General features: G+C 61.8%; 29 protein-coding genes. 20 read left to right on the plus strand and 9 right to left on the minus strand.

The window, feature by feature from the left end:
• Window positions 1–2405, minus strand: a 2405-nt coding sequence (locus VNZ65_RS09845; protein ID WP_325668449.1) for an autotransporter-associated beta strand repeat-containing protein, incomplete at its 3' end; no start/stop codon positions are given.
• 617 nt (window positions 2406–3022) lie between these two features.
• Between VNZ65_RS09845 and VNZ65_RS09850 the strand changes: the two genes are divergently transcribed.
• Window positions 3023–3535, plus strand: coding sequence for a GAF domain-containing protein (locus tag VNZ65_RS09850; RefSeq protein WP_325668451.1), 513 nt, complete (start codon window positions 3023–3025; stop codon window positions 3533–3535).
• Window positions 3536–3571: 36 nt separating this feature from the next.
• Here VNZ65_RS09850 and VNZ65_RS09855 read toward each other — a convergent pair whose 3' ends face one another.
• Window positions 3572–4489 carry a LysR substrate-binding domain-containing protein gene (locus VNZ65_RS09855; RefSeq protein WP_325668453.1) on the minus strand — a complete coding sequence of 306 codons (918 nt, stop codon included), beginning with the start codon at window positions 4487–4489 and terminating at the stop codon, window positions 3572–3574.
• Window positions 4490–4668: 179 nt separating this feature from the next.
• Here VNZ65_RS09855 and VNZ65_RS09860 point away from each other — a divergent pair, with 179 nt between their 5' ends.
• From VNZ65_RS09860 to VNZ65_RS09885, 6 genes are all read left to right on the plus strand, one after another.
• A complete protein-coding gene (locus VNZ65_RS09860; protein ID WP_325668455.1) occupies window positions 4669–5991 on the plus strand; it encodes an MFS transporter in 1323 nt (440 codons plus the stop codon).
• Window positions 5992–6017: 26 nt separating this feature from the next.
• Window positions 6018–7253, plus strand: coding sequence for a CaiB/BaiF CoA-transferase family protein (locus tag VNZ65_RS09865; protein WP_325668457.1), 1236 nt, complete (start codon window positions 6018–6020; stop codon window positions 7251–7253).
• On the plus strand, window positions 7250–8047 hold the full coding sequence (gene scpB / locus VNZ65_RS09870) for a methylmalonyl-CoA decarboxylase (RefSeq protein ID WP_325668459.1): 798 nt from the start codon (window positions 7250–7252) through the stop codon (window positions 8045–8047). The genes VNZ65_RS09865 and scpB overlap by 4 nt, the downstream gene beginning before the upstream one ends.
• A gap of 199 nt (window positions 8048–8246) precedes the next feature.
• Window positions 8247–11450: an efflux RND transporter permease subunit gene (locus tag VNZ65_RS09875; protein ID WP_325668461.1), complete on the plus strand. Its 3204-nt coding sequence runs from the start codon at window positions 8247–8249 to the stop codon at window positions 11448–11450.
• 1 nt (window position 11451) lies between these two features.
• Window positions 11452–12696: an efflux RND transporter periplasmic adaptor subunit gene (locus tag VNZ65_RS09880; RefSeq protein ID WP_325668463.1), complete on the plus strand. Its 1245-nt coding sequence runs from the start codon at window positions 11452–11454 to the stop codon at window positions 12694–12696.
• Window positions 12693–14129 (plus strand): efflux transporter outer membrane subunit, encoded by a 1437-nt coding sequence (locus tag VNZ65_RS09885; protein ID WP_325668465.1) that lies wholly within the window; start codon window positions 12693–12695, stop codon window positions 14127–14129. The genes VNZ65_RS09880 and VNZ65_RS09885 overlap by 4 nt, the downstream gene beginning before the upstream one ends.
• 32 nt (window positions 14130–14161) lie before the next feature.
• Here the strand turns inward: VNZ65_RS09885 and VNZ65_RS09890 are convergent, their stop codons facing one another.
• Window positions 14162–15535 carry an MFS transporter gene (locus VNZ65_RS09890; RefSeq protein WP_325668468.1) on the minus strand — a complete coding sequence of 458 codons (1374 nt, stop codon included), beginning with the start codon at window positions 15533–15535 and terminating at the stop codon, window positions 14162–14164.
• Window positions 15536–15675: 140 nt separating this feature from the next.
• Window positions 15676–19224: a Dyp-type peroxidase gene (locus VNZ65_RS09895; RefSeq protein ID WP_325668470.1), complete on the minus strand. Its 3549-nt coding sequence runs from the start codon at window positions 19222–19224 to the stop codon at window positions 15676–15678.
• Between the two features lie 277 nt (window positions 19225–19501).
• On the opposite strand from VNZ65_RS09895, the gene VNZ65_RS09900 reads away from it, so the two are divergent.
• The gene (locus VNZ65_RS09900; RefSeq protein ID WP_325668471.1) at window positions 19502–20650 is read left to right on the plus strand and encodes a JmjC domain-containing protein; all 1149 of its coding nucleotides are present in this window, start codon (window positions 19502–19504) and stop codon (window positions 20648–20650) included.
• Window positions 20651–20808: 158 nt separating this feature from the next.
• Here the strand turns inward: VNZ65_RS09900 and VNZ65_RS09905 are convergent, their stop codons facing one another.
• Window positions 20809–23415 carry a TonB-dependent receptor gene (locus VNZ65_RS09905; RefSeq protein ID WP_325668472.1) on the minus strand — a complete coding sequence of 869 codons (2607 nt, stop codon included), beginning with the start codon at window positions 23413–23415 and terminating at the stop codon, window positions 20809–20811.
• Window positions 23416–23824: 409 nt separating this feature from the next.
• On the opposite strand from VNZ65_RS09905, the gene VNZ65_RS09910 reads away from it, so the two are divergent.
• Entirely contained in the window at window positions 23825–24775 is a 951-nt protein-coding gene (locus tag VNZ65_RS09910; protein ID WP_325668474.1) for a LysR family transcriptional regulator, read from the plus strand.
• 18 nt (window positions 24776–24793) lie between these two features.
• Here the strand turns inward: VNZ65_RS09910 and VNZ65_RS09915 are convergent, their stop codons facing one another.
• Window positions 24794–25771: a zinc-binding dehydrogenase gene (locus tag VNZ65_RS09915; protein ID WP_325668476.1), complete on the minus strand. Its 978-nt coding sequence runs from the start codon at window positions 25769–25771 to the stop codon at window positions 24794–24796.
• A 328-nt stretch (window positions 25772–26099) separates the two neighbouring features.
• Window positions 26100–27020 carry a LysR family transcriptional regulator gene (locus tag VNZ65_RS09920; RefSeq protein ID WP_325668478.1) on the minus strand — a complete coding sequence of 307 codons (921 nt, stop codon included), beginning with the start codon at window positions 27018–27020 and terminating at the stop codon, window positions 26100–26102.
• A 161-nt stretch (window positions 27021–27181) separates the two neighbouring features.
• Between VNZ65_RS09920 and VNZ65_RS09925 the strand changes: the two genes are divergently transcribed.
• The 4 genes from VNZ65_RS09925 to VNZ65_RS09940 all read left to right on the plus strand — a co-directional run bounded on the left by VNZ65_RS09925 (window position 27182) and on the right by VNZ65_RS09940 (window position 30684).
• The gene (locus VNZ65_RS09925; RefSeq protein ID WP_325668480.1) at window positions 27182–28135 is read left to right on the plus strand and encodes an alpha/beta hydrolase; all 954 of its coding nucleotides are present in this window, start codon (window positions 27182–27184) and stop codon (window positions 28133–28135) included.
• Between the two features lie 34 nt (window positions 28136–28169).
• Complete coding sequence (locus VNZ65_RS09930; protein ID WP_325668482.1) at window positions 28170–28364, plus strand: hypothetical protein; 195 nt, start codon at window positions 28170–28172, stop codon at window positions 28362–28364.
• 192 nt (window positions 28365–28556) lie between these two features.
• Window positions 28557–29255 carry a dienelactone hydrolase family protein gene (locus VNZ65_RS09935; RefSeq protein WP_325668484.1) on the plus strand — a complete coding sequence of 233 codons (699 nt, stop codon included), beginning with the start codon at window positions 28557–28559 and terminating at the stop codon, window positions 29253–29255.
• A 166-nt stretch (window positions 29256–29421) separates the two neighbouring features.
• Window positions 29422–30684: an MFS transporter gene (locus tag VNZ65_RS09940; RefSeq protein WP_325668486.1), complete on the plus strand. Its 1263-nt coding sequence runs from the start codon at window positions 29422–29424 to the stop codon at window positions 30682–30684.
• Window positions 30685–30916: 232 nt separating this feature from the next.
• Here VNZ65_RS09940 and VNZ65_RS09945 read toward each other — a convergent pair whose 3' ends face one another.
• Window positions 30917–33457, minus strand: coding sequence for a S9 family peptidase (locus tag VNZ65_RS09945; protein WP_325668488.1), 2541 nt, complete (start codon window positions 33455–33457; stop codon window positions 30917–30919).
• Between the two features lie 237 nt (window positions 33458–33694).
• On the opposite strand from VNZ65_RS09945, the gene VNZ65_RS09950 reads away from it, so the two are divergent.
• Both VNZ65_RS09950 and map read left to right on the plus strand, forming a co-directional pair.
• Window positions 33695–33964, plus strand: a complete 270-nt coding sequence (locus VNZ65_RS09950) for a ParD-like family protein (protein WP_325668490.1) — start codon at window positions 33695–33697, stop codon at window positions 33962–33964.
• Entirely contained in the window at window positions 33961–34755 is a 795-nt protein-coding gene (map, locus tag VNZ65_RS09955) for a type I methionyl aminopeptidase (protein ID WP_325668492.1), read from the plus strand. Before VNZ65_RS09950 ends, map begins: the two co-directional genes overlap by 4 nt.
• A 100-nt stretch (window positions 34756–34855) precedes the next feature.
• On the opposite strand, the gene VNZ65_RS09960 is transcribed toward map, so the two are convergent.
• Entirely contained in the window at window positions 34856–35788 is a 933-nt protein-coding gene (locus VNZ65_RS09960; protein ID WP_325668494.1) for a LysR substrate-binding domain-containing protein, read from the minus strand.
• 174 nt (window positions 35789–35962) lie between these two features.
• Between VNZ65_RS09960 and VNZ65_RS09965 the strand changes: the two genes are divergently transcribed.
• The 5 genes from VNZ65_RS09965 to VNZ65_RS09985 form a co-directional block, all read left to right on the plus strand.
• Window positions 35963–36262, plus strand: coding sequence for a DUF4148 domain-containing protein (locus VNZ65_RS09965; protein WP_325668496.1), 300 nt, complete (start codon window positions 35963–35965; stop codon window positions 36260–36262).
• 135 nt (window positions 36263–36397) lie between these two features.
• Window positions 36398–36799, plus strand: a complete 402-nt coding sequence (locus VNZ65_RS09970; protein WP_325668498.1) for a DoxX family protein — start codon at window positions 36398–36400, stop codon at window positions 36797–36799.
• 132 nt (window positions 36800–36931) lie between these two features.
• Window positions 36932–37468: a DUF2058 domain-containing protein gene (locus tag VNZ65_RS09975; protein WP_325668500.1), complete on the plus strand. Its 537-nt coding sequence runs from the start codon at window positions 36932–36934 to the stop codon at window positions 37466–37468.
• 480 nt (window positions 37469–37948) lie between these two features.
• A complete protein-coding gene (locus VNZ65_RS09980; protein ID WP_325668502.1) occupies window positions 37949–40348 on the plus strand; it encodes an AAA family ATPase in 2400 nt (799 codons plus the stop codon).
• Window positions 40349–41085: 737 nt separating this feature from the next.
• Window positions 41086–43040, plus strand: a 1955-nt coding sequence (locus VNZ65_RS09985; protein WP_325668504.1) for an ESPR-type extended signal peptide-containing protein, incomplete at its 3' end; no start/stop codon positions are given.

Raw genomic sequence — 43040 nt, forward strand, 5'->3', positions numbered from 1 at the left:
CCCAATGCAACATTGCTGCCGGCCACGCCGGCCAGCGAGCCGATGGTCTGGTTGCCGCCGGCCGAGATGTCGAAACCGGCTCCCGCGCCGGCCACGTTCACCGCGACAGTTGGCGCCAGGCTGCCGCCGGCGCCGATCGCCAGCTTGCCGGCATTGATGGTGGCGCCGCCGCTGAAGGTGTTGGCGCCGGTCAGTGTCTCGGTGCCGCTGCCTTGCTTGACCAGTCCGCCTGTGCCGCCGATGACGCCGCCGAAGGTTTGGTTGGTGGCATCGCCGAAGGTCAGGTTGTTCGCCCCGAGCGCGACCGTGCTGCCAGCCACGCCAGCCAGCGAGCCGATGGTCTGGTTGCCTGCTGCAGAGATATCAAAACCTGCGCCGGCGCCGGCAACGTTCACCGCCACTGCCGGCGCCAGGCTGCCGCCCGCGCCCAAGGCCAGGGTGCCGGCATTGATGGTGGCGCCGCCGGTAAAGGTATTGGCGCCAGTCAGTGTCTCGGTACCCGTGCCTTGCTTGACCAGTCCGCCAGTGCCGCCGATGATGCCGCCGAAGGTTTGATTGGTAGCGTCACCGAAAGTCAGGTTGTTGGCGCCGAGCGCGACCGAGCTGCCGGCCACGCCGGCCAGTGAACCGATGGTTTGATTGCCGCCGGCCGAGATGTCGAAACCGGCGCCGGCGCCGGCAAGATTCACTGCGCCGCTAGCCGCCAGGCTGCCGCCGGCGCCAATAGCCAGCGTGCCGGCATTGATCGTGGTGCCGCCGGTATAAGTATTCGCCGCCGTCAGGGTAGTGGTCGCGGCGCCGTTCTTGATCAGGCCGCCGGCGCCGGAAATCGCGCCGCTCAAGCCCAGGTTATTGCTGCCGCCCAGGCTCAGGTTGGCGCCGCTGGCCAGTGTGATGGTGTTGCCTAGCGTCAGGCCGGTGCTGGTGTCCAGCGTCGCCGAGCCGCCCACCGCCAGCGTGCCGCTGCCGATTGCCGAGGCATTGCCGAGGACCAGCCCGCCGCCGTTCAGGTTGGTGCCGCCGCTATAAGTGTTGGCGCCGTTCAGCGTCAGTATGCCGGCATCGTTCTTGGTCAGTCCGCCGGTGCCGTTGATGGTGCCGGAGAGGGTCAGGCCATTGGCGCCCTGGACCGTCAGGCCGGCGCCCTGCAAGCCGATATTGTTGGCGACATTGAGGCCGGCGGCGCTGGCCTGGATGGCGCCGCCGTTGGCCGAGATCGCTCCGGTGCCGAAAGAAGCGGCGTTATCGAAAATCGCCAGGCCGCCGTTCAGCGTCGCGTCCTGGAAGGTCTGCGCGCCGCTCAGGGTCCAGCTGCCGCTGTTCATGCCCAGGTGCTGGAAGTTGATGTAGGTGCCGCTGGTGATCGTGCCGGAGCCGCCGGTGCCGCTGCCGGTACCGGTGGCGGCATTCTGCAGCAGCAGGGTATTGTTGCCGCCGGCGCCGCCGTCGATCGTGCCGGTGGCGGCGAAGCCGAGATTCAGGCCGACCACACTGAGCAGGTTGAGGCCGAGACTGCCGCCGGCGCTGACGGTGGAACCGGTCACCGCGGTAAAGGTATTGGTGCTGGCGGCGCCCATCGAGACGCTGCCGTTGATGGCGCCGGCATTGACGAAGGTGTTGCCGGTGCCGGGCGTGCCGGAAGCCTGGAACGCCACCCGGCCGTTGATGGCGCCGCTGCTGGTGTTGACGAAGTTGACCTGGCCGCCGCCGTAGGCCGCCACCACCGGCGCGTCCGAAGCCAGCACCGAAATGCCCAGCAAGGGCGTGCTGCCGATACTGCCGCTGTTGGAAAGATTACTGACGCCGCCGGTGCCGTTCTGGACCGCCAGAGCGACGCCGTTCAGGTTCGTCAGGCTGACTCCCAGCAGGCCGGTGGTGCCTTTCATGGTGCCGCTGTTGTTGACGGTGACGGTGCTGGCGGCAGCGTTGCCGATCACTGTCCCGGTCGAGAGCAGGCTGCCGATGCCGAGCAGCGAAGGATCGATGGTGCCGCCGTTGTTGAGGGTGACGTTGTTGCCGGTCAGGGTCATCGCATTGCCGAGCAAGCCCAGCAGCACGCCGGCGCTGGCGCCGGTATTCACGTTGACGGTCAGGTTGTTGGCTGCGCTGCTGTACGAGGGCGCCAGCAGGTTGGCGGCGCCGCTGCAGGTGACGGTGGCGCCGTCGGCCGGATTGGCCGGGGTGCAATTGGCCCAGGCTGCCGAGCCATGCAAGGCCAGCAAACCGCTGGCGGTGAGCGCCAGCAGGGCTGGCAGGCGCGAGCGCTGCAGCGCGCCGCTGCCGGACTTGGGACCGCTAGACACCAGCTGGCTGGCAGATCCCTTGCCGTTGGATTTGGCCAGCTCTGACACCACCACCAGCGCGCCTTGCGATTTGCTCCACACCACTCGATAGCTCTTGCTCATGGAATTCTCCGGAAAAAAAGAAAAACGGTCCCCCGGCGCCGGACGCAGGTGCGGCGCTTGAAACAGGGTGAAAATCAGGGTTGCTGGATCTCAGGCTAAGCCGAGAGCGGGGGCGCGATACAGGGTAGTTTCGGATTAGCTATTCGCGGTGCCGGCAGCGGTGTCCGATGAAGCTATCCCCAGCGCATGGCTGCGGCGACGCAGTCTTCCATGAAGTTGAACATCGCCTGCGCCAGAGCCGGCGCAGGGTCTGCGATAACCGGGTAAGTCTGTCCTGTCATGACTTGATCTACTCCCCAATCTGGTTCGTACGGCAAGCTGCAGTCGGCACATTCGAGCGCAAATGTCGGTTGAAAATGTCCAGGAAGGGACAAATTGGCAACAATTAGCTGTTTGTCCAGTATAGCCAGTCGGCAAAAAAATAAAGCTGTCACTTTTACCAGCTTGATATTGGGCAATGTTTATAATTGGAAACATAAAATGCTGTTGTTTTACCAATAACAGCTGCGGGGCTCCAGGTTTCGCCCCTCGCCTCTACGCAATCCCTCTGTTTACGCCGCAACAAAAGAAAATCTCTGTTTGCATGTAAACTTGCAGCACATTTTTCAGGGATACCCATGTTTACTTCTACCGCTGCCGAAATTGATGTCGATTACGCCCTCCTGGCGCGCCAGGCCGCCAGCATCCTCGACAATGAACGCGACCAGAACTCCAATGCGGCGCAGTTTTCCGCCTTCGTCTACCAGACCATCGCCGACCTCAACTGGGTTGGTTTTTACTGGGTGCGGCCACGCGGTACGGCGAGCAGCCACGGCGACGAGCAGGAATTGCTGGTCGGACCGTTCCAGGGCAAGGTTGCCTGCGCCCGCATCCAGTTCGGGCGCGGCGTCTGCGGCGCGGCGGCACTCAGCCGCGAATCTGTGCTGGTGCCGGACGTGCATGCATTTCCCGGACACATCGCCTGCGATGCGGCCTCGAATGCCGAAATCGTGATCCCGGTGCTCAAGGACGGCAAGCTGTACGGCGTGTTCGATATCGACAGTCCCAGCCTGAACCGTTTCCGGCCGCAGGACTTGCAAGGCCTGGAAGCCTTGCTGGCGGTATTCGTGGCGGCGACGGATTTCGAGTAAGCGCCGGGCAGTGCTTCAGGAAGACGGCCGGCGGAGTCAGGCGCTGGCCAGCCACTCGCGCCGCTGCCCCAGCACTTCAAACAATTCCACGATGATGGCTTTGACCTTGTGCACGGCGTTGCTGAGCAATTCGGTGTCATGCCAGCACAGCGACAGCTCGCGCGAGAACAGCCGGTGATCGACCGCGGCCAGCTTCAGCTTGTGTTCGTCCAGCTCGACGTGGGCGGCCGACCACGGCAGGATGGTGACGCCAAGACGGGCGATGACGGCGGCGAACAGCAGCGCCGTGGAACTCGCTTCAAAGCGTACCTCGGACGCCAGGCCGGCTTCGCTCAAGGCCCAGTCGACGCGACTGCGGATCGAATTCGGCGCGCTCGGCAAGATCAGCGGCATGCGCGCCAGCTCAGCCAGCTTGATGGGCGCGGACGGCAGCGGGAAATCCGGCCAGGCGATCAGATGCAAGGCTTCGCTGATGAGCCGTTGCATGGCGACGCCGCGCGTTGCGACGGCGTCGGCCACCACCGCCAGCTCGACCCGGCCGCCGCCGATCAGGCCGCTGAGGTCGGCGCTGGGGGCTTCGATCAGTTCCAGCACGATGCCGGGAAAGCGCTCGCGCACCAGGCGCGCCAGCGGAATCGCCAGCACCCGCGAGGTGCTGGACGGCATGCCCACCGACACCTTCCCTTGCGGGAATTCGGCATCCTGGCGCAGCAGTTCGCGCGTGCCGTCGGCTTGCCGCAGCAGCTCCAGCGCATGGCGGTACAGGGTGAGGCCGGCGGCAGTCGGCGCCACTCCATGCACGCTGCGCTCCAATAACTGCATGCCGAGGTCGCGTTCCAGGTTGCGCATCTGCTGGCTGACCGCCGGCTGGGCGATATGCAGCGCCTCGCTGGCGTGCGTGACGTTGCCGCATTCAACCACCTTGACGAAATACCGCAATTGCCGCAAATCCATGTCCGCTCCCTGGCGTGTTGATCCTGTTCCGTCATCCTATACGTTAATCCTATGAAGCAAGCGGAATAACATATTTTTAAATTATCGACCGTTTTTCTATACTTGTCCCACAAAAAGCGGGCACGGCGACCAGCCGGAGTCGCATCACCATGGCCGCAAAGGCCGACAAGGAGACAAGCATGGACAAGGCAATCGGATTAACGGCGCCCGGCGTCAAGCCGCGGCGCACGCCTCTCAGCCGCGAACAGATCGGCGGCTTCTGGGCGGTATATTCAGGATGGGTGCTGGACGGCGTCGATTCGGTGATCTATGCGCTGGTGCTGATCCCGGCGCTGACCGAACTGCTGCCGGCCTCGGGCATCGCTGCTACCCCCGGCAATCTCGGCATGTACGGCTCGATCCTGTTCGCGCTGTTCCTGATCGGCTGGGGTTTGTCCTTCATCTGGGGGCCGCTGGCCGACCGCTTCGGCCGCGTCAAGACGCTTGCCGCCAGCATCCTGATCTACTCGGTATTCACCGGCGCCGCTGCCTTTTCCCACAACGTCTGGGAGCTGGCGGCATTCCGCCTGATCGCTGGCATCGGCGTCGGCGGCGAATGGGCGCTGGCCGGCACCTATGTGGCGGAAAGCTGGCCGGAAGACCGGCGCAAGATGGGCGCCGGCTATCTGCAGACCGGCTACTACGTCGGCTTCTTCATCGCCGCCTGGCTCAATTACACGATCGGCGCCGCCTACGGCTGGCGCGCCATGTTCCTGTGCGGCCTGGCGCCGGCCTTGCTGGCGATCTTCACGGTATTGCGGGTGAAGGAACCGGGGCAGTGGCGCAAGGACGCACATGGCAAGGTAGCTGCCAGCGCGACCGTGGTGCGCAATTCTTTCCGCGAGCTGTTTACGCCGGCCTTCCGCCGCCGCACCATCACCAGCGCCTCGCTGGTCGGCGTCGCGGTGATCGGCTTGTGGGCCGGCTCGGTGTACGAAGCCAGCGCGGTGGTGACGCTGGCGACGCGCGCCGGCATTGACCATATCGGCGCCGTGCACCTGGCCTCGATCGGCGCGGCGATCCTGTCGTTCGCCACCATACTCGGCTGCCTGGCAGCGCCCTGGCTGGCCGAGCGGCTGGGCCGCCGGATGGCGCTCGGCATCTACTTCGCCGGCATGGCGCTCTCCATCGTGTTCGCCTTCGGCTGGGTGTTCTACCTGGCGGACGGCCTCAAGCTGTTCATGGTGTCGCTGCTGTTCCTGGGTTTCTTCGGCGGTAATTTTGCGATCTTTTCGCTGTGGCTGCCGGAGCAGTATCCGACCCGCATACGCGCCACCGCATTCGCCTTCAATGCATCCATCGGCCGCTTCCTTGGCGCCGGCGTCAACTTCCTGCTGGCGGCGGCGATCCAGTGGCAGGGCTCGCTCGGCTTGCCGGTGGCCTGGACCGCGGCGGCCTTCGTGGCCGGGCTGCTGATCTTGCCGTTCGCGGTGGAGACCCGTGACCAGCAGCTGCCGCAATAACCGCCATCAATTGACTGGAGCAACAGATGCAAGCACTACAAGGTATCAAGATCGTCGACCTCAGCCGCGCGCTGTCCGGACCATTCTGTTCGATGGCGCTGGCCGACATGGGCGCCGATGTAATCAAGGTGGAGTCGGGACCGGCCGGCGACATGAGCCGCGGCTGGGGCCCGTTCGACCGTGGCGTCAGCACTTACTACCTGTCCTGCAACGCCAACAAGCGCGGCATCTGCCTCGACTTGCGCAATGCGCAGGGGATGGCGGCGCTGCAGCGGCTGATCGACGGCGCCGATGTCGTCATTGAAAACTTCAAGCCGGGCACGATGGACGCCATGGGACTTGGCTACGCCGCGCTGAGCGCACGCAATCCGCGCCTGGTGATGGGCAGCATCAATGCCTTTGGCGCCGACGGCCCGTTGAGCGGGTGGCCCGGTTTCGACCAGATCGCCCAGGGCTATTCCGGCATGATGAGCCTGACCGGGTTTGCCGACGGTGACCCGACCCGCACCGGCACCGCCATCGGCGACATGAGTTCCGGCATGTGGCTGGCGATGGCGATCCTGGCGGCGCTGCTGGAACGCCAGCGCACCGGACGCGGCCAGCATGTCGGCAGTTCGCTGCTGGCCAGCCTGGTCGGCCTGCTGAGCGTGCACGGCCAGCGCTATTTGAGCCTGGGCGAAATCCCGCAGCGCACCGGCAATGCCCACTCGGTGATCGCACCCTACGGCGTCTTCGAGACCGCCGACGGTCCGCTCAACCTGGCGCCGATCACGGCCGACATGTGGCTGCGCCTGTGCCAGCTGCTTGAACTGCCGGCGCTGCCGGACGATCCGCGCTTCGCCAGCAACGAATTGCGGGTCGCTCATCGCGACGAACTGAAGAGCCTGCTGGAAGCGCGCCTGAAGACGCGCAGCAAGCACGAATGGAGCGAACGTTTCGTCGCTGCCGGTTTGCCGGCCGGACCGATCAACACCCTGGCCGAAGTATTCGCCGATCCGCAGGTCTTGCATTGCCGGCTGGTCGAAAGCACGCAGCATCCAACCCTGGGCGAGCTGCGGCAGGTAACGACGCCAGTGACCAGCTATGGCGCCGATGCGGACTCCGCGGGCAGCCGCCGCGCACCGCCAGGCCTTGGCCAGCACACGGTGGAAGTTTTGCGTGAAGCCGGGTTTGATCCGGCCGCGATTGAGGCGCTGCTGGCCTCCAAGGCTGCGTACCAAGAGACAGCGGCCGCGGCGGCAGAAATGGAGGTAATGCAATGAATAAGCCAGACAACGTCGCCACAGTCACCAGCCGCATCATCGAGGAGCGGATCGGCCATGTCGTGTTCAGCAATCCGGCGCGCCGCCATGCGCTCAGCGCGGATTTGCTGGCGGCGCTGGAACAACGCTTGCTGCAATTGGCCGAGCAGCGGGTGCCGGTGCTGTTGCTTGGCAGCGGCATCGGCCAGGAAGTCTGGAGCGCCGGCCACGATCTGAGTGAACTGGCGCATGACCGCGATCCGATCGCTTACGGCAAGCCGCTGGAGCGCGTACTGCGCGCGATACGTGCTTATCCTGGCGTGGTGATCGCGCTGGTGTCGGGTTCGGTGTGGGGCGGCGCGGTCGACCTGGCGATGAGCTGCGACCTGGTGGTGGCCGACCGCAGCGCGCGCTTCTCCATGACGCCGGCCAATATCGGCTTGCCCTACACCACCAGCGGCCTGCTGCGTTTCTTCCACAACCTGCCTATCCATGTGCTCAAGGAGATGTTCTTTTGCGCGTTACCGCTGACGGCCGAGCGCGCGCTTCAGTTCGGCGTCGTCAACCGCCTGGCTGAGAGCAGCGGGCTGGAGGCGGAAGCGCTGGAGATGGCGCGCGGCATCGCCGCCAAAGCGCCGCTGGCGGTGTGCGCGGTGAAGGAGCAGCTGCGCATCATGGAAGACATGCAGCCGCTGCCGGTGCAAGCCATGGAGCAGATCGCCGAGCTGCGGCGGCAGGCATGCGCCAGCGCCGATTTCAGCGAAGGGCTGATGGCGTTCAGCGAGCGGCGGCAGCCGCGGTTCCGCGGCGCCTGACTGGCGGCAGGTAACGCTGCGGCGGCGCTGGCATGCCCGTGCTCTTGCCGTCAAAAGCAAGTGTCATTAAAACAATAGAACCAAAGTACATGGCGGCGCAAGACTGAAACAATCCTGATACATGGAGGCCGCGCCGGCCTTGGCAAATTCCGCTACCATCTCTCCACGCCGTCAATAACTTGCGTGGGGCCTGCTCAACATGTGGATCGTTCAAATAGCGCTGCGGCGGCCCTATACGTTTATCGTCATGGCGCTGTTGATTTTACTGGCGACGCCGGTGGTCTTGCTGAAAATGGCGACCGACATCCTGCCGGACATCAACATCCCGGTGATCAGCATCATCTGGAACTACAACGGCCTGTCGGCCCAGGACATGGGGCAGCGCATCGCCGCCAGCAACGAGCGCGGCCTGACCACCACCGTCAATGACATCGAACACATCGAGTCGCAATCGCTGGCTGGCATTTCCATCATCAAGATTTTCTTCCAGCCGACCGCCAACATCCAGACCGCGATAGCGCAAGTGGTGGCGGTGGAGCAGGCGCAACTGCGGCAGTTGCCTCCTGGTATCACGCCGCCGCTGATCATCAAATACTCGGCTTCCAGCATTCCAGTGATCCAGCTGGCCTTGTCCAGTCCCAGCATGACCGAGCAGGCGCTGGGCGACACTGCTCTCAATTTCCTGCGGCCGCAGCTGATTACCGTGCCGGGCGCAGCGATACCCTATCCTTACGGCGGCAAGTCGCGCGTGATTTCGGTGGACCTGGATACCAAGGCGCTGCTGTCCAAGGGGCTGACACCGACCGATGTGGTGAACGCCGTCAATGCGCAAAACCTGATCCTGCCCTCAGGCACCGCCAAGATCGGCGCCACGGAATTCAATATCAGCATGAACGGTTCGCCAGACACGATTGCCGGCCTGAACAATATTCCGGTGCTGGCGAAGAACGGCGCCACCACCTATCTGTCGGAGGTGGCGCGGGTGCGCGACGGCTTTTCGCCGCAAACCAATATCGTGCGCCAGAACGGCGAGCGCGGTGTGCTGATTTCAGTGTTGAAAAACGGCGGCTCGTCGACCCTGGATATCGTCAGCACGCTGCGCGCCATCCTGCCGGTGGCGCTGCAGTCGCTGCCGGAAGACCTGAAAATCACGCCCTTGTTCGACCAGTCGCTATTCGTCAGGGCCGCCATCAGCGGCGTGATCAAGGAGGCGGTGATCGCGGCCTGCCTGACCGCCGCCATGATCTTGCTATTCCTCGGCAACTGGCGCAGCACCTGCATCATTGCCGTGTCGATTCCGCTTTCCATCCTGTCGTCGGTGCTGGCGCTGTATGCGCTGGGAGAGACCATCAACATCATGACCCTGGGCGGACTGGCGCTGGCGGTCGGCATCCTGGTCGACGATGCCACGGTCACCATTGAAAATATAGAACGCCATTTGCATCAGGGTTCCGACCTGCACAAGGCGATCCTCGAAGGCGCCGGTGAAATCGCGGTGCCGGCCTTTGTCTCCACGCTGTGCATCTGCATCGTGTTCGTGCCGATGTTCTTCCTCACCGGGGTGGCGCGCTACCTGTTCGTGCCGCTGGCCGAGGCCGTGGTGTTCGCCATGCTGGCGTCCTATGTGCTGTCGCGCACGCTGGTGCCGACCATGGTGATGCTGATGATGGACCAGGCGCATGCCGATCCGTCCGCCAAGCCTAGCCTGCTGCAAAGAGTGTATCGCCGCTTCGACGCCGGTTTCGAGCGTTTCCGCGGCGGCTATATCGTGATCCTGGCCAGCCTGCTGACCCGGCGCAAGATGTTCGGCTCCCTGTTCCTCGGTTTTTGCGTATTGTCCTGCGGCCTGGCCTTCGTCTCCGGACGCGATTTTTTCCCGAGTGTCGATGCCGGCCAGATCCGCCTGCACATGCGGGCGCCGACCGGCACCCGCATCGAAGAAACGGCGCGCCTTGCCGACGAGGTGGAAAAGGTCATCCGCGAGATCATTCCCGCCAGCGAGCTCAACACGGTCCTGGATAATCTTGGACTTCCCTACAGCGGCATCAATCTCTCTTACAGCAATGCCGGCACCATCGGCACCATGGATGGCGAGATCCAGATTTCGCTGACGGCGGAACACCGCCCCAGCGCCATTTACATCGAGCGCTTGCGACGCGAGCTGCCAAAGCGCTTTCCGCAAATGGAATTCTATTTCCAGCCAGCCGACATCGTCACCCAGATTCTCAATTTCGGCTTGCCGGCGGCGCTCGACGTCCAGATCAGCGGCGCCAACCTGCCTGTCAACTACGCCCTTGCCAGCAAGCTGATGAAGCAGGTCAAGCAGGTGCCGGGCGCGGTCGACGTCCACATCCTGCAAAAGCTGGACCAGCCGACGCTGGCGCTGGACATGCAACGGCTGCAGATCAAGCAGCTCGGCCTGAATCCGCTCGACGTCGCCCAGAATGTGCTGGTGTCGCTGGCCGGCAGCTTCCAGACGGCGCCGGCGTTCTGGCTCAATCCGGCCAACGGCGTGGTCTACAACATCGCGGTGCAGACCCCGCAATACCAGGTCGATAGCCTGGATGCCTTGCTGCGCACGCCGGTCGGCAGCAGCGGTGCGGCGGCCGCCGCCGGCAGCGGCGCCATGCCGACCCAGTTGCTCAGCAATCTGGTGCAAGTGGCGCCGGCCGCGCAGCTGGCGGATGTGTCGCACTACAACGTGACGCCGGTGGTCGATCTGTATGTCAGCGCCGAAGGGCGCGACCTCGGCGGCGTCTCGGGCGATGTCGAAAAACTGGTCGACCAGCTGCGCGCAGAGCTGCCGCGCGGCACGCATGTGGTGATACGCGGCCAGGTCGACACCATGAAATCGTCATTCATCGGGCTCGGCATCGGCCTGCTGATGGCGATCGTACTGGTGTACCTGCTGATCGTGGTGAATTTCCAGTCCTGGGTCGATCCCTTCATCATCATCACCGCCTTGCCGGCAGCACTGGCCGGGATCGCCTGGATGCTGTTCCTGACCGGCACCACGCTTAGCGTACCGGCCTTGACCGGCGCCATCATGACCATGGGCGTGGCCACCGCCAACAGCATCCTGATGGTGTCGTTCGCCCGCAAGCGGCTGGACGAGGGCGTGCCGCCGCTGTCGGCCGCGCTGGAAGCGGGCGCCACCCGTATCCGTCCGGTGCTGATGACGGCGCTGGCCATGATCATCGGCATGATCCCGATGGCGATCGGCTTCGGCGAAGGCGCTGAGCAGAATGCGCCGCTGGGCCGCGCGGTGATCGGCGGCCTGCTGTTTGCCACCGTCTCCACCCTGTTTTTCGTGCCGATCGTATTCGCCGGCATTCACCGTCATCTGGCGCACCGGGCTGGCCGCCGGCATGCGGCCTTGCCTGCAGCAAAGGGAGATCTCTGACATGTCTGAAAAACGCCACGCCGCTCTCGGCATCCACGGCGCCGAACCGGCCGTCCCCGGATCCGGCACCGCGCCGCATTCGCCGCGGGCCGCCATCCGCAAGCGCGCCAGGCTGATCGCCGGCGCCATCCTGCTCTTGCTGCTGCTCGGCGCGGTGGTCACGGTGGCGCTGCGCATCGTGCACGCGCGCGCCTTGGCGGCGGCGACTGCTACCCATGCGATTCAATACGTGACCACCATCAATGCCAAGCCTGCCGCCAGCAGCCAGCCTGTGACTTTGCCGGGAACCCTGCAGGGCGTCATCGAATCGACCATTTATGCGCGCAGCAGCGGCTATGTGCTGCGCTGGTATAAAGACATAGGCGCCAATGTCGCCAAAGGCGAATTGCTGGCCGATATCGATACGCCCGAAGTCGACCAGCAATTGTCGCAGGCGATCGCGGCGCGCGCGCAGTCCGCCTCCAGCCTGGACCTGGCCAAGAGCTCGGCCGAACGCTGGGAAGCGCTGCGCAAGAAAGACGCGGTAACCCAGCAGGAGCTGAACGAACGCAGCAGCGCCTACACCCAGGCGCAAGCCAATCTGGCAGCCGCGGATGCCAATGTGCGGCGGCTGCAGAAGCTGGAAGGCTTCAAGAAAGTGACCGCGCCGTTTGCCGGCGTGGTGACGCGCCGCAGCGTCGATGTCGGCGACCTGGTCGATGCCGGCAACGGCGGCGCCGGGCGCGCCTTGTTCAGCCTGGCGCAGGTCGACCAGCTGCGGGTCTATGTGTACGTGCCGCAGGCTTACGCACAACGCATCAAGATCGGCGACCCGGTCGACATCGTGCAAAGCGAAATGCCCGGCCAGACTTTCCACGGCGCCGTGGTGCGCACCGCCGGCGCGATCGATGTCGCCACCCGCACCATGCAGATGGAAATCAATCTGCCGAATCCTGAGCACAAGCTGCTGGCCGGCGCCTATGTGCAGGTTGCGCTGCCGGTCGGCGGTTCCTCCGAGGTACTGACGGTGCCGTCCAACGTGATCCTGTTCCGTCCTGAGGGAACCCGGATCGCCGTGGTCGACGCCAGTGGCCGCATCAAGCTCAAGCCTATCGTGATCGGCCACGATCTTGGCAATTCTCTGGAAATCCTGAGTGGTATCAGCGCAGCCGACAAACTGGTGCTGAACCCGCCGGATTCGCTGGCCGACAACGATGCGGTGACGATAGCGCCGCCTAAAGCCGCGGCGGCGAAAGCGAAATCATGAAATCCGCGCGCTGCCTGGCACTGCTGTCTGCCGCGGCCTGGCTGAGCGGTTGCGCCAGCGGCCCGGATTATAAAAAACCGGAACTTGAGATGCCCGCGGCCTGGCAGTCGGAGCAGCCGTTTCACGCGGCGATGCCGAACGACAGCGCATTGAAGGGCAATTGGTGGGAAACATTTGAGGACGCCAGGCTGAACCAGCTGGAACAACTGGCCCTGGCGCAAAACCAGACCTTGCAGATCGCCGCCGCGCGCCTGGAGCAGGCGCGCCAGCAAGTGACGGTCAGCGCGGCCGGCTTGTTTCCCCAGGTGAACCTGCAGGCCGGCGCTGATCGCGCAAAGATCTCGGCCAACCGGCCGCTGAGCGCCTACAGCACGCCCAACCAGTCCACCGTGCAGAATAATTTCCAGCTCGGCTTCGCCGTCAATTATGAAGCCGACCTGTTCGGCCGGGTACGCCGCACGGTGGAACAGGCCAAGGCGTCGTCCGAGCAGGCCGCTGCGGATTTTGAGAATGCGCGGCTGGTGCTGATGTCGGAACTGGCTGCCGATTACTTCAACCTGCGCGAGCTCGACGCCGAAATCGACGTGGTGCGCCAAGGCATCGCCTTGCAGCAGCGGGCGCTGGAATTCATCACCGCGCGCCACGATCTCGGCATCGCCTCGGGCCTCGACCTGGCGCAGCAGCAAGCGCTGCTCGATGCCAACCGGACCCAGCTCGAACTATTGCAAAACCAGCGCGTGCAATACGAACATGCACTCGCCACCATGACCGGCACGCCGGCCCCGCAATTCAAGCTGGAAGCGGCGCTGGCCAGGCCGGTGCTGGCGCCGCCGCCGGTCGGCTTGCCTTCCGACGTGCTGCAGCGCCGTCCGGACGTCGCCTCCGCCGAACGCGCCATGGCCGCCGCCAATGCCGGCATCGGCGTAGCCAGGGCGGCCTACTTCCCGACCATCCTGCTGCAGCCGAACGGCGGCTGGGACAGCAACCAGATCGGCAATCTGCTGAGTGCGCCCAGCATTTTATGGTCGCTCGGAACATCCCTCGCGCAGAACCTGTTCGATGCCGGCAAGACCCGCGCCGGCGTCAAGATTGCCGAAGCCTCCTACACCGCCGCGGTAGCCAACTATCGGCAAACGGTGCTGGTCGCGATGCAGGAAGTTGAAGACGGCATTGACGGCCTGGCGCTGCTGGGCCGCGCCGGCATGCAGGCCGAAGCCAGCGTGCACAGCTCGCAGCGCGTGCTCGATCTGGCGAATGACCGCTATAGCGGCGGCCTGGATACCTACCTGGACGTGATCACCGCCCAGCAAACGCTGTTGACCAATCAGCGTCAGGCGGTGCAGATCCACGGCCAGCTGCTGCTGACCTCGGTCTATCTGGTCAAGGCGCTGGGCGGCGGCTGGCAGGCCGATGCGGTGCAAGCCGCCAGGTAAAGTCCTGCCCTGACACGGCGGGCGCATGACAGTTAAGCCGGCAACGGCCGCAGCGCAGGGCGGGAACACAGCCACCAGACCATCGCAGCGGCCAGCGCCGTCGCGGCGACAATCCCGAGCACTACATGCATGGCAGTTTCGAAGGGCTGCAGCGCTGCGATAAACGCACCGAAAATTGCCACCCCCAATGCAGCACCGGTTTGCCTGGCCGAGTTCAATACAGCGGCGGCCACGCCGGCGCGGCTTTTTTCAACGGTGCCCATGGCTGGCGCGGTCGCCGCCGGCGAGACGAAGCCGGCGGCCAACCCGATCGCCAGCATCGGCAGGATAGCGATCGCATACGGCGCCTCTGGTCGCACCAGCAGCATGCCCAAGGCGCCGATGGCATACAAGCCGAACGCCAGGCACATTGACCAGCGCGCGCCGAAGATGCGGGCCAGGCGGCTGGAAATCAGCCCGCCCAGCGCGACCATGACGGTCATCGGCAGGAACGCCAGTCCTGCCTGCAGCGGCGAATAGCCGGCGGCCCTTTGATAGTAGATGCTGAAGGTGAACAGGACACCGTAAAAGACAAACGCCGATATCAGGGAGGCAAAGGCGGAGGCTGCGAACAGGCGGTTCCTGAAGAACGCCAAGGGCAGCATGGGGTGAGGTTGCCTGGTTTCGATCCTGAGGAACAGAAAGCCGGCAACGCCGCAGAGCACGATGCCGGCGCCCACGGGCGGCGAATGCCAGCCCAGCGCCGGGCCTTCGATCAGCACCGCGATCAGGCTGCCGAGTGCAATGATCGCCAGGATCTGCCCGGAAAAATCAAAATGGCGCGAGCGGATCGCCTGGTCGCGCGCGACCGACCATGTCAGGCCTATGCCAGCCAGACCGAGCGGCAGGTTGGCAAAGAAGATGCTGCGCCAGCTGAACCAGTGGATCAGCACGCCGCCAAGCAGCGGACCGCAAGCCATGGCGATGCCGCCGCATCCCATCCAGACGCCGATCGCCGCGCTGCGCCGGGCCGGATCGGGATAGGCCTGGTTGATCAGCGACAAAGAACAAGGCACCAGCATGGCGCTGCCGATGCCTTGCAGCGCGCGCGCCAGCGCCAGTGTGCTCAGATCCGGTGCAAAGCCGCAGAGTGCCGAGGCCAGCGTAAATACGGCCAGGCCGGCCAGGTAGATGTTCCTGGCTCCCAGGCGGTCGCCCAGCGTGCCGCCGGTCATGAGAAAGCTGGCGAATGTCAGCGTGTAGGCGTTGACGATCCATTGCAGTCCGCTGACATCGCTGTTGAGCGTACTGCTGATCTGCTCCAGGGCGACATTGACGATCGAGGCGTCGAGCAGCACGATGGTGTAGCTGATGCTGGTCGCCGCCAGCACCTGGCGCGCCCGGCGGCCGCTGTCGGCCGTGCTCACGGCAGGTCCTTGGCTATCTTGCTTCCGTGTTGCGCTGTCATTGCTGGTCTCCAGTCAGGGTCTGGAGACCAGTGTACTTTTCCCTCTGCGGCTGATGCTTCGACGCGTGGCGAAGCGTGGGGCTGGCAGAGCGCCGCGGCTCACTCTCCGGGCGTGAAATACTGCCGGCGCTGGTGCTGTTCCTGGTGCATCGGGAACATGGTGGCGTAGAACTCGGTCCAGCCGCCCATGCGCACCCGTACCAGGTTGTAGCGTTCCGGATCGTTCACCGCCGCCTGGTAGGTGGCCAGGTCGGCACAGGTGAGGGTGATCAGGTTGGAGCCGGTTTCGCCACGCGCATAGGCTTTCACGAAACGCTGCAATTCCTGCAAGGGAAAGTCCTCTTCGATATTCATGTCGACCGGCGAGGCATTCGACAAGCCATATTCGATGGAATCGACGCGCCAGCTTTTCAGCGCCTGATAGATGTTGCGGAAAGCCGGCGCGGGCGGCAGGTCTTGCGGCGCCGGCACCGGCGACAGGTCAGATGCGATCGGCATGCCGTTGCGGCGGCCGTCGGCCGAAGCGCCGCAGGACAGGCCGTCGCCGACATAGCCCTCGAAGGTGCCGATGCCGGGCGTGATCACGAACTCAGCGCTGCCATAGCTGCTGGCGATGCTATCGAGCGCCGGCTGCAATGCCGGATGCGGCTGACGGATCACATCGACGCAGATGCGCACGGTGTGATCCATCAGCCAGGCGCCGAGGGCGTTGACCTCGGCATCGCCACTGCCCCACTTGGGCAGCGCCAGCGCGGCCGTGCGCAGCTCCTGATAGCGGCGGCCGCGTTCTTCGGCATCGGCCGGGCCCAGCAGCTGGCTCTGGTAAGGTTCGATCATGTTGAAGCCCCAGTCGTTGATCAGGCAGTCGACCAGTTCCGGCAGGGTAGTCAGGGCAGTGGCCGGATCGAACACCAGCTTCTGGATCGCATACAGCGAATCGATGGTGTTGGAGACGCCGACGCACAGCGGCGCGATCATGTTGAAGCGGGCGCCGCCGGCGGTCAGGTCGCGCCCGGATTCGGCGCAGCCTTCGATCAGCGCCGACAGCAGCGGGCTGGGGCAGATGCCTGCCAGGTTGCCGAAGCCGCCCAGGATCACGTTGTAGCTCTGGATGGTGATCCACTCCAGCTGCTTCAGGAAAATTTCCTGCAGCTGCCTGAAGCTGGCGATCTCGGCCGCCGGCGGCGAACGGAAGGTCTGCTTCAGTCCGCGCAGGTAGACCGGGCCGGCCTCGCCATAGCAGGCGCCCTGGTTCAGGGTCTGCTCCAGCGCCGTCATCGGCGTCACGTTGTTGAAGGAAAAGCCGGTGGCGCCGGCCAGCATCGGTTCGTAGCAGCCATCCGCCGCATAGTCGCGCGACCAGCGCAGCGTCACCTGGCTGCCGGAAGCATGCAGCGCTTTGCACAAGCGATCGTCCTGGTACAGGATTGGATGAGCGCCGCCGGCCAGCAGGCATTTGGCGGCTTCATCCATGATCTCGTCCGGAATGCCTTCGTACACCCGCAACGACAGCGTCGGCGCGTTGACCGGAATCCGCCGCGCTGCCTTCAGGCACAGCATGGTGACCGGATTGACGCCGCCGGTCGGGCTGGCGTCGTCATTGGCGATATAGCCGCCGACTGTGATCTGCTGCACCCATTGATTGATGCCGCCGCCCTGCGGAAAATTGCCGCCGTAGCCGCACACGGCAGTGGTGCCGTAGTTGACGTAGTCGGTCACCAGGCCGCGGTTGACGAAAGCGTTTTCACCGATCTTGAGCCACAGGCAATCGATGATTTCCTGCGCCCGTTCGGGCGCGATATTGTCACGTTGCAGCAAGGGCCACAGGATCTGGTCCAGCCGTCCCAGCGAAGTCAGTTCGCCCACCAGGTGCAGGCAGCAATGGAAGGAAAACACCAGCTGCACGCCATCCAGGAAACTGACCGGGGCGTCGCTGCGCAGGTGGCGCAGGCGGGCAGCGACGTCGCGCATGTTGTTGGCGTTTTCCGCCGTGCCGGAGAGCTGTGCCGCGTTGGCGGCGGTCTCGGCCAGGGTCGCCCAGTTGCCCAGGTATTCCTGTACCCCTTCCAGCGACAGCAACGCGGATGCATAGAATTCCAGCCGCTGCAGCAACACGCCGTCGCCGGGCTTGTCTTCTTGCAGCAGGGCCGTCGCTTCCATCTGCTGCTGCAATTCGGCGATCAGGCCGCCCAGGCCCAGCGTCACCAGTTTCTGGTAATGCGGCACCACATGGCCCATGGCCGACCACTCGTTGAGCTGGCCCTTGAGCCAGGCCGCCACGGTTTCATCTTCGCTCAGGTAGGGCACCACTTCCTTGCCGCGTCCCAGCGTGAAATCGGGAATCACGCCGACCACCAGTTCTTCCGGATAGATGCGCAGCAAGCCGTTCTGGCGGGCGATATCGGATTGCGGGCTGGACAGCAATCCGGCCAGTGTCTTGTGATTGGCCAGCGCCTTGCGCAGCGCCACCGAAGCAGTCAGCGACGGCGCTTCCACCTCGCTCACCAGTTGCGACAGATGCGGCAGGCGCGGGAAAGGATTGCGTTTCAGCCAGCCGTCGTTCCAGTGGGAGAATGCCCGTCCCAACAGGGCCAGCAGGCGCGGGCTGGGCGGATCGCCGGCAATGTATTTGCCTTCGCTCATCTGGTGCAGATAGTCCTGGCCGTTGTAGAACAGGTAGCCGTTCTTGCTGCGCACCTGCCAGTGCGGATCTTCCTGTACGTCGTCGACGACGGCCGCCGGCACGTTCAGCTCTTGCGCATTCGGCACATACCAGTAGCTGCCGGCGACACCCTGCACCACGCTCATCAGGCGGTCGGCCGGGCGCTCCGGCAGTTCGCCCATCATGTGCTTGATGATGGTTTCGAAGCGCGGCTGGTCGTTGCAGAAGGCGACGAACATCAGTCCCTTTTCGCGCGCGGCGCTGCCCGCATGTTCGCCGAACGGCAAGGCCTGGCGCAGCAGCTTGAGGTTGTCGCCATTACTGTCGAGCACATGCACGCGGCGGATGTGCGCGTTATGGTCGTGCTGCGGCAGGATGGCGCCGGCAGGATCGCGGCCCAGCATGGCGTCCTGGGCGTCGGGCAGCATGTCGCCGATGCTGCTCCACTCGAACAGGAATTTCTGCGTGAAGCCGTAGCATGCGCCCTGGAACTCGCCATCGACCAGGATGTCGGCCGCCAGGCTGACCGGATCGCTGGGATTGGTGATGCCGTCCAGGTAGCGTCCACCCATCACCTTGCCGTCCGTCCGTTTGCCGATGGCCAGGATCTCGATCTGCGCTGCCAGCGCCTGCAGTCCCGGGCGCACGCTTTCCATCAGCTGGGCGGCCGCCGCGGCATTGTCGGCCTTCACGTAAAGCAAGACATCGCCGCCGCTGTCGCGCAGCTTGGGCGAGCTGTTCAACACCGTGCGCGCTACCGGAATGGCGCGATCGTGCCAGCGGCCCCACAAGCCGGGGTCGAAGGCTGCCACCAGGCCGGCCTTGGCCGGCGATGCCTTGGCGGCCTGCGCCAGCGTGCGCACCAGGCTGAGCAATGCCGCTTCGGTGGCTGCGCTGTGATCGTGCAGGGTGATGGTGGCGATCTGGCCGAAAATGGCACGGGTCAAGAGGCCGTACTGGGAGTGTCTGATAGCGTCGATAAACATCTTGAGATCCTTATCTGAACGTGGCGCGAAGCCGTGAGAAAGCGATTGCCGCTGGCAGCGGACCGGTGTGGCTAGACTATTTTTTATTTCTCCGTGGAAATTTATTCTATCGGAAAGCCATGCCGCGGATAGCAGCAATCTGCAGCTACTGTCAAATTTGACAGTAGGCGCCCCGGTTATATTGCAATGTGGAAATATTAAGTCTAGTCTTTATGCAAAGCAGCCAGGCTCGGGGCTGCTCTCCGAATCGACGGGGGTGATGATGAAAAAGCTGGGAATGGCTGACCTGATCCATCCGCTCACGCTGGATACCTTCATGACGCGCTATTGGCAGAAGAAGCCCTATGTGGGCCACGGCTCGCCGCAGCGTTTCGCCGAAATCGCCGCCATTCCCGAGCTGGCCAGCATCGATGCGCTGCTGGAAGCCTGGCGCGGCGACGCCGATGCCTGGGCCCCGCGCGATACCAGGAATCCGCTGATCAACGCCAGCGCGCGGCAGCTGCCGGCGTTCTATGAAAGCGGCTACACGCTTTATCTCAGCAAGGTCGAGGACCATGTGCCGGCGCTGGAACCGATCGCGCGCAAGCTGGAGCGCGACCTCGGCCTGCGCCAGGACGACGTCTATTTCGAAGCCTTCATTTCCAAAGGCACCGGCTCAGGATTTCATTTCGATCCGAACGTCACCATCAACATCCAGCTGATCGGCAGCAAGCAATGGTGCGTCGCCGAAAACAAGCACCTGGTCAACCCGCATGTCGGCTGGTCGGCCGGCGCCGAGGTCAATGAACACATGCAGCGTTATGCGCGCCAGCCTTTCCCGACGCGCATGCCGCCTAACTGCCGGCGCTTCGAAGCCAAGCCCGGCACACTGGTGTACCTGCATCCCGGCTACTGGCATTGCACCCTCAACCACGAGCCTTCGCTCTCGCTGCTGTTCACCATCAATCCGCCTTCCTGGACCGATCTGCTGATGGATGAAATCAGGGACTTGATGCTGAAGCACGACGGCGGCCGCGAACTGGCCTTCGGCCTCGCTTCCACAGCCGGCCGCGAGCAAAAGCGGCAACGCCTGCAGCAGTTGATCGAAGCCGCCGGCGCAGCAGTGGCGCAACTGTCCGCCGACGACTTGCTGGCCGACTGGGGCGGCACGCTGACCGCTTCGTTTGAACGTAATCCGCAGATCGTCTGCCGCGTCGACGCCGGCCGCGGCGGCCAGGACGATGTGCTGGTGATCCAGTCCGGCCGCAAGCAGGAGCGCAGCGTGCTGGCGCCGGATGCGCGCCAGGTGCTGAGGTGGGTCAGCGCGCGGAAAAAATCGTTCCACGGCCATCAGGCCGCCGAGGCGACCGCAGCCGTGGCGACTACGCGGGTGGCGGAAATACTGGAACAGTTTACAGATGCCGGCTTGATCTTGAGGGGAGGGTAGTGCCCGAGGCGAGGGACTCCTGCGGCGTCGATGCCGCGGGAGCGCCAGGGTTGCTAGCCGCACCGGATCCGGGATGAGCGCCGCAGGGACGTAGGGTGGGCAGATTTTCTGCCCACGCTGGATTTTCTTCCCGATTGACCGGCGCTGCCGCTACGCAATCACAAGAACTTGTAGCTGGCGCCGACTGTCAGGACGCGACCGCGCGGATCGCCCTGCGTGATGTCGAAATACGGACTGCTTGGGTCCCACGACGGCTTCTGGTTGAACAGGTTTTGCACCCCCAGCCTGAGCGTCAGGTCGCGCACGCCCTTGTAGCTCAAGGTCCAGTCGACCGTGCTGTTATGCGCGACCGCGGCCGGGAAATCGTCCTGCATGCTGTTCTCGTCAATCTTGTAGCCGCCGGTGTAGTACCAGCTCAGGGTGCTGGAGACACTGCGGTAATCCCAGGTCAGCTCGGTGGTGCCGCGCCATTTCGGCAGCGCGCCGAAGGTATTGACGCCGCTGCCGTCGATGGCCGGCTGGCCGGCGACGCGCGGCTGGCGGAAATCGATCAGGTAGGTCCAGCCGCCATGCAGGGTGAACTTGCCGGCGCTGGCGGTCGGGATCACCTGCCGTACATCGATATCCAGGCCGGAGGTGACGCGGTTGCTTTGGTTCTGGTACTGGTTGCTGATGGTCAGCAGCCGGCCCTGGGCGTCGCGCGTGACCCGTCCCGGGAACTGCGCTTCGTTCAGCAGGATGTAGCTGGCGTCGTCCGGTCCGATGATGCCGCTCTGCTCGATATGATAGTAGTCGAGCGACAGGCTGGTGTTCCTGGCCGGCGACAGCACTACGCCGAAATCGAGGTTCTTGGAACGTTCCGGCTGCAGCTTGGGATTGGCTTGGTAGACGCCGGTGTAGCCGACGCTTTTGCCAGGCGTGACCGGATCGCGCGGATCGATCGCCGAGCCGTAGCTGATGGCATTGCTGCTGGTGATCTCTGGCAGCGAAGGCGCGCGGAAGCCGCGCGAGGCGGTGCCGCGCAACAGCAGCCAGTCGGTCGGCTGGAAGCGCAGGCTGAGCTTGGGCGAGAAGGCGGTGCCGAAATCGCTGTAGTGGTCGACGCGGCCGGCGAGATTGGCTTCCAGCGTCTTCAACACAGGAATCTTGAACTCCGTATAAGCCGCGGTGACGTTGCGCGAACCATTGATGATGTCGATCGCAGGGCGCAGTTCGGTGCCGGACAGGACCGCGCTGGAGGTATCGGAATTGATCGACTCTCTGCGGAACTGGGCGCCGCTGGCAAAGCCGAGGTCACCCGCCGGCAAGGCCAGCAGCGAACCGGTGATTGTCGCATCCAGTGAGCTCAGCTTGGATACCGCCGGACGCAGCGTCGCCAGCCGCAAGGCATCGACGGCGCTGGCCGGATTACCGGTCGCCGCCAGGTTGTAGCCGCCGTTCGCCAGCAGCTGCTGGAAAGCATAACGGTTGCCGAAGTTGCCCACGGTTTCTTGCAAGCGGCTTTCCGAATGCAGCCCCGAAACGTCCCAGTCCCAGCCGCCGTCGAGGCTGCCCTTGAAGCCGAGCATGGCGCGGCTGAACTGGCTGACGTCGGTCTTGCCGCGCGCTCCCACATCCCACAGATTGGTATTGACCGCCGTCGGCCGGCCATAGGGATTGGCCGGATTTCCCACCGGCAGCGTGGTGTCGACCGGCACCAGGCTCTGGCTGGCGTTGTTCCATGCCCGCAGATTGCTGCTGATCGCCAGCGGTCCGCCGAAGACGAGGCTGGCCGAGCTGCGGCTGTACAGCAGTTCGCTGTAGGCCTGTACATGGTCGTTGATCTGCAGCGTGCCGTGCAGCAGCGCGTGATAACGCTCGATAGCCGGCATCAGCGTGTCGTACTGCGCCGGATTGTAGGCCCACACATCGCCCTGCTTGCCGGGCGTGATGGCGCCCCACGGCACGCGTTGCACCGGCCCGACGGCATTGGCGAAACCTTGCCGCGGATCGTTGTTGTAGTAATTGGTCGGGGTCCAGCCCAGGCGTCCGCCCGGCTGGCCGCGGAAATCGGCGTTGCTCAGGTAGCCGACATCGCTGGCGCGCAGCTCCTGGCGTTGCTGGCCGTCCAGCGAGAAGTACACGTTATAGCCGTCTTTATCCAGATCGCCTTTGCCTGCCAGGATATTGTAGGTGCGCTCGTTCTGCCCGGTGCCGCTGGCGGATTTTCCCAGGCTGCCGCCGGTCTCGATACCCTCATAGCTTTTCTTCAGGATGATGTTGACCACGCCGGCTACCGCATCCGAGCCGTAGACCGCGGAGGCGCCGTCCTTCAGTACTTCGATGCGTTCTACTGCGGCCAGCGGCAAGGAGTTGATATCGACAAAGGTGTCCTGCAGATCCTGTGCGGTGGCGTAGTTCGCCAGACGCTTTCCATCCAGCAGGATCAAGGTGTTTTTCTGCCCCAGCCCGCGCAGCGATACGCCGGCGGTGCCGGCGGAAAAACTTCCAGTGTATTGCTCGTTGAAGCTGTTGCCGCTGTTGGCGGAAATGGCGCGCAGCACGTCCGGCAAATTAGTCTTGCCGCTGGCCTGGATCTGTTTGGCGGTGATGACCTGTACCGAGCTGGCGCCGGCAGCGGCGGCGCCGCGGATGTTGGAACCGGTCACCACCACCTGGTCGATCTGGCCAGCCTGCTGAGCTGGGATTGGATCGGCAAGCTGGGCAAAAGCCGTGTGGCTGGAAAGAAGAGCGCTGATCATGGCAGCGAGTCGTGTGAGTTTCATGGCAGCGTTTTGATAAATGAGTCAGTTGAAAAAAATCCCGGCATGCCGGGACGCCGTCGGCAGCCGCAAGAGCGGCGCAACGGATTTGAACAAGGCGACAATATGTATCGTTACGTTTCAAAAAGTAACGAATATTTTCAGATGAGAATATGCGCTGTGCTGTAAAGTCTTGGATGCGGCAGATGTCGCGCTGCCTTGATGCGGAGGAAGAAGGTCATGTCAGCCACGGACATTTCAGACGGATGATTCGATCTCGCCGGCGCTCAGTCGCAATCTAACCAACCCCTCGCAGAAAGCGGACCAACATGCTTCCGATCATCGCGCCAATCACGTTTAACACGCGGCCAGTTTCCCGCCGGCAGATCAGGGATTGCCGGCGTTCCGCATCCGTCAATGCAGGAATATCCAAGTGAAGGGCGTCACCATTCACCAACTGCGCTGTTTCGATGCGGTGGTGGAGGAAGGCGGCTTTCAGGCGGCAGCGGAAAAATTGCACCGGACTCATCCGACCATTTGCACTGCGATCAAGGTTCTGGAAGAACAATTGGGCATTTGCCTGCTGGACCGCAGCGGCTATCGCGTCACCCTGACCGAAGCCGGCGAGGCATTCCATCATCGTGCCCAGCTGTTGCTGCGCGAAGTCGAGGGACTGGACGGGTTCGCCGCCAATCTGGCGGCAGGTGAAGAGCCCGAACTGCGGGTCGTGATCGGCGATCTTTGTCCGCTGTCGGCGATTGTCGGTCTCCTGCGCAAATTCTTCGATGGCCGCAACACGCGCTTGCATCTGCACTTCGAAGCGATTTCCGGTCCGTGGGAACGCTTGTTCGACGGCGACGCCGATCTGATCGTCCATCATATAGACCAAAGCGATTCGCGTATCGAATTCATCGAGCTGTCCGAGGTGCAACTGGTGCCGGTCGTGGCGCCGGGATTCATTACTTTCCCGCTATCCGGCGGCGTCACGCAGCGACAGATGCGCGACCGCCTGCAATGCATTATCCGCGATACGGCGCGCCATTCTCCGCAGCAGAATTATTTTCTGATCGACGGTTCTCCGCGCTGCACGGTCGGCGATCAGTTCATGAAAAAGGAAGTCATACTCCAGGGCATGGCATGGGGGCACATGCCCTTGTATATGATTGAGCAGGAACTGCACGACGGGCGTCTGCTGTCGATCGCCGGAAAGCACTTCCCGGGCAATAGCGTGAAACTCGCCGTCGCCCGGCTGCGCAACGGCTCGCACGGCCCGATCGCCAGCCGTCTATGGGACTATATTTCAGGGCAGGCCGAAAGCCTGCGTCTGGCAACATCTGGCCTGACAGGAAATCTACCATGCATGAATGCCCGGCAGACGCCATGAAAAAATTGCTCGCGCGGGTTACAGCAAAACGACGATTTTTCCCTGTACCGAATTCGATTCCATCAGGTCGTGCGCCTTCGAAATCTCGCTGAAAGAAAAGGTTTTCTGAGGCAATGCCTTATAGATCCGGTCGGTGGCCCGGTCAACGATGGTCTGCATCGGGATGGACGACAGCGGAAAGTCCTTGGCGCCGAAGTTGAAGCTGGCAAAAAAGCTGAAATTCACGGAAGACGGCATATCGGCTAACGGGTTGAACGGGATGGGATCGCTACCGCCGAGAAAGCCGGCGTTGCAGACATGGCCTCCTTTCTTGACGCCTTTGAAGGAGTCCAGCATGGTTGAATTGCCGATGATATCCATGACGCTGTCGATGCCATCGGGATACAGCTGGCGGATCTGCGCGCCGGTATTGCCGTCTTCCAGTATCACGTGCCTGGCGCCCAGCTCTTTCAACAGCCCGAAGCTGTCTTGGTTGCGGGTGGATGCCAGCACCTGGACTTCCTCAGTATTGGCAGCGATGTTGATGGCCGCCTGGCCCAGGGCAGAAGTGCCGCCGCGGATGAAGACGATATCGCCTTTCTTGAGTTTCAGGTTATCGTGCAAGACCGCCCACGCCGTCGCATAAGACTCCGGCAGGGCAGCGAAATCTTCCCACGGGATATTGGTATGCACGACGAACACGTTGGCGGCAGGGACGCTGGTGAATTCCGCATAGCTGCCGTTGGTCTTGCGCCCCATGCCGCCCATGATCGCGGCGACGGTCTGGCCTTTCTTGAGCTTGCCGGACGGATCGTCCTCCACCTGGCCGACGCATTCGATCCCGGTGACTTTGGCGACGTCGCCGAACAGTCCGCGCCGCATATAGGTTTCCGCGCGGTTGACGCCAAACGCCTTGACCTTGATCAGGACCCTGCCAGCCTTGGATTGCGGTACAGGGATGTCCTTGATTTCCAGCTGGTCGCTGCCGCCGTATTGCTTGATTACTATCGCTTTCATATGGGCACCTTGAATTTATTCAGAGAGAATCTTGCGTTTGTGATTCTGCGCAGGCAGCGGCTCATTTGAAACAACAAAGTTTCAACACTCAATGTAGATTTCCCGCTCCGCAGATGGTGTTATGGCTGGAGTCTGCTCTAGGGTGACGCGCTACCAAGGGTGGTCAGCCACCCGCGAACGGATGAATGCTCTTCTGATAGAGGAAAAATTCGATGGGATTTTCGGTTTCAGGCAAGGCGCCGTGCTGGCGGCCTTGCTGGTCGACCTTTCGCTGGCCGCGTGGTCGTCCGGATTACAACGAAACCGCCGGATGCTAAGCCCAGCGCTCTTATTTATCCGGCTCGGCAAAGCGACCGGCCTCGGCGAGAAACTGCTGCACGGCCGGCGGCGTGCCGGCCGCCTGGCAAACCAGGGTCAAAGGCGCCCGCAGTTTCGCGCCGCTTTCGAGAATGCGGCAATACCTCACCTGCTCCGAGTGAAAGCCATGCATGGATGCGGGCACGATCGAAACACCGACACCGGCGGCGACCAGGCAGATATTGGTCAGCATGCCATCCACTTCGACCGCGATGTCTGGCGTGAACCCGGCCTGTACGCAAGCTTCGATGAAATTGGCATACATCCCAGATGCGCCCGGCTTGCGGACCAAAATGAATTGCTCGCCGCGCAGGGATTTTAAAGAAATCACCGGCATTGCCTTCCCCGCGTTTTTTTTGAGAAGTGCATGTCCCATGGGGAGGACCAGCAGCATTTCTTCCTCAACCAGGCGATGGAACGCCAGTCCGGCAGGCTGGCTGACCGGCATGCGCAGGAAGCCGGCATCGAGTTTTCCTGACGCAATGGCGGCCGTCAGTTCGGCGGCGTTACCCTCGCTGAATTTCATCACCACGGCTGGCCTTGCGTTGCGATAGGCCTGCAAAATCCGCGGCGTCAGCGGATGCGCCGCGGCCGAGCTGGTCAAGCCTACTGTAATGATCCCTTCGATGCCGTTGGCGGCGCGCGCTGCCCGTTGTGCCGCCTGGGTGACATTGGCCAGTATCGTTTGCGCTTCGTGCAGGAAAGCCGCGCCGCCGATGCTGAGATCGACCCCTTTCGGGTGGCGGTGGAACAAGGCAAATCCCAATTCCTGTTCCAGCGCGCGGATCTGCTGGCTGAGCGGAGGCTGCTGCATGTTGAGCCGGCGCGCCGCGCGGGTGAAATTGCGCTCTTCGGCGACAACCACGAAATAGCGCAGATGCCGGAGTTCCATGGCTGCCTCGATTCGATATGTTTAAAGTATGGAGTAGCCCATTTTATTGTATTTTACATTCCGAGAACGCGCTCTTACTATCAACAAGGGCAGCGCACGCAGATCCGGCTTATGCCAGCGCCCGACGGGCACCTCTTACCAACCTTACCGAGACTTTCGCAATGGACAACATAAAACGTCGCACCCTGTTGGGCATCGGCATGCTTGGCGCAGCGGCGCTGGCCAGTCCGCGGCAGCTGTACGCCGCCGCATTGTCGGCCGGAGAAACCGAGATTCCGCTGTGGCCAGGCGACAAGCCGCCCGGCGGCAGCGGCCCGCAAGGAGCGGAGCGGACCAGTGCGAAAGGATCGGTGACCAATGTTTCGCAGCCGCGCATGGTGGTGTATCGTCCGCAGCGGCCTAACGGCTGCGCCATGCTGGTGATCGCCGGCGGCGGCTACACGCATATCGAGCGCGGCACGGAAAGCATCCCGGCGGCGCGCTGGCTGCAGTCATTGGGCGTGACCGTCTTTGAACTGGTCTATCGCCTGCCCGGCGAAGGCTGGATCAACACCGCGCCGTTCCAGGATGGACAACGGGCCATGCGCCTGATCCGGGCCGCGGCGTCGAAGTACGGCCTCGACGCCAAGCGCATCGGCATCCTGGGCTTCTCCGCCGGTGGCCATCTGGCCGGCACCACCGCGGCGGAGCCGGACGCACCGCGCTATGCGGCGATAGACATGGTTGACCAGTTTTCCGCGCGCCCCGATTTTGCCGGCCTGATCTACCCGGTGCTGACCTTCATGCCGCCCTACGACAATACGCATTCGCGCCGCGAAATCGTCGGAAAGCATCCGGACCTGGCTCAAAGCGAAGCATTTTCGGTAGAGCACCATGTCGGCGCCCGCATGCCCGCTGCTTTCCTGGCGCAAGCCGCGGATGATCCGATCTCGCCGATCCAGAACAGCCTGCTGATGTTCAATGCGCTCAAGGCCGCGCAGATTCCGGCGGAAATGCACGTGTTCCAGGAAGGCGGCCATGGCTGGGGCTTGGGACCCGAGGGCAGCCTGGTGCATGCCTGGCCAGCCTTGTTCGAGACCTGGGCCAGGCATAACGGCTGGCTGGGACCGGTCTGAGGTCTGCGCGCAAATGAACGCCAAAGGAATTGCCGTGAATCTGTCTCAGCTGTCTGTATCAGAACTGCGCCTGCTGATGGCGCAGGTACAGCAAACCGGCAAGTCCGAAGAGCACGAGGATCTGGCGCAGGCACGTGCCGCAATCCTGGCCATTGCGCACGATGCTGGCGCGTCATTGCAGGATCTGTTTGCCGCGCCGCCAGCCGATCCCCGCCACGCAATCCGCTGATGCTGGCCAGATGCATCGCCCGCCGGCGCATTGCGGGCGCTCCGGCCGCCTTTTCCAGCTTCTGGTAGCATGCTGTTCGGGCACAGACTTGTGCCGCTGCGAAGATTCGCCCAGAGGCCGGTTTCAGCTGCCGCAAGCGTTGTTTCTCCCGCAAGACCCCGACATACATTCTTCATCCAGATAGGAATCACCATGAGCATTACTACCAAATGGATAGACATCGAAGCCGCCGACGGCACGTTCGGCGCCTACCTGGCGATCCCGCACACCGGCAAAGGTCCCGGCATCGTGCTGCTGCAGGAAATCTTCGGCGTCAACGAACACATTCGCACGGTTGCCGAGCAATACGCCAACGACGGCTACGTGGTGCTGGTGCCGGACCTGTTCTGGCGCATCGAAAAGCGCATCGAACTGGGCTATGACGACGCCGGCTGGAAACGTGCTGTCGAGCTGATGCAAGCCACCGATGTCGCCAAGGCGCAAGCCGACATCGCGCTGACTGTTGCCGCCCTTAAGGCACAGCCCGCGCTGGACGGCAAGCTGGCCGTGATCGGCTATTGCTTCGGCGGCAGGCTGGCGTATCACGCCGCAGCCGACGGCCTGGTCGATGCCGCGATTGCGTATTACGGTGGCGGCATCCAGAACCAGCTGCAGCGCGCCGACGAGATCAATGTACCGTTACTGATGCATTTCGGCGCCGCCGACAGCCACATTCCGCTGGATGCCGTGAAACAAATCGCCGAGCGCTTCGAAGATAACGACGATGTCGAAGTCCATGTCTATGCGGACGCCGAACACGGCTTCAACTGTTCGCACCGGGCCAGCTATAACCAGCGCGCCTCAGCAGAAGCACATGGCAATTCCTTGACTTTCCTCAGCGATCATCTATAAAGACATGCTTGGCCGGCGGCGGGTTTCGGTCGAAGCCGCCGGTCTTGTAAAAAACGCCATCCTCAGGGACCGGCGTTGCACGGATCAGTTTTTGCATCCCGGCTGACTTTGCAAGAATATTTTCATGCCGCCACAATATTCCTTCTTGTGAAACGTCTCCAGTGGCATGAACCCAATATCCCCTACCTCGCCCCCATCCACGCTGTTCTCCCGCTACCAGAAATTCGTGGTCGGCATGCTGGCCTTCCTGCAGTTCGCGGTCATTCTCGATTTCATGCTGATGTCGCCATTGGGCGCACTGATCATGCCGGCGCTGGCGATCGAGCCGAAGCAGTTCGGCCTGGTGGTGTCCGCCTATGCCTTCAGCGCCGGCATCTCCGGGCTGCTGACGGCCGGTTTCGCCGACCGCTTCGATCGCAAGAAACTCTTGTTGTTCTTTTATACCGGTTTCATCATCGGCACCTTGTGGTGCGGGCTGGCGCAAAGTTTTGAGATGCTGCTGCTGGCGCGCATCGTCACCGGGCTGTTCGGCGGCGTCATCGGCTCGGTCGTGCTGGCCATTTCGACCGACTTGTTCCCGCCGCAGATGCGGGGACGCGTGATGGGCCTGATCCAGACCGCCTTCGCCGCCAGCCAGGTGCTGGGCATTCCGATCGGGCTGTACCTGTCCAACCGCTGGAACTGGCATGTGCCGTTTCTGGCGATGGCGGGCCTGGGCGTGTTCGGCGGTCTGTTCGTGGCCTGGCGCATGCAGCCTGTCAATGCTCATCTCGGGCTGCAGCAGGAACACAGTCCGTGGATGCATCTGTTTCACACGCTGACCGAGCGGCGCTATCTGATGGCCTTCGCCACCACGTCGCTGCTGACCACCGGCGGCTTCATGCTGATGCCTTTCGGCAGCGCATATGCCGTCAACAATCTGGGCATCAGCCTGCATGACTTGCCCACGGTCTATCTGGTCACGGGCTTATGCACCATCTTCATGGGGCCTTTGATCGGCAAGGCCGCGGACGCCTTTGGCAAATTCAGGGTGTTCATGCTGGGCACCGCGCTGTCGATCACCATGGTGCTGATCTACACCCATCTCGGGCCGACCTCTTTGGCGGGTTTGATTGTGGTTAATGCGATTCTGTTCGTCGGCATCTTTTCGCGCATGATTCCCTACCAGGCGCTGGTATCGTCAGTGCCGTCGGCGACCCAGCGCGGCTCGTTCAGCGCCATCAGCGCTTCCATCCAGCAGCTTTCGGGAGGCGTCGCTTCCGTCGTCGCCGGCCACATCGTCACGCTCGGGGCGGATGGCAAGCTGCAGCATTTCGACGTGCTGGGCTACGTACTGGTCGGCACCTCGCTGGCAGCCTTGCTGCTGCTCTGGCGTCTCCAGCGCGGTCTCGGCAACGCGGCGACGCCGCTGCCTGCAGCGGCTCCTTAATACGAAAGCTTGTTCATATTTCTCTGTGAACAAAGGGGGGAGATTTCCTTGCCAGGAGTAGGGTGAGCACGCTTTTGTGCCCACGCTGATACCGATACAGCGCGGGCACAAAAGCGTGCCCACCCTACGCACGAGAATATTTTTGCATCTGTAGCAGATTCCGATGAATCATAAAAACGCCAGCCGATACGGGCTGGCGTTGGTGGCGCAGGCTACAGTGCCGCCGGTATTGCTAAGGCGCCGCAGTCGCCGCCGGCGTGCGCGGCGGCGCGTTCTTCACATAAGTGTCGAACCAGCGCAGCATTTCATACACCAGCTGCTCGTTCGATTCCTTGGCCGCATACCAGTGCGGTTCATGCGGCAGCATCACCAGGCGCGTGGTGCCGCCGTTGCCGCGGATCGCCTCGTACAGCTTGCTGGCCTGCAGCGGCGTGGTGCCGGGATTGGCATCGTCGGCGCCGTGCACGATGAGGATGGGCAGCTTCATCTTGTCAGCGTAGAAGAAGGGTGAAACCTTCAGGTACACATCTTGCGCTTCCCACACCGAACGCTGCTCGCTCTGGAAGCCGAACGGCGTCAGCGTCTTGTTGTAGGAGCCGCTGGTGGCGACGCCGGCGCGGAACAGATCCGAATGCGCCAGCAGGTTGGCGGTCATCAGCGCGCCATGGCTGTGGCCGGTGACGCCGATACGCTCGGGATCGGCCACGCCCAGCCGTACGGCTTCGTCAACCGCGGCCTTGGCATCGGCCACCAGCTGTTCCATATAGGTGTCGTAGGCTTTCTTCGGATCGCCGACGATAGGGAAGGCGGCGTTATCGATGATGGCGTAGCCCGCCAGCAGCAGCAAGCGGTATTGGCGCAGGCGCGTGAAAGTCTCTTGCGAGCCGGTGGTCTGGCCTGCCTTGGAAGCATCGGCGTAGTCGAGCGGGTAGGCGTACAGGATGGTCGGCACGCGCTGGCCTTCCTGGTAGCCGGGCGGCGTGTACAAGGTGAACGACAAATCCAGGCCGTCGGCGCGTTTGTATTTCACCAGGCGCTTCTTGATCTGGCGCACCACAGGCGTCGGATCAGGAATACGGGTGATGGCGGCGCTGCTCGAGGCGAAGGCGGCCTCGCCGGCGGCGGCGTCAAGCGGCGCGCCGACGGTGCGGATGAAGGCATTCGGCGGATCCATTACCGACTGGCGCCAGGTCAGGAAATTCTGCGCTCCTGCTCCCGCGAATCCCAGGAACTGCTCATAAGAGCTTTTGTCGCTGCGGAACAGGCGTTCCGATTTCAGCGTCTTCAGGTCGAGCTTGTCGAGGAACGGACGGTCGCCCTGGGGCGAAGCGCCGGCGCCGCTGAGGAAGATCGCATCGCCGTCCTGGCGCAGCACCGCGGCGCCGTTAGGCAGCAGGCGCCGGACCGGGCTGCCCGGATTTGCATATTTCTCGTCGGTCGACAGATCCCACAGCAAGCGTGGCTTCTGCTTTGCATCGTCGACATTGATCAGGAAACTGCGCCGCCAGTGGCGGTTGAAATCGTAGTCGGTCAGCAGCGCAAGATCAGGCTGTTCGGTCCAGGAGATGCCGACATAGCGTTGCTCGGTGCGCGTGAATTCCAGCGGCGCGGCATCGAACGGCGCCTTGGCCAGCATCAGCTTGTCGCGCGCCGGCACCTTGACCTTCCAGTCGCCGCCGTCGAGCGCTTCAGCCCAGATCAGAGTCGCCGGGTCGGTGGCGCGCCAGGAAAAGTCGCGCGGTCCGAGCGCCACGCCGCCGATCGGCACCCGGTCTGCCAGCGGCAGCGAGGCGATCTGATGCACTGCGATGTTCGGGCGCTTGGCAAGATCCCAGACTTCCACCTGGTGCGGAAAGCGGTCGAAGGTGGTGACGTAGGAATACGGCTTGCGGATGGCGCTGACCAGCACATGCCGTCCATCCGGCGCTGCCTCCACCGTTTCGTAGCGGCCCACGGCGCCGACCGGCGTCACCGCCAGGCTGCCGGCATCCACCACCGCCAGCTGCGACGCTGCGTAGTAATCGAACAGATCCTCGTCGTGCTGGTTGCCCAGCGTATCGCGGTTTTCGTAGGTGCTGCTTTGTCCCTTGCCGCCGTCCGATTCCTGGATGCTGGGGCCGGCCGGGATCACCGGTTCCGCTGGCGGCGGGCCCATGCGCGCCGGCACCAGCTTGACCAGCAGGGTTTTCTGGTCGGGCATCCATTGCAGCTGGTCTTCCAGCATCGGATTCAGATGCGCGCCCGGCACACGGCGGACGGCGCCGCTGCTGGCGTCGCCAACCCACAGGTCGACCGAATCGGCGCTGATGTTTTCAAAAGCGAAGCGTTTGCCGTCGGCGCTCCACAGCGGCCGGCCAGGGCAGGCATCGGCAGGCAGCGCAATACGGGTCTGGGCGCCATCCGGAATATGCACCAGTTCAAAACTGGTGGCGCAGGGCGTGATGCCGTAGCCGCCCGGCGTATCGTGCTTGCTGTGGTTTTTCGGTTCGACGCGCACCCCGGCCAGGCGCAGGAATGGCGCCGCCACCCGGGAAATCGACGGGTAGTCCTGCCAGGACACCAGCAGCATGCGGTCGTGGGTCGGGCTCAGCACTGGCATGGGCGGCGACGGCGCGCGCATGACGTCGAGGATGTTCTTGGGCGGCTGGCTGTAGCCGGAGCTGGCTGCGATTGCCGGCGCAGGGGCTGCTGCCGGCGCAGCGAGCGCGGCCGACGCAACGCCGCTGGCCAGCAACGTGACCCAGAGACAGGTCAGGGGAGATTTTATTGCCATTAATGTCCTCAGTTTTGTTTCGGATGCAATATGGAGTGTGTCGGCTTGATATGCGACCCTATTGATATTGCCATTTGAGACTGAAAAAAGGGCCATCTTTAGCGATTTTTTTAACAATTCGATGCGCCGTCGGCGGTGACGGCGTGCCGGCCGCGTGAAATCCGGCACGGGTTTGACAATGGCGAGCGACGTGATAATATACGTTTCATATATGAATCGTATAAAAGAAGGATGATCATGGGTATCGTTAAAATCTCCGACCTGATGCATGACAATCTGCGCACCGCAAGCGATGCGCTGAGCCGTTCCATCAATGCCCAGGCCGAACACTGGATGCGCATCGGCATGCTGTCCGAACTGCATCCGGATCTTTGCCATGGCGAGATCTGCCAGCTGCTGATGCGTGCCAGGCAGGCAGGCGACCAGAGCCTGGCGTTCTTTACGCAAGAACTGCCGCCTCCGGTTACGGCAGCGGCGCCAAAGACCGCGCGCAGGGTAGCGCGATGAGTCGGGCGGGCCACATCAAATCGCCGGCGGATATTGCCAAGGCGCGCATCGCCGGCGGCCTGGCGGCCGACGTGCTGCAGATGATCGCGCAGCATGTAAAGCCTGGCGTCAGCACTGAGGCGCTCGACCGCCTGTGCAACGACTACATCGTCAACGTGCAAAAGGTGATACCGGCGAATGTCGGCTACCACGGCTTTCCGAAAACCGTGTGCATCTCCGTCAACGACGTGATTTGCCACGGCATCCCGTCTGAGCAGGAAATCTTGAAGGACGGCGACATCGTCAACATCGACGTCGCCGTCATCGCGGATGGCTGGTTCGGCGATACCAGCCGCATGTATTACGTCGGCGAGCCCAGCGCGCTGGCGCGCCGGCTGGTCAACACCACCTACGAGGCAATGCGGGCCGGGATCCGCCAAGTGCGCCCCGGCGCCACGCTGGGCGACGTCGGCCATGCAATCCAGAGCGTGGCGCAGCGGGAAAAATTCAGCGTCGTGCGCGAATATTGCGGGCACGGCATCGGCCAGGTCTACCACGAAGATCTGCAGGTTCTACACTACGGCAACCCGGGCGAAGGGCTGCGCCTGAAGCCCGGCATGGTCTTCACCATCGAACCGATGCTGAATGCCGGCAAGCGCGAAACCGAGGAACTGGCCGACGGCTGGACCGTGGTTACCCGGGACCATTCCTTGTCCGCGCAATGGGAGCACATGGTTGCAGTGACGGAGGATGGCTTCGAAGTGTTGACGCCGTGGCCGGATGGTACCGGATCCTATCCGGCGATTGCCTGAGCGGCTTTGGCCGCGCCAGGCGCTGACGGAAAGCGGACAGGAGGCAGATCTGCCTCCTGTCGGAAGTCCATCATTACGTAGAAAAATCGTTCGCTGACCGTCAGTCGTTTCCCGACAGCAGCGCGATCCTGGCTGGTAGTTCCGTTTTCAGGAATTCGATATACGCTCGCACGGCAGGAACCACCCCGCGCCGGGTAGGAAACACCAGGCGTACTTGTCCGGCTGGAGGGCGCCAATCAGGCAGTACCCGTTGCAGCGATCCCTGCTCCAGCTCTTCCGAGCAGATGTGGCAGGGCAAGGCGATCACGCCCATATGCGCAAGCGCCGCTTTTTTCAGAAGCCGGATATTGTCGCTCCTCATGCGCGCCCTTAGCTTGACGATCTGCTGTTCGCCAGCCTGGTTCTGCAGGCGCCAGGCCGGCACATCTTCCTCCATGCCAAACACCAGCGCGTCCAGCGCGGCCAGGTCAGCCGGGTTTCGCAGCTGTCCGGCATGCTCCATGAAAGACGGACTCGCATAGAGTCCCCAAGGCGTCACGCACAAGTTGGCCTGGACCAGGCTGGAACTTTCCAACGGCAGGGAATTGATGCGCAAAGCGACATCGATTCTTTCGTCGATCAGGTCAACGTTGCGATTGGTAATCTGGGTCATGACCTGGACTTTGGGAAATTTCGCCATGAAGCGCGGCAAAAGATCGCTCAGCACCAGGTCAACCATGCCGTCGGGAGCGCTGATGCGGATTGTCCCTACCGGTTCGACCAGGGTACGCAGCACCACGTCTTCGGCTGCCTGGGCTTCGGTGATCATCGCCACGCAATGCTGGTAGAACTCGGCGCCGACATCGGTCAGCGCGATCCGGCGCGAGGTCCGGTGCAGCAAGCGGACACCGAGCAATTTCTCCAGTTCTGCAATGCGCCGGCTCAACCTGGATTTCGGTATGTCCAGGGCATCTGCCGCTGCGGTGAAGCCGCCGTGGTCGACTACCTGGACAAAGAAGTACAGATCGTTCAGGTCGATAGTCAGTTTGCTCATCAAAAGTTCCGCCTTTATCGTTCTATATACAGAACGGAAGATCACATTTTAGCTAATTTATCTTCATTTTCTTTGCGCATAGTATCGATCTCACGGTAAGACATGCTGGAAACAGTTTCAACAGAATGCCGACACCGTCGCCATCCCGGCTCATACTTTTACTGAAAGCGCAAAATGAACATCTCGAAACTACTCATTACCGCAGCGCTTGCCGCTGCCGCCGGCTCCGCCCTTGCTGAAGCCACTTATCCACCCGAAGCTCCTTTTGTCTCGAGCAAGACACGCACGCAAGTCATCGCTGAACTGGAACAGGCGCGCGCCGATGGCAGCATGAATTACGCGGCCTCTGCCTATCCGGTGCTGGAACCTGTCGCATCGACCACCACCCGCGCCGAGGTCAAGGCGGAGCTGAAGTCTGATGCCCCGGTTGCCAATCGCGAGCTGGATGAATTGCACGATAACGTTGGCCACTGAGCGGTGGCCATTGACCGACCATCAAGCAGGTCAGGTGGCGATACGCAGCACAGCACGTATTGCCACCGCATTGAATCACGTTTTTCCGTTAGCCTCATCAACTGAGCCCATCGTTATTTGAATCCCTAAAAAACCATGCAAACTTCTCCCGCACTGTATCGCGTCGGCCGTATCCTGCTGGCTTCATTGTTCGTCATTTCGGGCGTGCTCAAGATCGTCGACTTTTCCAGCGTGGTTGGCTATATGGATCGGATTGGCGTGCCGTTTGCCACGCTGGCCGTGCTGGCCGCGATCCTGTTTGAGCTCGGCGGCGGCCTGGCGATCCTGAGCGGCTGGCGCGTCCGCCCGGTGGCTGTGGCGGTGGCCGTGTTCACGGCAATCGCAACGCTGACCGCGCACCGATTCTGGCAAGCCGATCCTGCCGGCATGCAGAACCAGTTGAACCATTTCCTGAAGAATATCGCCATCATCGGTGCGCTCCTGATGTTGGCAGCAACCGCCGATGGTTCATTGGAAAAGAAACAAGATATGCACTAAGCTGCGGCGCGGCGCGCAGCCCGGCGATCCAGCTGGAATCCATGGCGGCGCCGGTATTTTTGTTATGCTATCGTCTTTAGGCTGGCCGGGCCACTGCCTGGGCCGGCGGACACCATTGACGGAGCAGCATGTATGGCCTCATTGCAAGAGCAGTTTTTGAAAGCTGGCCTGGTTGACAAGACGAAAGCCAAGCTGGTCAACCAGGACAAGAACAAGCAGAAGAAGGCCGAGCGCCGCAGCGGCACCGCCAGCGTCGATGAAACGCGCCTGGCGGCGCTCGAAACGCTGCGCAAGAATGCCGAGCGCGCGCGCGAACTCAATGCCCAGCGCGATGCGGCCGCTACCCAAAAGGCGATTGCGGCGCAAATTACCCAGATGGTGCAGCAGAATCGCCAAAGCCTGGGCAAAGGCGACATTGCCTATAATTTCACTCACGACAAGAAGATCGAACGGCTGTACGTCTCGGCTGCGGTCCAGGGGCACCTGATCGCCGGGCGCCTGGTGATCATCTGCCAGGGCGCGAGCAGAGACCTGGTGCCAAGAGTCATCGCCGACAAGATCGCCGAGCGCGATGCTTCGATCGTGGTGCGGGTCAACAAGGCCAGCACCGAAATCGATGCGGACGATCCGTATGCGGCCTTCCAGATTCCGGACGACCTGATGTGGTAGTCCGGCGGCAGCCCGGTTCAGGGCGGCACGCGCTTGTATAAAAAATGGCGCGCGCCCGCCGGCCGACCTTTCCGCTCTCCCAAACCAGATGCCAGCCCGCATGGATTCCCGATAATGCGGGACGGTATGTCAAGTCAGCGCACGTGAGCTGGTCAAATTTCCACACAAACGAACAGACTGACAACAAGTCCGGGTAATGGACAAAATTTGGTCGAACAGCAAAGAAACTGACAAAAACTGTTAGCGCTAACATCAATTCTCGAATGTTGCCTGCTGGCACAATATTTGCTGTTTTCTGACCATTTGAACGTTGCCAGATAAGCTTGTGGTCAAGTCGTCAAGTCGGCGCCTCGACGGGGCATAGTTCTCGCCTGTCATGGACCGGTTCAAGCTGGAGGTGATCTGCTGTCGTCAGCCACCTGGGCTTGAAAGCTAGCTGCTTTCCGCGGACATGACAACGTCTGTTTGGAAAATACACATATGTTCAGCGCGCGTTTGAATTTGTTAGGCAGGTTTGAGTTTTTCAATGCTGAAACCGGCCAAAAAATAAAACTCGCCTATACAAAGCTTGCCCTTCTGCTGGCATATCTCGCGCTGGAATCTCGAACTCATACGCGTGAATCACTTGCTGATTTGTTGTGGCCTGAATTGGATGAGAATGACGCCAAGGCCAACTTGCGTCGTGCGCTGTTCAATCTACAACAGGCGTTTGCGCAGGCTCAACTGGAAAAATCGCTGCTCTATGTGGATCGCAGCGTTATCCATCTTGCAAAAGAGCGATTTTCAGTCGACGCAGACGAATTCGAGAAATGGGAAAAAATCGACTGCATAAAATTAGTCGATCATCACCTGGGACTTTACCGAGGCCCGTTGTTAGATGGGATTTTTCCTGCCGGCGAGAGGCTGACCAATTGGCTGCAGCTTAGAAGAACACAATACGAACAAAAGAATATTTCGCTGCTTGAGCATGCCATCGTTTTGCACGCAAATTCAGGTGAATTTGACGCGATGGAACGGCGATGCAGACAACTCATTGCCGTAGATTTTCTAAATGAATTGGCGCACTCTCATCTGATACGCATGTACCTTGAGACGGGTAATGCGGTTGCAGCACGAAAAATATACAGTTCGTACTGCAATATGACCCAGCAACACCTTGGGACTTCGCCTCCCAAGCACCTTACCTCGTTGTTCGATAAATCCGTAGATCAAACGCCGGCAGCAAAGTCGCATCCTGCTTTAGAAAAACCTGAAAGCAAGCGAGAGTATCGGCTGGTCTCCACCCTCTATCTCCAACTATTTCCACTTGTTCAATGTGACCAGGAGACATGGCTGCGCATGAGCGGCGCGGTCATTGTGCGGCTGCGTGGATTGCTGTCGAAGTACTGCGCTACCTTTCGACAGCAATCGAGTTCTATCGTCATTGCCTATTTCGGCTTTCCGGTTGCAAACGAGTTTATAACGGAATGGTCCTTGGCCGCGGGGCTATCGATTCGTCAATTCATCGCGGGAGAGTTCCGTCATGTCGGTATCCGGAGTGCAATTCATGCCGACGTCATGATGACGGGGCCAGGCTATACCCTGCCGGACATACTTGGGGAGTGCACCACGATAGCGCGTAATCTGGCAGAGTCTGCCCCAATGGGTGCGCTTCTTGTGTCAGAAGAGACTCGGCATGGAATTGCCTCGCTGTTTGACATGAAGTCTGTCAATGACGCGCCAAATAAAGCATTCGAGGTCCATGCGCTACGAGAACCGCATAGCGAGTCGCTCGCTTCCACCCAGGCTAATCGTTCTGGTTTCGTGGGACGTGTGGATGAACTTCACATGCTAGGGTTGGCGTGGACAAAGGCCACGGATGACGGTGGGGCATTTGTACAGATAAGCGGAGAAGCGGGGGTTGGCAAATCCCGCTTGATACTGGAATTTCTTGATACAAAAAATGCGCTCTTCGACAATGCGTATTGCGTTCGTTTCCACATCGGGAATTTGCTATCGCCATTGCATCCTATCCTCGCACTGTTCCGCTCGCAGGGAGGGGGTTTGGAAGACTCTACATCCACGGAGAGTATCGACTCAGATAACAGCGGATTAGCCTTGTTAGCCAGTGTCCTGAAGCAGGACGAAGAAAATGTGCGCGGCTATTCAATCCTTGAACGCGACAAATTGTTTTCCATGATTGTCAGCAGTCTAAAAAAAAATCGCGAAGGATCTCTCACCATACTTGCGCTTGAGGATATCCAATGGGCAGATAAAATTTCGCTCGACTTTATCGCTTGGCTCAGAGAGAAAGGCAATTCACTAGGGCTATTTTTAATCATCACGCGCAGGAGGCATCCTAAAAGACCTGGCCCCTTTCTGAATCCTGGTGTCCTGATGGATTTAAAGCCGCTTGATATGGCTGAGGCAAGTAGTTTGGCAGCGCAGTTTCCTCAATTTGTTGATGCCTCTCCGGCATGGCAATCCCACCTGCTTAAAATGGCGGATGGCATTCCATTATTTCTTGAAAGCCTACTTCAAAATCCCAATCCTGAAGTCCACTTCACATGCCCAAAGCCATTGCGTAACCTCTTGATGGAGAAGATAGACATGCTTGGAGAGGTACGTCAGGTGCTGTGCCATGCTGCGTGTATAGGTTTCCAGTTCGGTTTACATGTTTTGGCTGAAATTGAATCGGTCAGTGTCCGCAAATGCCGGCAATTGATCAAGACACTGATCGCATCGGGCTTGATTGAGGAGAAGCCGGAAGCGGGCCATTTTCAATTTCGTTACAGACTGGTACGAGAGGTGGCATATAGCATGTTAACGTTTGAAGAACGGCAACAGATACTGGCAAAGATTGTTCCGCCAAATCCGGCCGCAAGCGCTCATCCGCAATAACGCTTCAATCCATCTTTCACTCCTCGTGAAAAATCGATAACAGCGGCAAGAAATAACAAGAAGCAACCGCGCTGCCACCGATGAAAACCAGAGCGGCCATCAAGCTCTTCCCGCATGGCTCTCATTTGCATTTTATTCCCGGCTCACCAACAAGCTTTGCTTCCACCAGACACGATCTGCGTGACGATATCAATTGTTAACTATTGTTAATAGTGCTAAACCACTATCTCAATTCACGTTTTTTTCACGATTTATGGACGCTGCATAGACGATGGGTGGAGACACTAAACCTGACAACCGAAAGCGCCAGAGGCTAAACCGCCGGCGGCGCAATACACCATCAGCGGTGAAATTCTTGTAGCCCAATTGACGTATCGAAATCGAGATAAGCGGGGAGAACGATCAATGTCTTTTTTTTATGGCAGCTTCAAAAGAACGCATTATTTTGCGTTGAATTACCGGTCTGGCGACAGGACTTTCCCTCCACCAAGCGATGGATGAATCAAGCTCGCATCGGTCGATGTTAGTTACCTCATCTACACAGCGATAGTTAGCCGACGCCTATTTTTCAGATACGGATTACCCGTTTTTCCAGAAGCCCCCGCTGGTTGCAGCAGGGGTGAACTGAAATTTTTGTAAAAAATACTCACTATTCCGGCTTCGCGCTCATGGCCCTTGCGCGCCTGCATGTCGAGCCTGTTGCCGTTTCCCCGTATTCCCTACGCAAAGGAGAAGTTATGAACAAGATTCACAGCAAGGTCTGGAGTCCCGCGCTGAACCAGTTCGTGGTCGCCTCAGAGATAGCCGCATGCCGCCGCAGTGGCAGGCCGGGACAAGACCGGCGCCGTTCATCGTCGCGCAGCCTGAACTCGGCGGTGTTCACCGTGCTGGTGGCGTCAAGCTGGATCGGATGGTCTTCACCGGTACAGGCACAGGCAGTGGATTGCACCGCGGCGCCTTACAACGTCTATAACGGTACGGCCTCGTGCATGGGCTCGGGGGCTACGGCCAGCGGGACCGGAGCCACTGCGCTCGGTTCGATCTCCAACGCTTCTGTATTGGGTGCGCTCGCGGTGGGTTACGCAGCCCAGAGTACAGGGCAGAACGGTGTAGCCGTCGGTTTTCAAGCCTTTGCCAACTCCATCAACGCCATTTATATCGGAGCGCGCACGGTGCCGAGTTCAGGGGCGACCGCTGGCAGTGCGATCGCCATCGGCACCGACGTAACGTCTTCCGCCGCAAATGCCATTGCGCTGGGTTCGACCTCCAAGGCGACAACCCAAAGTGCCGTAGCCATTGGCACCAATGCGAATGCTTCCGGCGGTACCGCCGGCCTGGCCATGGCTTTGGGCGCAGGTTCCAAGGCGCTGGCCTCGAATGGCGGCTCCCCGATTGCCATTGGCGGCAACGCTAATGCAAGTGGCAGCGCCGGCATCGTACTACCCAATGGCAACACGACCACGACTTTCGAGGCCGCTGCGCTCGGCAACCAGGCGACCGCTACCGGCATGCAAAGTGTGTCGATCGGCAACCTGACCAATGCCACGGGAACATGGAGTACAGCCGTCGGTTCCATCGCCAGCGCATCGGGTGAGGAATCCACCGCCATCGGCCAGATGGCGCAAGCCACGGGAGCCTATGCGACAGCATTGGGTGTGGGCGGCACCGCCGCGGCAACGGCGGTGAGGGCTTCGGGCGCCGGTGCGCTGGCGCTTGGCGGCAATGCCACCGCCGGCGCCGATGCGGTTGGCGCCAATTCCATCGCGCTAGGCGGGCAGTCGAGCGCCACGCAAGCCAACGCCGTGGCCATTGGTTTGCTATCGAACGCCGCTGCGGCAAATGCCTCGGCAATCGGTAACGCGTCGAAGGCACTGGCAGTGTCCACTGTCGCTTTTGGCGATAGCAACACCGTTGCTGCGGGAGCTGGTACCGGCTCCATCGCCGGCGGCCATAACTCGCAGGTAACCAGTGGCACCGGCGCGATAGCCTTGGGCGAAGGGCAGGTCGCCAACGGCAATGGGGCGGTGGCGATCGGTGATCCGAATGTGTCCTTTGGTACGGGCGCCGTCACGATGGGAGCGAATAACACCGCGGCTGGCAATGCGGCCGGGACTGCTGCAGCCAATGGCGCCGTTGCGATCGGCAACAGCAACAGCGCGATTGGACAAGGCTCTATCGCTTTGGGCAACGCATCGACTGCTACGGTTGCCGGCGGCATTGCGCTCGGAGATACAGCGAATGCGGTGTTGGGCAACGGCGTGGCGATCGGCGCCAATTCAAAAGCTAACAATGCCAATGATGTGGCGCTCGGTGCGGGCTCGGCTACTGCGGCGCCGCATACGGGTGTCACCGCCCAGTTTGGCGGTACGGCGGCAGGCATTGCCAATGCCGCTAGCGGCGTGGTGTCGGTCGGTGCAGCGGGCAGCGAGCGTCAAATCCAGAACGTCGCCGCCGGCGTGATTTCAGCGGCCAGCACCGATGCCATCAACGGCTCGCAGTTGAATACGGTCGTCACCGGCGTCAATAACCTGGGCACGACCACGGCGAGCACCCTGGGCGGCGGCGCTGCCTATGATCCGGCAAGCGGCAATGTCGCCGGCTTCAGCCAGCCGATCAATAGTGTTAGCGCTACCGGCGCAGTGATCGGGCCGACGGCGCAGACCACGGTCGCGGGGGCGCTGACGGCGCTGAA

It is taken from the genome of Collimonas sp. (genome assembly GCF_035566555.1).
Lineage (GTDB): Bacteria > Pseudomonadota > Gammaproteobacteria > Burkholderiales > Burkholderiaceae_D > Collimonas.

Coding starts and splice junctions, on each gene's coding strand:
- VNZ65_RS09850 (WP_325668451.1), top strand. CDS start 3,023: ATGTTTACTTCTACCGCTGCCGAAATTGATGTCGATTACGCCCTCCTG.
- VNZ65_RS09855 (WP_325668453.1), bottom strand. CDS start 4,489: ATGGATTTGCGGCAATTGCGGTATTTCGTCAAGGTGGTTGAATGCGGC.
- VNZ65_RS09860 (WP_325668455.1), top strand. CDS start 4,669: ATGGACAAGGCAATCGGATTAACGGCGCCCGGCGTCAAGCCGCGGCGC.
- VNZ65_RS09865 (WP_325668457.1), top strand. CDS start 6,018: ATGCAAGCACTACAAGGTATCAAGATCGTCGACCTCAGCCGCGCGCTG.
- scpB (WP_325668459.1), top strand. CDS start 7,250: ATGAATAAGCCAGACAACGTCGCCACAGTCACCAGCCGCATCATCGAG.
- VNZ65_RS09875 (WP_325668461.1), top strand. CDS start 8,247: ATGTGGATCGTTCAAATAGCGCTGCGGCGGCCCTATACGTTTATCGTC.
- VNZ65_RS09880 (WP_325668463.1), top strand. CDS start 11,452: ATGTCTGAAAAACGCCACGCCGCTCTCGGCATCCACGGCGCCGAACCG.
- VNZ65_RS09885 (WP_325668465.1), top strand. CDS start 12,693: ATGAAATCCGCGCGCTGCCTGGCACTGCTGTCTGCCGCGGCCTGGCTG.
- VNZ65_RS09895 (WP_325668470.1), bottom strand. CDS start 19,224: ATGTTTATCGACGCTATCAGACACTCCCAGTACGGCCTCTTGACCCGT.
- VNZ65_RS09900 (WP_325668471.1), top strand. CDS start 19,502: ATGGCTGACCTGATCCATCCGCTCACGCTGGATACCTTCATGACGCGC.
- VNZ65_RS09905 (WP_325668472.1), bottom strand. CDS start 23,415: ATGAAACTCACACGACTCGCTGCCATGATCAGCGCTCTTCTTTCCAGC.
- VNZ65_RS09915 (WP_325668476.1), bottom strand. CDS start 25,771: ATGAAAGCGATAGTAATCAAGCAATACGGCGGCAGCGACCAGCTGGAA.
- VNZ65_RS09920 (WP_325668478.1), bottom strand. CDS start 27,020: ATGGAACTCCGGCATCTGCGCTATTTCGTGGTTGTCGCCGAAGAGCGC.
- VNZ65_RS09925 (WP_325668480.1), top strand. CDS start 27,182: ATGGACAACATAAAACGTCGCACCCTGTTGGGCATCGGCATGCTTGGC.
- VNZ65_RS09935 (WP_325668484.1), top strand. CDS start 28,557: ATGAGCATTACTACCAAATGGATAGACATCGAAGCCGCCGACGGCACG.
- VNZ65_RS09940 (WP_325668486.1), top strand. CDS start 29,422: ATGAACCCAATATCCCCTACCTCGCCCCCATCCACGCTGTTCTCCCGC.
- VNZ65_RS09945 (WP_325668488.1), bottom strand. CDS start 33,457: ATGGCAATAAAATCTCCCCTGACCTGTCTCTGGGTCACGTTGCTGGCC.
- VNZ65_RS09950 (WP_325668490.1), top strand. CDS start 33,695: ATGGGTATCGTTAAAATCTCCGACCTGATGCATGACAATCTGCGCACC.
- map (WP_325668492.1), top strand. CDS start 33,961: ATGAGTCGGGCGGGCCACATCAAATCGCCGGCGGATATTGCCAAGGCG.
- VNZ65_RS09960 (WP_325668494.1), bottom strand. CDS start 35,788: ATGAGCAAACTGACTATCGACCTGAACGATCTGTACTTCTTTGTCCAG.
- VNZ65_RS09965 (WP_325668496.1), top strand. CDS start 35,963: ATGAACATCTCGAAACTACTCATTACCGCAGCGCTTGCCGCTGCCGCC.
- VNZ65_RS09970 (WP_325668498.1), top strand. CDS start 36,398: ATGCAAACTTCTCCCGCACTGTATCGCGTCGGCCGTATCCTGCTGGCT.
- VNZ65_RS09975 (WP_325668500.1), top strand. CDS start 36,932: ATGGCCTCATTGCAAGAGCAGTTTTTGAAAGCTGGCCTGGTTGACAAG.
- VNZ65_RS09980 (WP_325668502.1), top strand. CDS start 37,949: ATGTTCAGCGCGCGTTTGAATTTGTTAGGCAGGTTTGAGTTTTTCAAT.